The sequence below is a fragment of the Bacillus sp. LK2 genome (assembly GCF_001043575.1).
GTDB classification, from domain to species: Bacteria; Bacillota; Bacilli; order Bacillales; family Bacillaceae_G; genus Bacillus_A; species Bacillus_A paramycoides.
Map to the genome: position 1 here is coordinate 1 of NZ_LDUK01000043.1, position 48,332 is coordinate 48,332.

At 36.2% G+C, this 48,332-nt stretch carries 50 protein-coding genes, 2 tRNA genes and 1 rRNA gene; 52 read left to right on the top strand and 1 reads right to left on the bottom strand.

Translation table 11 applies throughout. From position 1 onward, the window contains the following. The 10 genes from rrf to rsmI all read left to right on the top strand — a co-directional run. Window positions 1-83: ribosomal RNA gene (gene rrf / locus VK90_RS31470) — 5S ribosomal RNA — on the top strand; the annotation flags it as partial. A gap of 199 nt (window positions 84-282) precedes the next feature. Further along, complete coding sequence (locus VK90_RS21650; RefSeq protein WP_002174536.1) at window positions 283-462, top strand: sigma factor G inhibitor Gin; 180 nt, start codon at window positions 283-285, stop codon at window positions 460-462. A gap of 78 nt (window positions 463-540) precedes the next feature. Continuing rightward, window positions 541-1,962, top strand: coding sequence for an aminotransferase class I/II-fold pyridoxal phosphate-dependent enzyme (locus VK90_RS21655; protein WP_048375142.1), 1,422 nt, complete (start codon window positions 541-543; stop codon window positions 1,960-1,962). Between the two features lies 1 nt (window position 1,963). Continuing rightward, the gene (gene tmk, locus VK90_RS21660; protein WP_025151188.1) at window positions 1,964-2,590 is read left to right on the top strand and encodes a dTMP kinase; all 627 of its coding nucleotides are present in this window, start codon (window positions 1,964-1,966) and stop codon (window positions 2,588-2,590) included. A gap of 35 nt (window positions 2,591-2,625) precedes the next feature. Continuing rightward, on the top strand, window positions 2,626-3,609 hold the full coding sequence (gene holB / locus VK90_RS21665; RefSeq protein WP_048375144.1) for a DNA polymerase III subunit delta': 984 nt from the start codon (window positions 2,626-2,628) through the stop codon (window positions 3,607-3,609). A 5-nt stretch (window positions 3,610-3,614) separates the two neighbouring features. Continuing rightward, window positions 3,615-4,442 (top strand): PSP1 domain-containing protein, encoded by an 828-nt coding sequence (locus VK90_RS21670; RefSeq protein ID WP_002174540.1) that lies wholly within the window; start codon window positions 3,615-3,617, stop codon window positions 4,440-4,442. 14 nt (window positions 4,443-4,456) lie between these two features. Then, a complete protein-coding gene (gene yabA, locus VK90_RS21675; protein ID WP_000412059.1) occupies window positions 4,457-4,807 on the top strand; it encodes a DNA replication initiation control protein YabA in 351 nt (116 codons plus the stop codon). 120 nt (window positions 4,808-4,927) lie between these two features. Next, on the top strand, window positions 4,928-5,668 hold the full coding sequence (locus tag VK90_RS21680; RefSeq protein ID WP_048375146.1) for a tRNA1(Val) (adenine(37)-N6)-methyltransferase: 741 nt from the start codon (window positions 4,928-4,930) through the stop codon (window positions 5,666-5,668). Continuing rightward, entirely contained in the window at window positions 5,655-5,945 is a 291-nt protein-coding gene (locus tag VK90_RS21685; protein ID WP_002174542.1) for a GIY-YIG nuclease family protein, read from the top strand. Before VK90_RS21680 ends, VK90_RS21685 begins: the two co-directional genes overlap by 14 nt. Next, window positions 5,914-6,789 carry a 16S rRNA (cytidine(1402)-2'-O)-methyltransferase gene (rsmI, locus tag VK90_RS21690; protein WP_025151186.1) on the top strand — a complete coding sequence of 292 codons (876 nt, stop codon included), beginning with the start codon at window positions 5,914-5,916 and terminating at the stop codon, window positions 6,787-6,789. Before VK90_RS21685 ends, rsmI begins: the two co-directional genes overlap by 32 nt. A 20-nt stretch (window positions 6,790-6,809) precedes the next feature. Here the strand turns inward: rsmI and VK90_RS21695 are convergent, their stop codons facing one another. Beyond that, window positions 6,810-7,094 (bottom strand): AbrB/MazE/SpoVT family DNA-binding domain-containing protein, encoded by a 285-nt coding sequence (locus VK90_RS21695; protein WP_000843036.1) that lies wholly within the window; start codon window positions 7,092-7,094, stop codon window positions 6,810-6,812. A gap of 334 nt (window positions 7,095-7,428) precedes the next feature. Here VK90_RS21695 and metG point away from each other — a divergent pair, with 334 nt between their 5' ends. The 42 genes from metG to lysS all read left to right on the top strand — a co-directional run bounded on the left by metG (window position 7,429) and on the right by lysS (window position 47,961). Then, on the top strand, window positions 7,429-9,438 hold the full coding sequence (metG, locus tag VK90_RS21700; protein ID WP_082148008.1) for a methionine--tRNA ligase: 2,010 nt from the start codon (window positions 7,429-7,431) through the stop codon (window positions 9,436-9,438). Between the two features lie 168 nt (window positions 9,439-9,606). After that, window positions 9,607-10,374 carry a TatD family hydrolase gene (locus tag VK90_RS21705; RefSeq protein WP_002174545.1) on the top strand — a complete coding sequence of 256 codons (768 nt, stop codon included), beginning with the start codon at window positions 9,607-9,609 and terminating at the stop codon, window positions 10,372-10,374. 256 nt (window positions 10,375-10,630) lie between these two features. Then, complete coding sequence (rnmV, locus tag VK90_RS21710; protein WP_048375151.1) at window positions 10,631-11,188, top strand: ribonuclease M5; 558 nt, start codon at window positions 10,631-10,633, stop codon at window positions 11,186-11,188. Beyond that, window positions 11,185-12,060, top strand: coding sequence for a 16S rRNA (adenine(1518)-N(6)/adenine(1519)-N(6))-dimethyltransferase RsmA (rsmA, locus tag VK90_RS21715; protein WP_048375153.1), 876 nt, complete (start codon window positions 11,185-11,187; stop codon window positions 12,058-12,060). Before rnmV ends, rsmA begins: the two co-directional genes overlap by 4 nt. A 113-nt stretch (window positions 12,061-12,173) precedes the next feature. Beyond that, window positions 12,174-13,037 (top strand): sporulation peptidase YabG, encoded by an 864-nt coding sequence (gene yabG, locus VK90_RS21720; RefSeq protein ID WP_002174549.1) that lies wholly within the window; start codon window positions 12,174-12,176, stop codon window positions 13,035-13,037. Window positions 13,038-13,275: 238 nt separating this feature from the next. Beyond that, window positions 13,276-13,539: a biofilm formation stimulator Veg gene (gene veg / locus VK90_RS21725; protein WP_000044339.1), complete on the top strand. Its 264-nt coding sequence runs from the start codon at window positions 13,276-13,278 to the stop codon at window positions 13,537-13,539. A gap of 91 nt (window positions 13,540-13,630) precedes the next feature. Beyond that, entirely contained in the window at window positions 13,631-13,810 is a 180-nt protein-coding gene (sspF, locus tag VK90_RS21730) for an acid-soluble spore protein SspF (protein WP_082148009.1), read from the top strand. Window positions 13,811-14,006: 196 nt separating this feature from the next. Then, window positions 14,007-14,876 carry a 4-(cytidine 5'-diphospho)-2-C-methyl-D-erythritol kinase gene (gene ispE / locus VK90_RS21735; RefSeq protein ID WP_131801217.1) on the top strand — a complete coding sequence of 290 codons (870 nt, stop codon included), beginning with the start codon at window positions 14,007-14,009 and terminating at the stop codon, window positions 14,874-14,876. A 54-nt stretch (window positions 14,877-14,930) separates the two neighbouring features. After that, entirely contained in the window at window positions 14,931-15,779 is an 849-nt protein-coding gene (gene purR / locus VK90_RS21740; protein ID WP_025151181.1) for a pur operon repressor, read from the top strand. A gap of 124 nt (window positions 15,780-15,903) precedes the next feature. Beyond that, the gene (locus tag VK90_RS21745) at window positions 15,904-16,278 is read left to right on the top strand and encodes a RidA family protein (RefSeq protein ID WP_048375157.1); all 375 of its coding nucleotides are present in this window, start codon (window positions 15,904-15,906) and stop codon (window positions 16,276-16,278) included. 152 nt (window positions 16,279-16,430) lie between these two features. Beyond that, entirely contained in the window at window positions 16,431-16,724 is a 294-nt protein-coding gene (spoVG, locus tag VK90_RS21750; RefSeq protein WP_002174553.1) for a septation regulator SpoVG, read from the top strand. A gap of 325 nt (window positions 16,725-17,049) precedes the next feature. Then, window positions 17,050-18,429 (top strand): bifunctional UDP-N-acetylglucosamine diphosphorylase/glucosamine-1-phosphate N-acetyltransferase GlmU, encoded by a 1,380-nt coding sequence (glmU, locus tag VK90_RS21755; RefSeq protein ID WP_048375159.1) that lies wholly within the window; start codon window positions 17,050-17,052, stop codon window positions 18,427-18,429. A gap of 18 nt (window positions 18,430-18,447) precedes the next feature. Then, a complete protein-coding gene (locus VK90_RS21760; protein ID WP_000107420.1) occupies window positions 18,448-19,401 on the top strand; it encodes a ribose-phosphate diphosphokinase in 954 nt (317 codons plus the stop codon). Between the two features lie 72 nt (window positions 19,402-19,473). Then, window positions 19,474-20,034 (top strand): aminoacyl-tRNA hydrolase, encoded by a 561-nt coding sequence (gene pth / locus VK90_RS21765; protein ID WP_082148013.1) that lies wholly within the window; start codon window positions 19,474-19,476, stop codon window positions 20,032-20,034. Between the two features lie 70 nt (window positions 20,035-20,104). Further along, on the top strand, window positions 20,105-20,329 hold the full coding sequence (locus VK90_RS21770; RefSeq protein ID WP_002174557.1) for an anti-sigma-F factor Fin family protein: 225 nt from the start codon (window positions 20,105-20,107) through the stop codon (window positions 20,327-20,329). Between the two features lie 105 nt (window positions 20,330-20,434). Beyond that, complete coding sequence (gene mfd / locus VK90_RS21775) at window positions 20,435-23,965, top strand: transcription-repair coupling factor (protein ID WP_048375163.1); 3,531 nt, start codon at window positions 20,435-20,437, stop codon at window positions 23,963-23,965. Window positions 23,966-24,101: 136 nt separating this feature from the next. After that, the gene (spoVT, locus tag VK90_RS21780) at window positions 24,102-24,638 is read left to right on the top strand and encodes a stage V sporulation protein T (RefSeq protein WP_002174559.1); all 537 of its coding nucleotides are present in this window, start codon (window positions 24,102-24,104) and stop codon (window positions 24,636-24,638) included. Between the two features lie 231 nt (window positions 24,639-24,869). Further along, window positions 24,870-26,471, top strand: a complete 1,602-nt coding sequence (locus tag VK90_RS21785) for a putative polysaccharide biosynthesis protein (RefSeq protein ID WP_048375165.1) — start codon at window positions 24,870-24,872, stop codon at window positions 26,469-26,471. 12 nt (window positions 26,472-26,483) lie between these two features. Next, entirely contained in the window at window positions 26,484-27,944 is a 1,461-nt protein-coding gene (gene mazG, locus VK90_RS21790) for a nucleoside triphosphate pyrophosphohydrolase (RefSeq protein WP_048375167.1), read from the top strand. Between the two features lie 14 nt (window positions 27,945-27,958). Next, window positions 27,959-28,234 carry an RNA-binding S4 domain-containing protein gene (locus VK90_RS21795; RefSeq protein ID WP_002174562.1) on the top strand — a complete coding sequence of 92 codons (276 nt, stop codon included), beginning with the start codon at window positions 27,959-27,961 and terminating at the stop codon, window positions 28,232-28,234. Window positions 28,235-28,292: 58 nt separating this feature from the next. Then, window positions 28,293-28,601 (top strand): sporulation protein YabP, encoded by a 309-nt coding sequence (yabP, locus tag VK90_RS21800; protein WP_001059101.1) that lies wholly within the window; start codon window positions 28,293-28,295, stop codon window positions 28,599-28,601. Continuing rightward, window positions 28,598-29,251 carry a spore cortex biosynthesis protein YabQ gene (gene yabQ, locus VK90_RS21805; protein ID WP_048375170.1) on the top strand — a complete coding sequence of 218 codons (654 nt, stop codon included), beginning with the start codon at window positions 28,598-28,600 and terminating at the stop codon, window positions 29,249-29,251. The genes yabP and yabQ overlap by 4 nt, the downstream gene beginning before the upstream one ends. Beyond that, on the top strand, window positions 29,248-29,607 hold the full coding sequence (divIC, locus tag VK90_RS21810; RefSeq protein WP_002174564.1) for a cell division protein DivIC: 360 nt from the start codon (window positions 29,248-29,250) through the stop codon (window positions 29,605-29,607). The genes yabQ and divIC overlap by 4 nt, the downstream gene beginning before the upstream one ends. Before the next feature lie 87 nt (window positions 29,608-29,694). Next, window positions 29,695-30,180 carry a S1 domain-containing RNA-binding protein gene (locus tag VK90_RS21815; RefSeq protein ID WP_000021451.1) on the top strand — a complete coding sequence of 162 codons (486 nt, stop codon included), beginning with the start codon at window positions 29,695-29,697 and terminating at the stop codon, window positions 30,178-30,180. Between the two features lie 159 nt (window positions 30,181-30,339). Then, window positions 30,340-30,413: transfer RNA gene (locus VK90_RS21820), tRNA-Met, on the top strand. A gap of 13 nt (window positions 30,414-30,426) precedes the next feature. After that, a tRNA-Glu gene (locus tag VK90_RS21825) sits at window positions 30,427-30,498 on the top strand. Between the two features lie 259 nt (window positions 30,499-30,757). Beyond that, window positions 30,758-33,229: a stage II sporulation protein E gene (gene spoIIE / locus VK90_RS21830; RefSeq protein WP_048375171.1), complete on the top strand. Its 2,472-nt coding sequence runs from the start codon at window positions 30,758-30,760 to the stop codon at window positions 33,227-33,229. 212 nt (window positions 33,230-33,441) lie between these two features. Continuing rightward, window positions 33,442-34,872: a tRNA lysidine(34) synthetase TilS gene (gene tilS, locus VK90_RS21835; protein ID WP_048375173.1), complete on the top strand. Its 1,431-nt coding sequence runs from the start codon at window positions 33,442-33,444 to the stop codon at window positions 34,870-34,872. After that, window positions 34,869-35,411, top strand: coding sequence for a hypoxanthine phosphoribosyltransferase (gene hpt, locus VK90_RS21840; protein ID WP_000981837.1), 543 nt, complete (start codon window positions 34,869-34,871; stop codon window positions 35,409-35,411). Before tilS ends, hpt begins: the two co-directional genes overlap by 4 nt. An 85-nt stretch (window positions 35,412-35,496) precedes the next feature. Further along, window positions 35,497-37,398, top strand: coding sequence for an ATP-dependent zinc metalloprotease FtsH (gene ftsH / locus VK90_RS21845; RefSeq protein WP_048375175.1), 1,902 nt, complete (start codon window positions 35,497-35,499; stop codon window positions 37,396-37,398). 224 nt (window positions 37,399-37,622) lie between these two features. Beyond that, window positions 37,623-38,411, top strand: coding sequence for a type III pantothenate kinase (locus VK90_RS21850; RefSeq protein WP_002144522.1), 789 nt, complete (start codon window positions 37,623-37,625; stop codon window positions 38,409-38,411). 6 nt (window positions 38,412-38,417) lie between these two features. Further along, window positions 38,418-39,293, top strand: coding sequence for a redox-regulated molecular chaperone HslO (gene hslO / locus VK90_RS21855; RefSeq protein WP_002174569.1), 876 nt, complete (start codon window positions 38,418-38,420; stop codon window positions 39,291-39,293). A gap of 117 nt (window positions 39,294-39,410) precedes the next feature. Beyond that, entirely contained in the window at window positions 39,411-40,334 is a 924-nt protein-coding gene (gene cysK / locus VK90_RS21860; RefSeq protein ID WP_002174570.1) for a cysteine synthase A, read from the top strand. 223 nt (window positions 40,335-40,557) lie between these two features. Further along, window positions 40,558-41,955 carry an anthranilate synthase component I gene (trpE, locus tag VK90_RS21865; protein WP_048375179.1) on the top strand — a complete coding sequence of 466 codons (1,398 nt, stop codon included), beginning with the start codon at window positions 40,558-40,560 and terminating at the stop codon, window positions 41,953-41,955. Between the two features lie 5 nt (window positions 41,956-41,960). Next, window positions 41,961-42,548, top strand: a complete 588-nt coding sequence (gene pabA, locus VK90_RS21870; RefSeq protein WP_048375181.1) for an aminodeoxychorismate/anthranilate synthase component II — start codon at window positions 41,961-41,963, stop codon at window positions 42,546-42,548. Next, a complete protein-coding gene (gene pabC / locus VK90_RS21875; protein WP_048375182.1) occupies window positions 42,542-43,414 on the top strand; it encodes an aminodeoxychorismate lyase in 873 nt (290 codons plus the stop codon). Before pabA ends, pabC begins: the two co-directional genes overlap by 7 nt. After that, a complete protein-coding gene (gene folP / locus VK90_RS21880; RefSeq protein WP_048375184.1) occupies window positions 43,389-44,249 on the top strand; it encodes a dihydropteroate synthase in 861 nt (286 codons plus the stop codon). Before pabC ends, folP begins: the two co-directional genes overlap by 26 nt. Further along, the gene (gene folB, locus VK90_RS21885) at window positions 44,250-44,612 is read left to right on the top strand and encodes a dihydroneopterin aldolase (protein WP_002174575.1); all 363 of its coding nucleotides are present in this window, start codon (window positions 44,250-44,252) and stop codon (window positions 44,610-44,612) included. After that, on the top strand, window positions 44,609-45,124 hold the full coding sequence (gene folK / locus VK90_RS21890) for a 2-amino-4-hydroxy-6-hydroxymethyldihydropteridine diphosphokinase (protein ID WP_048375186.1): 516 nt from the start codon (window positions 44,609-44,611) through the stop codon (window positions 45,122-45,124). The genes folB and folK overlap by 4 nt, the downstream gene beginning before the upstream one ends. Continuing rightward, window positions 45,076-45,279 (top strand): helix-turn-helix domain-containing protein, encoded by a 204-nt coding sequence (locus tag VK90_RS21895; protein WP_000387027.1) that lies wholly within the window; start codon window positions 45,076-45,078, stop codon window positions 45,277-45,279. Before folK ends, VK90_RS21895 begins: the two co-directional genes overlap by 49 nt. Window positions 45,280-45,302: 23 nt before the next feature. Beyond that, a complete protein-coding gene (gene dusB, locus VK90_RS21900; RefSeq protein ID WP_002174577.1) occupies window positions 45,303-46,301 on the top strand; it encodes a tRNA dihydrouridine synthase DusB in 999 nt (332 codons plus the stop codon). 160 nt (window positions 46,302-46,461) lie between these two features. Next, window positions 46,462-47,961 (top strand): lysine--tRNA ligase, encoded by a 1,500-nt coding sequence (gene lysS, locus VK90_RS21905; RefSeq protein ID WP_002174578.1) that lies wholly within the window; start codon window positions 46,462-46,464, stop codon window positions 47,959-47,961. Window positions 47,962-48,332: the final 371 nt, after the last annotated feature.

Below are 48,332 nucleotides of genomic sequence, written 5' to 3' on the forward strand. Positions count from 1 at the left end.
CCCATACCGAACACGGAAGTTAAGTTCTCTAGCGCCGATGGTAGTTGGGACCTTGTCCCTGTGAGAGTAGGACGTCGCCAAGCAACTAAAACACGAGTCATTTGACTCGTGTTTTTTCATGTTTTTAAACAGTACGTGAAAGAAGTAAGGGAATACATAAGTAATACAAACACGTCGCCCAAGGATAAAACATATTATATAAGAAATTGAGGTATATTTTTCTGAAAATTGTTAAGGACTAGAAGTGTATAATATGTTTATTTAAATAGGGGAGGAAAGATCATGAAATTACCAAGTGAAACTTGCATTGTTTGTGAGACAAAAGGGAAAGAAGGCATATATGTTTATAATAATTTGATATGTTATGAATGTGAAAGAGATATGGTGAATACTGAGACAAATGACCCGAAGTATATACATTATTTAAAACAACTTCGAAAATTAGAAGTATCATATTTTTAAATAGGCATATGCCTATTATTTTTTTTGCCTTAATATCTGTATAATAGATACAGAATGAATAATAAGGAAGAGATATATATGAATCAAAATCGTATGCCTTTATATGAGGCGTTAATGGAATTTAAAGAAAGACGACCACTATCTTTTCATGTTCCAGGTCATAAGAATGGTTTAAACTTCCCTCAGGAGGCTATAAGGGAGTTTAAAGATATATTACCTATCGATGTAACAGAATTAACAGGATTAGATGATTTGCATAGTCCGTTTGAATGTATAGATGAAGCACAGCAATTATTAGCTGATGTATATGGTGCGCAAAAAAGTTATTTTTTAATTAATGGTTCAACAGTTGGAAATTTAGCGATGATATTGTCTTGTTGCGGGGAAAATGATATTGTCCTTGTACAAAGAAATTGTCATAAATCAATCATTAGTGGTTTGAAATTAGCTGGGGTTAATCCAGTCTTTTTAGGTCCATGGATTGATGAAGTACATAATGTACCAGTAGGTGTTCAAGAGGAAGTTATTAAGAAAGCAATTGCAAGGTATCCTGATGCTAAAGCGCTTATTTTAACGCATCCTAACTATTATGGTATGGGAATTGATTTAGAGGAAAGTATAGCTTATGCACATGCGCATAAGATCCCGGTCTTAGTAGATGAAGCACATGGAGCACACTTTTGTATAGGTGAGCCGTTTCCAAAGTCAGCATTAGCCTATGGTGCAGATATTGTGGTACATTCTGCACATAAAACGTTACCTGCGATGACAATGGGGTCATACTTACATATAAATAGCCGTCTGGTGAGCGAAGAAAAAGTTTCGGCTTATTTAAGTATGCTACAATCTAGTAGCCCGTCGTACCCAATTATGGCTTCTCTTGATATAGCTCGATTTACAATAGCAGGTATAAAAGAAAAAGGTTACGATGAAATCGTTGAGTTTTTACGCCGATTTAAAGAAGGATTGCGCTCTATCCCACAAATAGCTACTTTGCAATATCCATTGCAAGATGAATTAAAGGTTACGGTACAAACTCGTTGTCAGCTATCAGGGTATGAATTACAGTCTGTATTTGAAAAGGCCGGTATATATACGGAAATGGCAGATCCATATAATGTCCTATTTATTTTGCCGTTGCAAGTAAATGAGGAGTACATGAAAGTAATAGAGATACTCCGAGTAGCGTTGCAACAATATAAGGTAAAAGACAAGACTGTATCTATTCGTTATACTTATAAAGGAGAAATCTCTCCTTTACCGTATACGTATAAACAATTAGAGAGATACAAAATGAAGCTAGTATCTATAGAAGAATCTGTGGATATGATAGCAGCGGAAATGGTGATTCCATATCCACCTGGAATTCCATTGATTATGTATGGAGAGAGAATTACTAAAGAGCATACAGAGCAAATTGCTCATTTAGAGAAAACGGGGGCTCGTTTTCAAGGTAGTACGAAATATATGAAAGTGTATGATATAGAAAGTAGGTTTTAGGATGAAAGGATTATTTGTAACAATTGAAGGGCCAGAAGGTTCGGGTAAGACAACATTAATTAAAAGGTTATTGCCGTACTTTGAGCAAAAGGACCAAAAGGTAATGGCGACGAGAGAACCAGGTGGTATTGCAATTTCTGAAGATATTAGGACGATTTTACATAAGCAAGAATATACAATGATGGAAGCACGTACAGAGGCGCTTTTATATGCTGCTGCACGTAGACAACATTTAGTGGAGAAAGTTATGCCAGCACTTAATGAGAACTATCTTGTGTTATGTGATCGTTTTATAGATAGCTCTTTAGCATATCAAGGATATGCAAGGGGATTAGGTATGGACAACGTATTTGAGATTAATCGTTTCGCAACAGAAGGTTGTATGCCTAGCTTAACAATTTATTTAGACATTGAACCAGAGGTTGGTTTAGCGCGAATTGAAAAAGATGCAGGGCGCGAAGTGAATCGACTAGATATGGAAGACATCTCTTTCCATAAACGTGTGCGTGAAGGCTATTTACAAGTTGTAGAACGCTTTTCTGATCGTATTGTATTAGTCAATGCTGACCAACCAATGGAAAAACTTATAGAAGAAGTTGTTCAGATTATAGAAGATAAATTGGTATAATAGAAGGAAAGAATGAAATAAGTGAGGTATGCATTATGATGAAGACGTGGGAGCAGCTTTCTGCTATACAGCCCATCGGTGTTAAAATGTTGATGAATAGCATTGCAAAAGAGCGTATATCCCACGCTTACTTGTTAGAGGGAGGAAAAGGGACCGGGAAGTTCGCAACAGCAATTCAAATGGCAAAAAGCTTTCTTTGTTTACAAAGAGCTGGTGTAGAACCTTGTCACGTATGTACGAATTGCCGCCGAATTGATTCAGGTAACCACCCAAACTTACATATTGTAAAACCAGATGGATTATCTATTAAAAAACAGCAAATTCATGACTTACAAGAAGAGTTTTCGAAAACAGGATTAGAAGCAAATAAAAAAGTATATATTATTGAGCATGCAGATCGTATGACAGCGAATGCAGCGAATACACTCTTAAAGTTTTTAGAAGAACCAAGTAGTGATACAACAGCTATTTTACTTACTGAACAAAGTCATCAGATTTTAAATACGATTTTATCTCGGTGTCAAGTTGTTACATTTAGACCTTTATCTACAGAATCTTTAATTAAGAGATTAGAGGAAGAAGGTATTACAGTCTCGTTATCGATGCTTGCTGCACAGCTTACAAATAGTTTTGAAGAAGCTTTATTAATGTGTAATGATGAATGGTTTGCACAAGCAAGAGCTTTAGTGATAAAATTATGTGAAGCGCTCGAAAAAGATAAAGCCTCTATTTTTTTTGTACAAGAAAAATGGGGGAAACACTTTAGAGAGAAAGAACAATTACAGCAAGGTTTAGATATGTTACTCCTTATTTATAAGGATTTATTATATGTTCAACTTGGAGAAGAAGATCGTCTTGTTTTTCATGAGCAGAAAGAGATGTTTGAATCATTCTCCTATGCTCAGAAGCGCATTGTATCAGCTCTCTTTAATATATTAGAGGCAAAAAATAGAATCAACGCTAATGTAAATGCGCAGCTTGTGTTCGAACAGTTAGTGTTGCGGTTGCAGGAGGGATGACCGTTTTGTATGATGTAGTAGGTGTTCGCTTTAAGAAGGCCGGAAAGGTATATTACTTTGATCCGAATCAGTTCGATATCTCAGAAAATGAGTTTGTAATTGTAGAAACGGTAAGAGGTATTGAATACGGAAAAGTAGTTATTACCAAAAAGCAAGTTGATGAAAATGACGTTGTATTACCGCTTAAAAAGGTTATTCGTATTGCAAATGAAAATGATCGTACCATTGTTGAAGAGAATAAGCATGCTGCGAAAGAAGCATATCAAGTGTGTCAACAAAAGGTAGGAGAACATAATCTTGATATGAAGCTTGTAGATGTAGAGTATACGTTCGATCGTAATAAGATTATTTTCTACTTTACTGCGGATGGTCGGATTGATTTCCGTGAACTAGTGAAAGACTTAGCGGCAATTTTTAGGACAAGAATTGAGCTGAGACAGATCGGTGTTCGTGACGAAGCAAAAATGCTTGGTGGTATTGGTCCATGTGGTCGTATGCTTTGTTGTTCTACTTTTTTAGGGGATTTTGAACCTGTATCCATTAAAATGGCGAAGGATCAAAATTTATCATTAAATCCTGCAAAAATCTCTGGTTTATGTGGTCGCTTAATGTGTTGCTTAAAGTATGAGAATGATGAATATGAGGCAGCAAAGGAACAACTTCCTGATTTAGATCAACGTATACAAACACCACATGGTACTGGCCGTGTTATCGGATTAAATATTTTAGAAAGATTAATTCAAGTGGAACTAGTAGACAAGGAACGGATAGTAGAATATACGTTAGATGAATTAATGAATAAAGGGGTCGTTTCGAGTCAAACCACAGATTAATGAGGTGGGTGCTTGTGGAGAAAAAGGATATTTTTGCATCGGTTTCTAGTATGGAAGAGCAAATTGGACATTTATACAAACAGTTGGGAGAATTAAAACAGCATCTTGCAGAATTACTGGAAGAAAACCAACATATAAAAATGGAAAATGAAAATTTGCGACATCGTTTTGAAGAAGTGCAGAATAAGGAAAAACAAAAAACTCAAAAACGCAAAGAAATGAAGCCGAAGACAGATATTGGTGAAGGTTACGATAACTTAGCAAGACTGTATCAAGAAGGTTTTCATATTTGCAATCTACATTATGGAAGTGTACGTAAAGAGGGAGATTGTTTATTCTGTCTGTCATTTTTAAATAAAAAGTGAAATTACCTTTCCAATATAATTGGAAAGGTAATTTTTTATACATGAGAGTAGAATGAAATTTATTTTTACATTAATAGAGGCTGAAATAGGGTAGGTTAAGTGTAAGAAAGGGAGCAATATATGAATTTATATGAAGATGAACGTTTAGATTACTTATTAGAGCAAGATATGAAGATTGTACAAAGTCCATCAGTATTTAATTTTTCTTTAGATGCAGTTTTACTTGCAGATTTTGCTTGGGTGCCAATTCAAAAAGGTAATTTACTTGATTTGTGTACAGGTAACGCAGTTATCCCTCTTTTATTAAGTACAAGGACAAAAGGGAAAATTACAGGTGTAGAAATTCAAGAGCGTCTATATGATATGGGAATAAGAAGCGTTCAATACAATAAGTTAGAAGAAAGAATCAATTTAATCCATGGAGATTTGAAAGATATGCCGGAGAAACTTGGGCGTCATCAATATGATGTTGTAACGTGTAATCCTCCTTATTTTCAAACACCACAAACCTCTGAGAAGAATATCAATGAGCATTTAGCGATAGCTCGTCATGAAATTATGTGCACATTAGAAGATGTTGTATATGCAAGTAGCCAGTTAGTGAAACAAGGCGGGAAGGTAGTATTTGTACACCGCCCAGGTCGTTTGCTCGACATCGTCACATTAATGCGTAAATACAAAATCGAACCGAAACGTGTGCGATTTGTTTATCCTAAGGCTGGTAAAGAAGCGAATACATTGTTAATTGAAGGAATTAAGGATGGAAATGCAGATTTAAAAATCTTGCCACCTCTTTTTGTATATGAAGAAAATAACGAATATACAAAGGAGCTTCGTTCAATTTTATATGGAGAAGAATAAGCATTGTTTTTATGTGGTGGAGTGTTCTGATGGAAGTTATTATGCCGGGTATACAAATCATATAGAAAAGCGGATTCAGACCCATAATAGTGGAAAAGGTGCTAGATATACACGTGCTAGACTTCCAGTTATTTTAAAATATGTAGAGGGTCACGAGGATAAACGAACGGCTATGCAAGCTGAGTATCACTTTAAACAGTTAACGAGGAAACAAAAAGAAGAATATATGCAAAAAGGAGAACGCTATGTGGCAGCAAAAAAGCTTTCAGCAAAATGAAAAGGGAGTTTTATATTTAGTACCGACTCCAATCGGAAATTTAGAGGATATGACATTTCGTGCAATCCGAATGTTAAAAGAGGCAGACATTATTGCAGCGGAAGATACAAGGCAAACGAAGAAGCTTTGTAATTATTTTGAAATTGAAACACCAGTTATGAGTTATCACGAGCATAATAAAGAAGTAAGTGGACGAAAAATTTTAGATAAGTTAGAAGACGGTAAGACTGTAGCCATTGTGAGCGATGCTGGTATGCCGTGTATTTCAGACCCTGGTTACGATATTGTTGTAGAGGCTGTAGCAGAACAATATCATGTTATTCCGCTTCCTGGGGCAAATGCGGCCCTTACAGCATTAATTGCATCAGGACTTGAGACAAAACACTTTTATTTCTATGGTTTCCTGCAAAGAAATAAAAAAGAACGTAAGAATGAGTTAGAAAAATTGCGCTATATTCCAACTACAATGATGTTTTACGAGGCACCACATCGTTTAGATGATACTTTGATTTCTATGCAAGAAGTATTAGGAAATAGAGAAGTTGTATTATGTCGTGAGCTAACGAAAAAATTTGAAGAGTTTATTCGTGGCACAATTGAAGAAGCAATTGAGTGGACGAAGCAAAATGAAGTTCGTGGTGAGTTTTGTATTTTAGTAGCCGGTTCAACAGAAGAAGCTACTCCAGAAGAACAATGGTGGGAATCTATTTCAGTATATAATCATATTGAACATTATATAAATGAAAAAGGTATGAATTCAAAAGAAGCGATTAAAACAGTCGCTAAAGATCGAGATTTGTCGAAACGAGATGTATATCAAATCTATCATGTCGATAAAAAATAAGCTTCTCATAATTGAGAAGCTTATTTTGCTGTTTCGATATAATCTTGAAGTTCGTTTAAGATTTGTTCAGCGCCTTCTTTGCTTAAGATAATTTTACCCTCAGCTAAAGATAGGTTACCATCAGATACTTCACCAGTTACTTGGCAAGTCATGTTTGGTTTATATTTCTTTAAGATGATTTTTTCGTCATCTACGTAGATTTCAAGAGCATCCTTTTCTGCAATACCTAAAGTACGGCGTAATTCGATTGGAATTACTACACGACCTAATTCATCAACTTTACGAACGATACCAGTAGATTTCATATTTTGTTCCTCCTAATAGTTTATAAGTTTCGAGTCTATTTTTTGATTCGTCATTTTTCGACAAAATACCCTATGGACATATGATACCAATCATTTACATTTCCGTCAATTCTTAAATTCTATATTTTTAAAAAAGATTTATAGATTTTTATACTACTTATATATAATAGAATATGAGTAATTTCTACAATTATTTTGTTTTATTTTCTGAAAAATATATATTTTTCAGAAAGGGATTGTATATTTTTTTTGAATATGAGTAATAGATGATAAAGATATCGAGCATTAACTCGTTTTTACATGTGAGTTTTTGATATACTGTTTATAAATACATATGAGGTTATTCGGGAGGTCCAAAACAATGACAGAGGAAAATAAGTCCTTTTATATCACTACCCCAATTTATTATCCAAGTGGAAAGTTACACATTGGACATGCTTATACGACAGTGGCAGGAGATGCGATGGCACGATATAAGCGTATGCAAGGATACAATGTTCATTATTTAACAGGAACTGATGAGCATGGACAGAAGATCCAAAAGAAAGCAGAAGAACTAAATGTTACACCACAAGCATATGTGGATAACATTGTATCAGGGATTAAAGAACTTTGGGAGAAGATGGATATCTCTTATGATGACTTTATTCGTACAACTGAAGATCGTCATAAAGATGTTGTTGAGAAAATCTTCAAGCAGTTAGTAGACCAAGGTGATATTTATCTTGATGAATATGAAGGTTGGTATTCTGTACAAGATGAAACATTCTATACAGCGCATCAATTAGTTGATCCAATTATGGAAGGTGACAAAGTAGTTGGCGGGAAAAGCCCAGATAGTGGTCACGATGTAGAGCTTGTTCGTGAAGAATCTTATTTCTTTAGAATGGGTAAATATGTAGACCGACTATTAAAGTTCTATGAAGATAATCCTCATTTCATTCAGCCAGAGTCTCGTAAAAATGAAATGATTAATAACTTCATTAAACCAGGATTAGAAGATTTAGCTGTTTCTCGTACTTCATTTGACTGGGGAGTTCGTGTTCCGGGTAACCCAAAACACGTTATTTACGTATGGGTAGATGCCTTGTCTAATTATATTACTGCATTAGGATATGGAACAGAAAATGAAGAGAAGTATAAAAAGTTCTGGCCAGCAGATGTCCATTTAGTTGGTAAAGAAATCGTTCGTTTCCATACAATTTATTGGCCAATTATTTTAATGGCTTTAGATTTACCACTTCCGAAGAAAGTCTTTGCTCATGGCTGGATTTTAATGAAGGATGGAAAAATGAGTAAGTCAAAAGGAAACGTAGTAGATCCAGTTACACTAATTGATCGTTACGGATTAGATGCATTACGTTACTATTTACTTCGCGAAGTTCCATTTGGATCTGATGGAGTATTCACACCAGAAGGATTTGTTGAACGAATCAACTTTGATTTAGCGAATGATTTAGGGAACTTATTAAATCGTACAGTAGCTATGATTGATAAATACTTTAATGGGGAAATCCCTGCATATAAAGCAAATGTAACTGAGTTCGATGAAACGCTAGTGACATTTGCGAAAGATACATTGAAAAAAGTAGAAGAGGCAATGGAGAATATGGAGTTCTCTGTAGCGCTAAGTTCAATTTGGCAATTAGTTAGCCGTACGAATAAATATATTGATGAAACACAGCCATGGGTATTAGCGAAGGATGAGAATGATCGCGAAAAACTTGCATCTGTAATGGCTCACTTAGCAGAGGTACTTCGTCAAACGGGTATTATGCTTCTGCCATTCCTAACAGTAGCACCAAGTAAGATGTTTGCTCAACTTGGCCTTACTGAAGAGGCACATAAATCTTGGGAGAGCCTATCTACAATTGGATGTATTCCAGCTGGAACAAAAGTAGAAAAAGGAAACCCAATTTTCCCTCGTTTAGAAATGGAAGTAGAAGTAGAGTATATTAAAGAACAAATGCAAGCTTTTGCTCCTAAAGTGGAAGAGAAAAAAGAAGAAGAACCAAAGGCAGAAGAAATTACAATTGATGATTTCTTTAAAGTAGAATTACGAGTAGCTGAAGTAATATCCGCTGAACCTGTGAAAAAAGCAGATAAGTTATTAAAAATTCAACTTGATTTAGGTACAGAAAAGCGTCAGGTTGTTTCAGGAATTGCAAAGTTCTATACACCAGAAGAACTAAAAGGTAAAAAGGTTATTTGTGTAACGAATTTAAAGCCTGTAAAATTACGTGGTGAATTATCACAAGGTATGATTTTGGCAGGTGAAGAGAATGGCGTATTGTCATTAGCAACAATCGACCAAAACTTACCAAACGGTACAAAAATTAAGTAATTGAGACAAGAAAAGAGGTGTTTCACGTGTAACATTTGTGAAGCATCTTTTTTCTTTTTAAATCCCTCTTTTTTGCATTAAAATTGTAGTATTGTTATCGTTAAGTTATAAAGGGCTTAATTTTTCTCGAGAATAGAATTGATTTCAATATAAAAGGAGTTATTTATTATGTTGTTTGATACACATTCACATTTAAATGCAGAGCAGTTTGAAGAAGATTTACAAGAAGTTATTGCAAGGATGAAAGAAGCGGGAGTTACATATACAGTTGTTGTTGGATTTGATGAAGTAACGATAAAGAAAGCAATTGAATTAGCAGAAGTTTATGATTTTATTTATGCTGCGGTGGGGTGGCATCCTGTGGATGCAATCGATATGAAAGAAGAACATTTAGTTTGGTTAGAGGAACTAGCTTCACACCCAAAGGTAGTTGCTCTTGGAGAAATGGGACTAGATTATCACTGGGATAAGTCTCCAAAGGAAATACAAAAGGAAGTATTCCGTAAACAAATCGCATTAGCGAAAAAGGTGAAATTACCGATTATTATACATAACCGTGATGCAACTCAGGATATCGTTGATATTTTAGAAGAAGAACAAGCTGCTGAAGTGGGAGGTATTATGCATTGCTTTAGCGGTAGTGTAGAAGTAGCGCAGCGATGTGTCGATATGAATTTTTTAATTTCGTTAGGTGGACCAGTAACATTTAAAAATGCCAAGAAACCGAAAGAAGTTGCTGTGGAGATCCCGTTAGAAAAATTATTAATAGAAACAGATTGTCCATATTTAACACCGCATCCATTTCGAGGAAAACGAAATGAACCTAGTTATGTAAAACTTGTAGCAGAAGAAATTGCAAATTTAAAAGGAATTTCTTATGACGAAGTAGCACAAATCACAACAAAGAATGCAAAAGCCTTATTTGGTGTTGAATAAAAAAGAGTGGGGAGGCCCATTCTTTTTTGTTTTTTGAGAAGAGAGATGTAGAAATGATAAGACTCGATTATTTATCCGTAATATGAGTAGATATATTGCGGATAAATTAAGGAAAAGATGAAAGTGTTACTATAAGAATAGTGAACAAAGATCTTTTCCTTCTGCTTTTTAAAATATTAGAATGGGAAAATAATAATGGAAAAGTCGTCATTTTTTTGTTTTACTAAGTAGAGACGAAACGAGTGTGGAGGCAAGTATGAAAATTAAAGAGATTATCGTTGTAGAAGGTAAAGATGATACAGTTGCGATTAAACGCGCTGTTGATGGAGATACAATCGAAACGAACGGTTCAGCAATCGGTGATCATGTTATTGAGCAAGTTAAATTAGCGCAGCAAAAACGAGGCGTTATTATTTTCACGGATCCGGATTATCCTGGAGAACGCATTCGAAAGATTATTTCAGATAAGGTTCCAGGATGTAAGCATGCGTTTTTACCAAAGGAAGAAGCACTTGCTAAAAGGAAAAAAGGTGTTGGAATTGAACATGCTTCTAACGAATCGATTCGCCGTGCTTTAGAGAACGTACATGAAGAAATGGAAGCTTACACAAGTGAAATTAGTTGGAGTGATTTAGTCGATGCAGGCTTAGTGGGCGGAGAAATGGCAAAGAGTCGCAGAGAAAGAATGGGTAAGCTATTAAAGATTGGTTATACAAACGCAAAACAGTTACATAAACGTTTACAAATGTTTCAAGTTTCAAAGGAATCATTTGCAGAAGCTTATAAGCAAGTAATACAGGAGGGAAAAAAATGAAGGATATCGCAACACCAAATCGTACGAAAGACATTGTTGAAAAGTATGGATTTTCATTCAAAAAAAGTTTAGGACAAAATTTTTTAATTGATACAAACGTATTAAACCGTATTGTTGATCACGCAGAAATCGGTTCAGAAAGTGGTGCAATTGAGATTGGACCAGGTATCGGTGCGTTAACAGAGCAGTTAGCGAAGCGTGCTAAAAAAGTAGTAGCTTTTGAAATTGATCAGAGATTATTACCAATTTTGGACGAGACGTTAGCACCATATGGTAACGTTACAGTTATTAATAAAGACGTACTAAAAGCGGATGTACATGAAGTATTTGGTGAGCAATTTGAAGAAGGACAAGATGTAATGGTTGTAGCTAACTTACCATACTATATTACAACACCAATTTTATTTAAATTGCTTGAAGAAAAATTACCGGTTCGTGGATTTGTTGTTATGATGCAAAAAGAGGTTGGGGATCGTTTAGCAGCTAAACCTGGAACAAAAGAGTACGGTTCTTTATCAATTGCAATTCAGTACTATACTGAGGTAGAAACAGTTATGACAGTACCGCGTACAGTGTTTGTACCACAACCAAATGTTGATTCTGCGATTATCCGCCTTCTAAAGCGTCCGAAACCAGTTGTAGAAGTAACAGATGAGACTTTCTTCTTTGAAGTAGTACGAGCAAGTTTCGCACAGCGACGTAAAACTTTAATGAATAATTTATCAAATAATTTAAATGGTTTCCCGAAGGATAAAGAGTTGTTGGGTCAAATTTTAACAGAAGTAGAGATTGATCCGAAACGAAGAGGCGAAACACTATCTATTGAAGAGTTTGCAAAACTAAGTAATGCGTTAGTTCTTCATAAATTATAATAAGAATAATAAAGGGACAGTTCAACTTGAACTGTCCCTTTTGTCACCTTTCCTACTCCAAATTCATACTTTAAAAACAGGTAAGATGGCCTAATGAGTTTGGAGGTAGGAGAATGGCTTTACATGTCGGAGAGTTAGTGGAACGATATTCGTATAAGAGAGATATTCTTTTTCGTGTTATAGAAATAAAAGGTGAAACAGCAATATTGTTTGGAGAAGAAATTAGACTTGTGGCAGATGCACCACTAGAAGATTTAGTTAGTATAGATCAACGAGAACATAAAAATAGAGTGAAGCATGAAAAAGAAACGATGGAGCGTACGTACCGTTTGTTTCAGCAAGATTACGTATTGATGAAACAAAGGCATGAACACACTTCAACTGGTGGGTACACAAGCGAAGTGAATTATTTTCAAATGCCAGGACGTGTATTGCATATAGACGGAGATCCTTTATATTTGCGTAAGTGTTTAGATTTATATAATAAAATAGGCGTTCCTGTTCAAGGTATTCATTGTAAGGAAACAGAGATGCATGAAAAGGTAGTAGATTTAATAGATCATTTTCGTCCAGACATTTTAGTAATTACAGGGCATGATGCATATACAAGGTCAAAAGGGGTTATGGGAGATTTAGCGGCATATAGACATTCTAGACATTTTGTACAGGCTGTTCGAGAAGTTCGAAAAAAATATCCATCATTGGATCAACTTGTTATTTTTGCTGGAGCTTGTCAATCACACTTTGAGGCGTTGATTCGAGCGGGTGCTAATTTTGCTAGTTCACCGGCTAGGATTAATATTCATGCTCTAGATCCTGTATATGTAGTTGGAAAAATTAGTTTCACTTCATTTATGGAAAGAGTAAATGTATGGGACGTTGTGCGTAATACAATTACTGGTGAAAAGGGACTAGGCGGGATTGAAACAAGAGGGATTTTACGAACAGGGTTACCCTTTCAACATTATGACGAATGAGCAAGGTACATACGTATCTTGCTTTTTTATGCGGAAATGATTTGAATGAATTTGGATAAAAAGCGGCAAGAACGTGCAGACTATACAATGATACTTTTACAATATAGTATTTCTTCTATCTATTCGAACGCATGATGCTTTTATAATGATATTGTCTGTGAATTGCGGTTAATAATTGAGATAGATATATCGTGTTTTAAGTGTTCAATCTAAATTACAGCGAGGTGTAGCAAGGTATATGTCAAAACGTTTAGATGATATTAAAAACGAATTAGATCACCATCTTGGACAGCGACTTATGTTAAAGGCGAACAGCGGAAGAAGAAAAACTGTGGAGCAGTCGGGTGTACTTGCAGAAACGTATCGTTCTGTCTTTGTTGTACAATTAGATCAGCAAGAAGATGCATTGCAACGTGTATCGTATAGTTATGCAGATGTTTTAACAGAGACAGTAGAGTTAACATTTTACGATGAACCTCATAATGAAGCATTTTATAATTAATGCGCTGTTCGTTACATATATTTCCATAAATGAAAAGCTATATTATTTTGCATACTAATTATACCGTAGCAAAATAAGGAGGGACTCTGCATTGAGTAGACGAAGAGGAGTCATGTCAAATCAATTTAAAGAAGAGCTTGCAAAAGAGCTTGGCTTTTATGATATTGTTCAGAAAGAAGGATGGGGCGGAATTCGTGCGAAAGATGCTGGTAATATGGTGAAACGTGCTATAGAAATTGCAGAACAGCAATTAATGAAACAAAACCAGTAGTTGTAAGATACTTTCTATGCTACGGTAGCCGAGGAGAGATTCCTCGGCTTTTTGCACGCTAAAAGGTGCCATCATTTGACATAAGTAGTTTCATTCTGAATGCTTTTCGTTATAATTAGGGAAGTGTCATCGTCTTACTATAAATTTATGGTAAAATAAACGATAAAAGATTGAGTACATAGAGTGGGTGAATAGATTGAAGCTACTAGTGAAAGCACCAGCAAAGATTAATCTGTCGTTAGATGTACTGGGAAAAAGACAAGACGGATATCATGAAGTGAAAATGATTATGACAACAATCGACTTAGCAGATCGTTTAGAGCTAACGGAATTAGTAGAAGACCGTATTGAAATTTTGTCCCATAATCGGTATGTCCCAGACGACCAACGCAATTTAGCTTATCAAGCAGCAAAATTATTAAAAGAGAAGTTTAATGTAAAAAAAGGTGTATCTATTACTATTGAAAAAACGATTCCAGTAGCCGCTGGATTAGCAGGTGGAAGTAGTGATGCAGCAGCGACATTACGTGGCCTTAATAAGTTATGGAATTTAGGGCTAACAATCGATGAATTAGCAGGGCTTGGCGCAGAAATTGGGTCAGATGTATCGTTCTGTGTATATGGTGGAACTGCAATTGCCACTGGAAGAGGAGAAAAAATTGAACATATAAAGACCCCGCCTTCTTGTTGGGTTATTTTGGCAAAGCCCCACATTGGTGTATCTACTGCTGACGTGTACGGAAATTTAAAATTAAATCGTGTTACTCATCCAAATGTAGATAAAATGGTTGAAGTCATTAACCATGGGGATTATAAAGGAATTTGTGATACTGTTGGTAACGTTTTAGAAGATGTGACGTTTGCGATGCATCCTGAAGTTGCACGTATTAAGGCGCAGATGAAACGCTTCGGTGCGGATGCTGTATTAATGAGTGGAAGTGGCCCAACTGTATTTGGTCTTGTACACCATGATTCGCGAATGCATCGTATATATAACGGATTAAAAGGATTTTGCGAACAAGTATATGCAGTACGCTTATTAGGAGAACGAGAAACGCTTGAATAAAGACGTATAATAAGTTATGATTTGTTTAGAATATTCGTGATTTGAGGTGAGAGTATGAAAATTAGACGAAGTACAAGATTGGTCGATATGACTTATTACTTGTTACAAAATCCTCGTCAGCTAGTTTCTCTCACTTTTTTTGCTGAAAGGTATCAATCGGCTAAATCTTCCATTAGTGAAGATTTAGTTATTATTAAGCAAACGTTTGAACAACAAGGGGTCGGCACATTGCAAACGGTACCAGGAGCAGCAGGAGGAGTGAAATATATTCCCTATATAAGTGAAGAAGAGGCAAATCTGATTATTAATGAGCTTTGTAGCTTATTTGAAAACCCAGATCGTATTTTGCCTGGCGGTTACTTATATATGACGGATCTTTTAAGTAATCCTCGCCAGATTAATGGCGCAGGTCGTTTGTTTGCTTCTGTTTTTGCTAGACAACCGATTGACGCGGTTATGACAGTAGCGACAAAAGGGATTCCGCTTGCTTATGCAGTGGCAAATTACTTAGATGTACCAGTAGTAATTGCGAGAAAAGATAACAAGGTAACAGAAGGACCCACTGTTAGTATTAACTATGTATCAGGTTCCTCTAAGCGAATCCAAACGATGACGTTAGCGAAGCGTAGCCTTCCAGAAGGCTCCAATGTTTTAATTATTGACGACTTTATGAAAGCTGGCGGAACAATTCAAGGTATGATGAGCATGCTAGAAGAGTTTAAAGCTAATGTTGTTGGAATTGGCGTATTAGTAGAATCTACGGACATTGAAGAAAGACTTATTAATAACTTTGTATCATTAATTCGTCTGTCAGAAGTTGATGTGAAAGAAAAAGCAATTCAAGTGGAAAAAGGGAACTATTCACTTGCGCCATTTGATGAGGGGCTTGTAGAGGCCGAGTAGAAAGATAAAGCAGATAGCTTTATCTTTTTTTTTATCCCTATTTATAAATGATAAAATAGATGGACAAACTGCCTTTGTTGCACTATTTTTAAATAGTAAAAATAAATATTAAAGGGTGAAAAATATGAAGGTTGTTCAAACAAGCAAAGCGCCACAAGCGATTGGGCCATATTCACAAGGGATTATTGTAAATAATATGTTCTATAGTTCGGGACAAATTCCATTAACTACAAGTGGGGAACTTGTAACAGGAGATGTGACAGTACAAACAGAGCAAGTATTTCAAAATTTACAAGCGGTATTAGAAGAAGGGGGTGCTTCATTTGATACAGTGGTAAAAACGACAGTATTTTTAAAGGATATGGATGATTTTAATGCTGTTAATGAAGTATATGGCTCTTATTTCTCTACTCATAAACCAGCTCGTTCTTGTGTACAAGTAGCAAAATTACCGAAAGATGTTTCAGTTGAAATTGAAGTAATTGCCCTAGTGAAGTAAGTCTTTGTAAGCGATAACCTCCACTAATTCTTATATTCAACTAATTTAAAAATTTTTATCTTAAAAATTTTTAAAAAATTAAAGGGAAAATAGAAAATTTGTGGAATTTATACAAATATATCGCTTATTTAGAAAAGGGTGGTGAACACAAGATGGAAGTGACTGACGTAAGATTACGCCGCGTAAACACAGAAGGCCGTATGAGAGCGATTGCCTCTATTACTCTAGACCATGAATTTGTTGTTCATGATATTCGTGTAATTGATGGCAATAATGGATTATTTGTAGCAATGCCAAGTAAACGTACTCCAGATGGAGAATTCCGTGACATTGCACATCCAATTAATTCTAACACACGTTCTAAAATTCAAGATGCGGTTTTAGCAGAGTATCACCGTTTAGGCGAGTTAGAAGAAGTTGAGTTTGAAGAAGCAGGCGCTTCGTAAAATTCGAATGAAAAGGGCTTCTTAAAGAAAGCCCTATAATTTTGTAGCAAACTCCTGTAAGCATTTACAGGGGTTTGTTTTTTTGTGGAATTTTACACGTTTCTTATTTTAAATATTCATATTACATTAAAATAAAAATGAAAAACTTCTAATTTTTTCAAAATCATTTAAAATAGTATAGCTTATTTCTTAAAAAAGATACTAAAGAGTAAAACATCGTATAAGAATTATGGTAAAATTTAATAGTTATAATGTGTTTCTTGAAATATATGATGATTTAGGATAATATCTTTAATGGATAAATAGGTTGCGATGGAGGGTCTATATGTCAAACAGATTTGCAGTGATTCTAGCTGCAGGTAAAGGCACACGTATGAAGTCCAAGCTATACAAAGTGCTTCATCCTGTATGTGGAAAACCGATGGTACAACATGTAGTCGATCAAGTATCTCAATTAGGATTGCAGAAACTTGTAACAGTCGTTGGACATGGTGCCGAAAAGGTACAAGAACAGCTAGGAAACGTAAGTGAGTTTGCATTACAAGCAGAACAACTTGGTACAGCTCATGCTGTAGACCAAGCTGCAAGTGTACTTGCAAATGAAGAAGGAACAACTTTAGTTATTTGTGGTGATACACCTCTAATAACTGCTGAAACGATGGAAGCATTGCTTCAGCAACACGAAGAAGCGGGAGCAATGGCGACGGTGCTAACAGCGTACATAGAAGAGCCTGCTGGATATGGCCGTATCATTCGTAATGAGAATGGTCATGTTGAAAAGATTGTTGAGCATAAGGATGCAAATGAAAAAGAATTAGCTATTAAAGAAATCAATACAGGTACGTATTGTTTTGATAATAAAGCTCTATTTGCTTCACTTTCTAAAGTTTCAAATGATAATGTACAAGGTGAATATTACCTTCCGGATGTTATTGAGATTTTAAAAAATGAAGGTCATATCGTATCAGCTTATCAAACAGAGCACTTCGATGAAACGTTAGGTGTTAACGACAGAGTCGCTCTATCGCAAGCGGAAATTATTATGAAAAACCGTATCAACCGAAAGAATATGGTGAATGGTGTTACAATCATTGATCCAAGTAACACATACATTTCTGCTGATGCAATTATTGGCAGTGATACAGTTCTTCACCCAGGAACAGTTATTGAGGGTAACACTGTAATTGGTTCTGATTGTGAAATTGGACCACATACAGTAATTCGCGATAGTGAAATTGGAGATCGTACGGTAATTCGTCAATCTACTGTACATGAAAGTAAACTTGGTACAGAAGTATCGGTTGGTCCATTTGCACATATTCGCCCAGATTCAGTTATTGGAGATGAAGTGCGCGTTGGAAACTTCGTGGAAATCAAAAAAACTGTTTTTGGTAATAGAAGTAAAGCTTCACACTTAAGTTATATCGGGGATGCACAAGTTGGAGAAGACGTGAATCTTGGTTGTGGTTCAATTACGGTGAACTACGACGGCAAGAATAAATTTAAAACTGTGATTGGTAACGGGGTATTTATTGGATGTAATTCAAATCTTGTTGCTCCTGTAACAGTTGAAGATGGTGCTTATGTGGCAGCAGGCTCTACAATTACAGAGAATGTTCCATCAAAAGCATTATCAGTAGCACGTGCGCGTCAAGTTAACAAAGAAGACTATGTTGATCAATTGCTGAATAAGAAAAAATCATAATGTGGAGGGTTAATCTAGATGTCGACTCAATATCTAAATTCTAATTTGAAAGTATTCTCTTTAAACTCTAATAAGGAACTTGCTGAGCAAATCGCAAAGCATATTGGAGTAGGGCTAGGAAAATGTTCTGTTGATCGTTTTAGTGATGGAGAAGTTCAAATTAACATTGAAGAAAGTATCCGTGGTTGCGATGTATTCATTATTCAATCTACAAGCTTCCCAGTAAACGAACATATCATGGAATTACTTATTATGATCGATGCATTAAAACGTGCATCTGCAAAAACAATTAATATTGTTATTCCTTACTATGGTTATGCGCGTCAAGACCGTAAAGCGCGTTCTCGTGAACCAATTACATCGAAACTTGTAGCAAACTTGCTTGAAACAGCAGGTGCAACTCGTGTAATCACTCTAGATTTACATGCTCCACAAATTCAAGGATTCTTTGATATCCCAATCGATCACTTAATGGGTGTACCGATTCTTTCAGATTACTTTGAAACAAAAGGTCTTAAAGATATCGTAATCGTGTCTCCTGATCACGGTGGTGTAACTCGTGCTAGAAAAATGGCAGATCGTCTTAAAGCGCCAATCGCTATTATCGATAAGCGTCGTCCTCGTCCGAATGTATCAGAGGTAATGAACATTATCGGTAACATTGAAGGCAAAACAGCAATTTTAATTGATGACATCATTGATACAGCTGGTACAATTACATTAGCGGCAAACGCTCTTGTTGAGAACGGTGCTTCTGAAGTATATGCTTGCTGTACACACCCAGTATTATCTGGCCCAGCAATTGAGCGTATTCAAAATTCGAACATTAAAGAGTTAGTTGTAACGAACTCTATCGTATTACCAGAAGAGAAGAAAATTGATAAAGTACATGAACTTTCAGTTGCTCCATTAATCGGAGAAGCAATCATTCGTGTATACGAAGAAGAATCTGTAAGTGTATTATTCAATTAATTGGATAGAATGAGACGTAACCAAGCTTGGTTACGTCTTTTCGTATCGAAAAAAGAAAGTAGTGGTACAAGAATGAAATTAATAGTAGGACTTGGGAACCCAGGTAGAGAATATGAATTAACAAGGCATAATATTGGGTTTATGGCGATTGATGAACTTGCAAAGCGTTGGAATATTTCTTTGAATGAACAAAAATTCAAAGGATTATTTGGTGCAGGCTTTGTTAACGGGGAAAAAGTCATCTTACTAAAACCACTTACATATATGAATTTATCTGGAGAAAGTATCCGTCCGCTCATGGATTATTATAAAATTGATGTCGAGGACTTCATTGTTATGTACGATGATTTAGATATTCCTGTAGGTAAATTACGCCTTCGTATGAAAGGTAGTGCGGGTGGACATAATGGTGTAAAATCAACAATTTCGCATTTAGGAACACAAGAATTTCAACGTATCCGCATGGGAATCGATCGTCCAAAAAATGGGATGAAAGTAGTGGATTATGTATTAGGACGTTTTACGCCTGAAGAAATTTCTGGTGTCAATCAGTCCATTGAAAAAGCAGCGGATGCATGTGAGGAATGGTTAAATAAGCCTTTTCTTCAAATTATGAATACTTTCAATAGTTAAACGTATAATTTGGAATATTTTATTTTATATTAACCCATACTAGTAGTAATTGGATATTTAGGAGGCTAGTATGGAAGGATATTATTACTGCAGGCATTGTGGGAACAATGTAGGTTCCATTATCGCAGAAAAAGTGTATAGCGACGTTTTGTTTCAACTAACAGAGCAAGAAGTAGTGGATATGATTCATTTTCATGAGAATGGAAATATATATATAAAAACGATTTGTGAATCGTGTCAAGAAACGCTCGCATCTTATCCTGAGTATTATGAATATGAAAAATTTCTGCAATAAAATGTTGTCGCTTTGGCATGTCCAAAGCATTTTTCTGTTTTCTTTTTCCGAAATATTTGCATAAAATATAGTAACTTGCTCTTTATGTTGAGAGGAGTTTTGATAATGATAGGTTTATTAGAGCAATTTTATAAAAATGAAGAGATACAATCGGTTATTAATGGGCTAGAAGATGGGTTGAAAGAGCAACTTGTATCGGGTATGGCAACATCCTCTCGTTCATTATTAATGGCAGCTTTATATAAAAAAACAAAAAAATCACAACTTATTGTGACGCACAATTTATACCAAGCACAAAAAGTACATGAAGATTTAGTGGCGTTACTTGGTGAAAAAGACGTATGGCTATATCCAGTAAATGAATTGATTGCGTCAGAAATTGGTGTTGCAAGTCCAGAATTGAAGGCGCAGCGCATTGAAGTGTTAAATCGCTTAGCTGCGGGAGAGAATGGGATTATTGTAGCGCCAGTTGCAGGACTACGTAGATTTTTACCAATAAAAGAATTGTGGAAGCAAAGGCAAATTGAAATCAATCTAGGGCAAGAGATTGATTTAGATGCACTCTTGCATACTTTACATCATATTGGTTATGAGCGTAAGTCGATGGTAGAAGCTCCAGGGGAGTTCAGTCTGCGCGGGGGAATATTAGATATTTATCCATTAACTGAAGAATTACCATTTCGTATTGAATTCTTCGATACAGAAGTCGATTCTATTCGATTATTTGATGTGGAAGAACAGCGCTCTCAAGGTAAAAGGGAAAGCGTTAGGTTCGGTCCGGCAACAGAGTTTTTATTTTCACAGGAAGAATTGAAATCGGGAATTAAGCAGCTTGAAGAAGGTTTGACTAAAACGATGCAAAAACTTTCCGATGATAAATTAAAGACTACGGTGCTTGAGACGGTAAGTCATGAAATTGAAATGTTGAAAAATGGGCAAAGTATAGAACAAATGTTTAAATACTTATCTATTTTTTATAAAGAACCTGCTAGTCTGATAGATTATTTACCGGAAAATGGTGTAGTTATTTTAGATGAGCTTTCCCGTATTCAAGAAACAGCATCACATCTTGAAACAGAAGAAGCGGAATGGTATATCTCACTTCTTGGTGAAGGAACAATTATTCAGGATTTATCTTTCTCCCACTCATTTGAGGAGTTTCTTCATCATAAAAAAAGAAGTTTTGTATATTTAACGTTATTCTTACGTCATATAGCACATACACATCCGCAAAACATTGTGAATGTGACGTGTAAAACGATGCAAGATTTCCACGGGCAGATGCAGTTGTTAAAAACTGAAATTGATAGATGGAATGAAGGACAGTTTACGACCGTTGTGCTCGGAACAGATGATGAGCGTGTGAAAAAATTACAACATATTTTAAGTGATTATGATATTGATGCAGACATTGTGGAGGCCACAGATATCTTATTGCCTGGAAGGTTACAAATTGCTGTAGGTGATTTACATGCAGGATTTGAAATGCCGATGCAAAAATTTGTTGTTATTACTGAAAAAGAGCTTTTTCATAAGAAAGTTAAAAAATCGCAACGCAAACAAAAGTTATCTAACGCTGAACGTATTAAAAGTTATTCGGAATTAAAAGTTGGAGACTATGTAGTTCATGTAAACCATGGCATAGGTAAATTTTTAGGTATTGAGACATTAGAAATTAACGGTGTTCATAAAGATTATTTAAATATTAAATATCAAGGTAATGATAAGTTATACGTTCCAATTGAACAAATTGACCAAGTGCAAAAATACGTAGGATCTGAAGGTAAGGATCCAAAAGTTTATAAATTGGGCGGAAATGATTGGAAGAAGGTCAAAACGAAAGTTGAAAAATCTGTACAAGACATTGCAGATGACCTAATTAAATTATATGCCGAGCGCGAAGCTTCAAAAGGTTATGCATATACGCCAGATACGGCAGAACAACAAGAATTTGAATCTTCTTTCCCATATCAAGAGACAGAGGATCAATTACGTTCTATTGAAGAGATTAAGAAAGATATGGAACGCGGACGTCCGATGGATAGGCTTCTTTGTGGTGACGTAGGGTATGGAAAGACTGAAGTAGCTATTCGTGCGGCATTTAAGGCGATTATGGATGAAAAACAAGTTGCGATTTTAGTACCGACAACAATCCTTGCACAACAACACTATGAAACAATTCGAGAGCGTTTTCAAGATTACCCAATTAATATAGGGTTACTAAGTAGATTCCGTACGCGGAAACAACAAAATGAAACGATTAAGGGTTTAAAAGATGGAACGGTGGATATTGTAATCGGAACGCATCGTATTTTATCTAAAGATGTTACTTATAAAGATTTAGGACTTCTTATTATTGATGAGGAACAAAGATTCGGCGTTACGCATAAAGAAAAAATTAAACAATTGAAAGCAAATGTTGATGTGTTAACATTAACGGCAACGCCGATTCCACGTACCCTACATATGTCTATGCTTGGTGTGCGCGATTTATCTGTTATTGAGACACCGCCAGAGAATCGTTTCCCAGTACAAACATATGTAGTAGAGTATAATCCAGCGTTAATGCGAGAAGCGATAGAGCGAGAGCTTGCAAGAGGTGGTCAAATTTACTTCCTATATAACCGTGTGGAGGATATTGAAAGAAAAGCAGATGAAATTTCGATGTTAGTTCCAGATGCGCGTGTAACATACGCACACGGGAAAATGAATGAAGGTGAATTAGAGTCTGTTATGCTATCGTTTTTAGAAGGACAGCATGATGTTCTTGTAAGTACAACGATTATTGAGACGGGTGTAGATATTCCGAATGTAAATACATTAATTGTATTTGATGCAGATCGAATGGGATTATCGCAGTTGTATCAGCTTCGTGGGCGCGTTGGACGTTCTAATCGCGTCGCGTATGCATACTTTGCATACAAACGCGATAAAGTGTTATCGGAAGTTGCAGAGAAGCGTTTGCAGGCAATTAAAGAGTTCACAGAGCTTGGATCTGGCTTCAAAATTGCGATGAGAGACTTATCAATTCGTGGTGCGGGTAACTTGTTAGGGGCAGAACAACATGGATTTATTGATTCCGTCGGATTTGATCTGTATTCTCAAATGTTAAAAGATGCAATTGAACAACGTAGAGGAACAGACGGAGTTGAAAATACAGTTAATGTTGAAATTGATTTAGAAGTAGATGCATATTTACCGGATGCTTATATTTCAGATAGTAAACAAAAAATTATGATGTATAAACAATTTAGAGGTGTTTCTGCAATTGAGGATATTGAAGAGTTGCAGGAAGAGATGATCGATAGATTTGGTGATTATCCACAAGAAGTTGGTTATTTATTACAAATCGCAAACATTAAAGTGTTGGCAATGAAAGAACAAATTGAGTTAATTAAGCAAAATAAATTTGAAGTAACATTCCTGTTTTCTGAACAAGCGAGCCAAAATATCGATGGTGGAAAATTATTCATGCTTGGGAATAGCTTTGGTCGTATGATCGGTCTTGGCATGGAAGGGTCACAATTGAAAATTGTTATGAAAACGAATGGATTAGAGACATCGAAATGGTTAACAATTGCCGAAAATTTATTAAAAGGTTTGCCAGATGTAAAAAAAGAAGTAATAAATGCCTAATATAAGATAAAAAAATGCAATTCGACGTGCATAGAAGAACTAATGTGTAAAATACTATGTTTAACAGTTGGTGATTTTTACATGAACAGGTAAATTCACCACTTTGATCATCAGTAGAAAGTGAGGCAGCATTAGAATGAAAGCAACTGGAATCGTACGTCGAATTGATGATTTAGGCAGGGTAGTAATTCCGAAGGAAATTCGTAGAACTTTACGTATTCGTGAGGGAGACCCTTTAGAGATTTTTGTTGATCGCGATGGAGAAGTCATTTTGAAAAAATATTCTCCGATTAGTGAACTAGGTGATTTTGCAAAAGAATATACGGAAGCTTTATACGATAGCTTAGGACATAATGTGCTTGTATGCGATCGTGATTCTATTATCGCAGTAGCGGGCGTATCTAAAAAAGAATACTTAAATAAAAGCGTTGGCGATTTAATTGAGAAGACAATGGAAGAGCGTAAGTCTGTAATTATGACAGATGAAAGCGAAATTTCAATTATTGATGGAGTAGCTGAAAGAGTTAGTTCCTATACAATTGGCCCGATTGTTGCGAATGGGGATCCAATTGGAGCTGTTATTATCTTCTCTAAAGAGGCTATTATAAGTGAAGTAGAGCATAAGTCAGTAAATACAGCTGCAAGCTTTTTAGCGAAACAAATGGAGCAGTAAGGTCATATCGAATTTTAGAAGTAGCAATCTTTCCTAATTATGATATTTCTTTTTGAGAAATCAATTATTTGGAGATATAGGTATATTGAATGAAGGTAGCGCTTTGCTACCTTTTTTCATTGAACATTTTTGATATTTAAAGAAGTCATTATTACTCGTGCGTGTAAGGAAGTTTGTTTTTTCTTTATGATATAATACGAGGGGTGAGAATAGAAAAAGGAGTTTTCTTGTATGGAAGCGAAGAAGTATCAAGCCTTTTGGCGTGGGGCTATTATATTAACAATCGCAAGTTTTGTTACGAAAGTATTAAGCGCTTTTTACCGTATTCCATATCAAAATATAGCGGGTGATATTGGTTTTTATATTTACCAACAAATTTATCCGTTTTATGGATTTTGTTTAATTTTAGCTACTTATGGGTTTCCCATTATTATTTCAAAAATGGTCGCAGAAAGATTAGAAAGAGGAAAACAAAAAGAAGCAGAAGAAATTATTTGTGTGTCTTTTTGGTTTTTATTAGGAATTGGCTTCGTAGGATTTTTTACATTGTTCTTTGGTGCCGAAACAATTGCATCGGCTATGGGCGATATACATTTAGATAAATTATTGCGTGTTATTTCGTTTTCGTTTCTACTAATGCCATTCTTATCTGTAGTGAGAGGGTACTTTCAAGGGTTCAATAATATGATGCCAACGGCTGTTTCACAAGTAATCGAACAAACGATTCGTGTGTCTATTATTGTATTTTTATCACTATTCCTTATTGCTCATGGATTTGATCTATATACAGTCGGTACGGGTGCTATGTTAGGTTCAATTGCAGGTGGGCTTATTGGGATTATCGTACTTTTACTTTATATGCGTCATGATTTTCGTGCTATCTTCTTTAAAAGTTGGAAGAGCATTAGAAGTAAAAAAAAGATTGTTAAAATCCTTTTTTGGCAGGGATTAGCGATTTGTGTTAGTAATTTAGTCCTTATTTTTATACAAATGGCTGATTCTGTTTCGTTTTATACTTTGCTTATCCGCGCGGGAGAGCAAGTTGAAAATGCAAAGATGCTCAAAGGTATTTATGATAGAAGTATCCCGCTTATGCAATTAGGTACTGTTGTGACAACTTCTTTCTCATTGTCACTTATTCCTATTATTACAGCGGCGAAGGAAAGAGGAGATCTTTCATTTATTCAAGAAAAGGTAAAGTTAGCAATGAAAATAACATTTGTTATTGGATGTGCAGCGGCTATAGGATTAACCTGTATTATTCAACCTACAAATATTATGTTGTTTGAAAATAGTGATGGATCAGATGTGTTATCGATTTTATCTTTATCTATTTTATTTAGTTCATTGTCAATTACAACTGCTTCTATTTTGCAGGGGTTGGGACAGACATTAAAACCAGCGCTATTCGTTGTATTTGGAGGCTGTTTGAAGTTAGTTTTAAACTATATGTTAATGCCATATTTTGGTGTTAAAGGAGCTGCGATTGCAACTTTAATTGCGCTTGTTGTAATTGCCTTGTTAAATAGTGTAGTACTTATGAAATCTGTATCGGGGTCGCTTATTGATAAGCGGAATATGTTAGGTGTAGCTATTAGTGGTATCGGTATGGGATTTGTATTAATAGTGTTTATGCGCGTAGCACAAATGTCGGGATTAGTAATTGATACAGGGCATAGAGGAGTCGCAACGATTGAAGCATTGTTAGGTGTAGCTATTGGTGGATTGACATATATGTTTTTAATTTTAAAATTACGTGTATTTACAAAGGAAGAATTAGGAACCGTTATGAAGCAAGAGAAAAAAGAAGGTTCATTGAAGAAGAGTGGATAGGGGTGACAGGTTGTGAGTGGAATCATTACTATTTTAGGATTAGGTGCTGGTGAATTAGATCAGTTAACGATGGGTGTATATCGAAAGATAAAAGAAGCAGACCATATGTTTGTTAGAACGAAGGAACATCCAGTCATAGAAGAATTGGAGAAAGAAGGCATAAAGTATACGGCTTTTGATAATGTATATGAAGCACATGATACATTTGAAATCGTATATGAAACAATCGCGAATACATTACTAGAACAAGCTAAAGGTACAGAAATTATTTATGCTGTTCCGGGTCATCCGCTTGTAGCAGAAAGAACAGTTCAGCTCCTTTTGCAAAAAGGAGAAGTGGCAAATGTTGAAGTGCGAATTGAAGGTGGGCAAAGTTTCCTTGATCCGATGTTTGCAAGTTTAAAAATTGATCCGATCGAAGGGTTCCAATTAATTGATGCTACATCATTTGAAAGAGGGCAATTAGAATTACGTCAACATTTAATCTTTTGCCAAGTGTATGATGCGTTCGTTGCTTCGGATGTGAAGCTAACGTTAATGGAGATGTTGCCAGATGATTACGAAGTGTACATCGTAACAGCTGCAGGAACTTCATTTGAGCAAGTGAAAAAGGTGCCGTTATACATGTTAGATCATGAAACGGAATTAAATAATTTAACGAGTGTATATGTACCGCCAGTTAAGGCACGTGCGTCCTTATATCAGCAGTTTGATGTGCTTAGAGAAATTATTGCTGATCTGCGTGGACCAAATGGTTGTCCTTGGGATAAAAAGCAGACGCATCAATCTTTAAAGAAATACTTAATTGAAGAAGCGTATGAAGTGTTAGAAGCAATTGATGAAGAGGATGATGATCACTTAGTAGAAGAGCTGGGTGATATATTATTGCAAGTTATGCTCCATGCCCAAATTGGAGAGGATGAAGGTTGGTTCTCGATAGATGATATTATTCGAACTTTATCTGAGAAAATGGTTCGTCGTCATCCACATGTGTTTGGAAATACAGATGTAAATAATGCTGATGAAGTGATTGTGAATTGGGAAGAAATTAAAAAACAAGAAAAAGGATTCGTAAAAGAATCTGTTTTAACTGGAATTCCAAAAAGTTTACCGCAATTAATGCGTGCTTATGAAATTCAGAAGAAGGCTGGAAAAGTTGGGTTTGATTGGGTTGATGTGCAGCCGATGATAGAGAAAGCCTTAGAAGAATGGCAAGAATTCCAGCAAGAAGTTATAAATATGGATGAGGAAAAGATGCTAGGTGAATTTGGTGACTTACTATTTGCATTTGTTAATATAGCTCGTCATTATAACTTAGATCCAGAAGAAGCGTTACGTTCAACTAATGAGAAATTTATGGGCCGTTTTTTATACATGGAAGCAAAAGTAGCCGAAATGAATAAAGAAATGCAAGATTTATCATTAGAACAGTTAGATGTTTTATGGGAAGAGGCAAAACAAACAGAGCGCTAATAGGGGGATTTGATATGCGTCTAGATAAGTTTTTGAAAGTATCACGTTTAATTAAAAGAAGAACATTAGCAAAAGAAGTATCTGATCAAGGAAGAATATCGATCAATGGCCAAGTGGCAAAAGCGAGTTCAGATGTAAAAGTGGATGATGAATTAACAATTCGTTTCGGTCAAAAAATAGTAACTGTGAAAGTAAACGAATTGAAAGAAACAACTAAAAAAGAAGATGCGGCAAATATGTATAGTATGGTTCGCGAAGAAAAAGTAAAAGCGGAAGAAGGCTTGTTCTAAAGTCGATTACCCCTTCATACATTACTATTAGCTAGTATAAAGCTATGGGGGGATTTTCGTGAATAATGGTTACTCACCTATGTCTTCTAATCAACAAAATGTTTCTGTAGAGCATGATATTATCATGCGTGGCAGGCGTGTAATCGATATTACTGGTGTAAAGCAAGTGGAGAGTTTTGATAGCGAAGAATTTTTACTCGAGACTGTAATGGGCTTTTTAACAATTCGTGGTCAAAATTTGCAAATGAAGAATTTAGATGTAGAAAAGGGTGTTGTATCGATTAAAGGGAAAGTTCATGAGATGCTGTATATTGATGAGAACCAAGGGGAGAAAACTAAAGGCTTCTTTAGTAAGTTGTTTAAATGAGCCTAACAGTCCAGCTGTATACAATGCTTTCAATGATTGGAATGGGTGCTTGGATTGGTGCATCTTTAGATACATATCAACGGTTTTTAAAACGCCAAGAGCGTAAGCGTTGGCTTGTATTTATACACGATATACTATTTTGGATTGTCCAAGCATTATTCGTTTTTTATGTATTACTGCTTGTGAATGAAGCTGAACTACGTATATATGTATTTTTGGCATTATTGTGTGGTTTTGCAGCATATCAAAGCTTATTGAAAGCATTATACATGAAGATGTTAAATTTTCTCATCTATATTTTTGTACAAACAACACAATTTTTTGTTCGAATTATACAGCTACTCATGATAAAACCTGTTATTATTATAGCGCAGCTATTTATTGCATTTATATTATTCTTATTTCGTATACTGCTTTCAATTGGACATGTGTTATGGAAAATGGTGATTTGGATATTACTTTTCATATGGAAAGTTTTTGTCTGGCCTGTTCGATTTATTGCTTCGCTCATATGGAAACTTCTCCCTAATCGTGTTAAACTTTTTATAATGAAGCATGTAGGGTTCCTGCAATATGTAGCAAAATTGAAGGGACATATCTTCCAATTATGGGAGCGTATAAAAAAGAAGTTAGGGGGACCTCGGAAATGAGGGAACTGAGACAAAGAACAATCGAAAAACAGAGTCCAAATCCTGTTAAAGAGCATATAATACAAACGGATGAGAACGGGAAGCGACTTTATCGCCGTTTAGCGGTTTTTCTTGTCTTTGCTTTTACAATTATTGCTAGTATTAGTGTGACGTTTTATCAACAAAACAGTTCCATTAAAGCAAAAGAAGCAAAAGTTAAGGACATGAAAAAAGAACTGGATTCATTAACGAAAAAAGAAAAGAATCTAAAAGATGAAGTTCAAAAGTTGAATGATGAAGAGTACGTTTTAAAGATTGCTAGAAGGGATTATTTCTTCTCCGGAAAAGGGGAGATAATTTTTCCTGTTTCTAAGTAGAGTATGTCTTATTGACACTATATTTTAGGATTATATATAATAAAGTAAAATTTGACTTTTTAACCACTAAGGAGGAGCATTTTTTTTATGTCAATCGAGGTAGGCAGCAAGTTACAGGGTAAAGTAACAGGTATTACAAATTTTGGGGCTTTTGTGGAGCTGCCAGAAGGCTTAACGGGTCTTGTTCATATTAGTGAGGTTGCTGATAATTATGTGAAAGATATCAACGATCACTTAAAAGTGGGCGACCAAGTAGAAGTAAAAGTTATTAATGTTGAAAAAGATGGAAAAATTGGTCTATCTATTAAAAAAGCGAAAGAACGTGAAAAAACAGAAGGAGATCGTCCACGTGGTGAATACCAACGTGGTGGTGATCAACAACGTTCTGGACGTCCACAACGTAATAATCGTTCTTTCAACAGAGATAACCGCGGTGGCGGTAACGACCGAGCTCCAAAAGAAACATTTGAGCAAAAGATGGCACGCTTTTTAAAAGATAGTGAAGATCGTTTAACTTCTTTAAAGCGTAACACAGAATCTAAACGTGGTGGCCGTGGCGCACGTCGCGGATAATAAGTCCGTTTAATTCTGAACATATAGAGAGGTACCCAGAGTGATTACTCGGGGTGCTTTTTTATATGGAAGAATATATTTTAAAAAAGTTTTTGAGATGTGTTGACTTTAAAGTATATCTGATGTAAGATACTAATTGTCCGTTAAATAAGACGACATGGCGGTGTAGCTCAGCTGGCTAGAGCGTACGGTTCATACCTGTGAGGTCGGGGGTTCGATCCCCTCCGCCGCTATATTTAATTTAACGGCCCGTTGGTCAAGTGGTTAAGACACCGCCCTTTCACGGCGGTAACACGGGTTCGAATCCCGTACGGGTCATCTAAAAAGATCATGTAAATTTGCATGGTCTTTTTTTGTTAAATAAATTCAGACATACAATACTTCTACAAAATCGCCCTATATTTTCTGAAGATTCTTTTAATTATCTTTAAATAAATTAAATACCATGTATATATGTAGAGTTATTTCGAATAAAAAGTCGAACGATTATAAAAGTGAGAACTGTTGTTTTGACAAAAATCCCAATAATCATCTTTTATAATGACAGTAATTAAACTATGCAGGTGGTGTTAAAAATATGCCTAAAGCAGGAAGGAATACTATGAATACAAGTGCATTGGCGATGAATGAAAGTCAGCTTGGGACAATAAAGTGGACGAGTAAGTTGCGAATGAAGTTTGAACAAGTTTTCTTTAGATGGGGATTCATTATTGTTGTTATTGGTTTTCTTTTGGGACGAGCATATATATTAACAAACATTTTACCGTTTGCATTGCCGTTTTTTGCTGCTGTCTATGTTATGAAGCGAGATAAAATGCCGCTCGCGTTCTTAGCTCTCATGGGTGGGGCACTTTCAGTTTCGATAGACAATTTATTTTTTACTTTTGCATCTATTTTTACGTTCTTTATTTATAATATCTTCTTTAGTCGGTTTACACGTAAAACTGTTGGACTTGTGCCATTCCAAGTATTTATCTCCGCATTAACCGCACATTTAGTTGTTGTATATTTTGCACAGCAAACTGTCACCATGTATGATTTGCTCGTTAGTACGATCGAAGCAGGGCTTAGCTTCGTATTAACGATGATATTTTTACAAAGTGTTCCGCTTTTAGTGGAAAGGAAAGGGAAACAACAAGCGTTAGCAACAGAAGAAATTGTTTGTTTAATTATATTACTAGCATCTGTTTTAACGGGTACAACAGATTGGTTTGTTTATGATGCTTCTATTCAACATATTTTCACTAGATATTTAGTATTAGTATTTGCCTTTATTGCCGGTGCGGCTACAGGATCCACAGTGGGAGTCGTTACTGGATTAATATTAAGTTTAGCGAATGTGTCTAGCTTGTCTCAACTTAGTCTCCTTGCCTTTTCAGGATTGCTTGGTGGATTGTTAAAAGAAGGGAAACGTATAGGAGTTAGTTTAGGTTTATTAATTGGTACAAGTTTAATTACGTTATATGTAGACAGGCAAACAAGTATTGTAACAACTTTAATTGAATCTGGTGTGGCGATTGTTTTCTTCTTATTAACACCGAAACTTGTTATGGATCGTATTGCTAAATTTATGCCGGGTACACAGGAGCATTCACAAGATCAACAACAATATTTAAGAAGGATGCGCGATGTTACGGCGAACAAAATCAATCAATTTGCTAATGTATTTGCTGCTTTGTCTAATAGCTTTTCTGTATATGGATATGTGGAAGAGGAAGATAAAGAAACAGAAGCGGATTTATTTTTAAGTACAATTACTGCGAAAACATGCCAAACATGCTTTAAAAAAGATCAATGCTGGGTAGTTAATTTCGATAAAACGTACGATTATATGAAACAAATAATGAGCGAAACGGAAGAAGGAACGTTGCAACATAATCGGAAGTTAGTTCGCGAATGGGACAAGCATTGTGTGAGAGGGAAGAAAGTGACAGATTTAGTAGCGGGTGAATTAGATCACTTCTATGAGGGACAGAAATTACGCAAACAAATGAAAGAAAATCGTAGAATTGTAGCGGAGCAATTACTAGGTGTATCAAAAGTAATGGAAGATTTCGCTAAGGAGATACAACGAGAACGAGAAAACCACCAAGTGCAAGAAGAACAGATTTTGCAAGCATTTCGCGATTTCGGCGTCGAAGTGGAGCATGTTGATATTTATTGTTTAGATAGAGGAAGTATTGATATTGAAATGTTGATTCCAGCTGCATCTAATGAGCATGGAGAATGTGAGAAGTTGGTTGCGCCGATGCTTTCAGATATTTTAAAAGAAAATATTGTCGTTAAGCATGAAGAGAAATCCTCTTATCCAAATGGTCATAGTTTAATATCATTTGGTTCAGCGAAGACGTATTCTCTTGATACTGGATTGGCCACAGCTGCAAAAGGTGGTGGATTTGTTTCAGGTGATTCCTATGCGATGATGGATTTAAGTGTTGGTAAATATGCACTTGCGATTAGTGATGGTATGGGAAATGGGCAAAGGGCTCATATGGAGAGTAAGGAAACGGTAAAATTATTACAAAAGATACTTCAATCAGGTATTGATGAGGAAATAGCGATTAAGTCCATCAATTCAATTCTTTCTTTAAGAACGACAGAGGAGATGTATACAACACTTGACTTAGCTATGGTAGATTTACGGGATGCGAGTGCGAAGTTTTTAAAGGTTGGATCGACGCCGAGTTTTGTTAAACGCGGAAATAATATTTTGAAAATTGAAGCAAGTAATTTACCGATTGGAATCATTGAAGATGTTGAAGTTGATGTGGTTGGTGAGCAATTAAAAACGGGAGATATTCTTATCATGATGAGCGATGGTATTTTTGAGGGAGCGCAACATGTGGAGAATCACGAATTATGGATAAAACGTAAAATTAAAGAACTACAAACAGAAGATCCACAAGAAATTGCTGATATCATCATGGAAGAAGTAATTAGGTCTGGCGATGGTTATATAAATGATGATATGACTATTGTGGTGGCAAAGGTAAAGAAAAATATGCCGAAGTGGGCCACGATTCCAATAGTAGGAATGCAGGCGCAATAAATTAAATTATTACTGAAAAGACCTAGGTAAATGCCTAGGTCTTTTTGATTAAAAAAGGTAATGTTATTACTTTTGTGAATATACAGAGGGGATGTAAGATAAAAATGTGAATTTTGTACATCTTTTTTTTGCACAATGTTTGTAAAAGTTGTACCATTATATACAAGGTAACTAATGTTGCTGTTCTTGTTTAATGAAAGGTGATTGCGAAGTTGAAAGATACATTTGTTGAAAAAGTAGATGACTTTGTAAAGCGGCATGATGTATTAAAGGAACATTCAACAATTGTTGTAGGGGTTTCTGGTGGCCCTGACTCTTTGGCTCTTCTATATTATTTGTTGGAAAAAAGAGCAGAAAAGCAGCTCGAAATTGTAGTAGCCCATGTGGATCACATGTTTAGAGGTGATGAATCTCATGAGGACCTACAGTTTGTACGTAATCTTTGCAAAGAGTTAGGAATTATTTGCGAAACGATAAGGGTTAATGTGTCGCAATATCAACAGCAATATGGAATGAATGCACAAGTTGCTGCTAGAGAATGCAGATATGCATTTTTGGAAAGAATAATGAAGAAATATGATGCGAGATATGTAGCTCTTGGCCATCATGGAGATGATCAAGTAGAGACGATTTTAATGCGCCTTGTACGAGGAAGTACTCCGAAAGGGTACGCAGGAATTGCAGTGAAGCGTCCTTTTCATAATGGATATTTAATTAGGCCGTTACTTGGAGTAACTAAGGAAGAAATTGTTGATTACTGTAATAAGCTAAAAGTAATCCCACGTATAGATCCGAGTAATAAAAAGGAAGTATATACAAGGAATCGATTACGTAAATATGTCCTTCCTTATTTGAAAGAGGAAAATCCACAAATGCATGAGAAATTTCAAAAATTTAGCGTGCAGATGCAAGAGGATGAGGCATATTTGCAGGAATTAGCTTTTGAGAAGATGAATAAAGTAATTACAAAAAAAAGCGATAAACAAATTAGCTTATCAATTCCTGCCTTTGAATCCATGTCTATGCCTTTACAAAGGAGAGGGATTCAACTAATATTAAACTATCTTTATGAATATAAGATTCCATCTTCGCTTTCTTCTATACATATTGACAAGGTGATTGAATTTTTTAAGCGGACACAACCTTCAGGTTCACTTGATTTTCCGGGTGGTTTGAAAATTGTTCGCACATACGAAGAATGTAGCTTTGGATTTAAACAAGAAATTGTTTCTCCTTTTTCGCAAGATTTATCAGTGCCTGGGACAATTATATTGTCGAATGGAGATAAACTTGTAACAGAGGTGAGCGAAGATATACCAAGTAACATGAATGAAACAGTATTTGTTGCTAAGTATAATGATATATCGTATCCACTTCGTATCCGTTCTAGGGAAAATGGAGATCGCATGTCAATACAAGGTATGGATGGTACAAAAAAGATAAAAGCTATTTTTATCGAGGCGAAAGTACCAAAAGAAAAAAGAGAAGAATGGCCGATCGTTTGTGACGCAAGTGGAAATATTATTTGGGTACCCTTGTTGAAACGATCTGCATTTGCTACTTCGAAAGAGATAGCAAAGAGGGATAAATATATGATTATTCACTACAAAAGCAAGGAGTCTTCCGGGAGGATAATGAAATGATGAATCAAGATATCGAAAAAGTATTAATTTCTGAAGAACAAATACAGGAAAAGGTGCACGAACTAGGTGCGATTATTGCAGAGGATTACAAAAATACAGTACCTCTTGCAATTGGTGTACTAAAGGGCGCAATGCCATTTATGGCAGATTTATTAAAGAGAACAGATACATATCTTGAAATGGATTTTATGGCTGTATCTAGCTATGGCCACTCTACAGTTTCGACAGGCGAAGTCAAAATCTTAAAAGATCTTGATACTTCTGTAGAAGGTCGCGATATTTTAATCGTTGAAGATATTATTGATAGCGGTCTTACGCTAAGCTATTTAGTGGACCTATTTAAATATCGTAAAGCGAAATCTGTAAAAATTGTTACGTTATTAGATAAGCCAACAGGCCGTAAGGTTGATCTGAAAGCAGATTATGTTGGATTTACTGTTCCTCATGAATTTGTTGTAGGATATGGATTAGATTATAAAGAGCAATACCGTAATCTTCCTTATGTAGGAGTATTAAAACCAAGTGTTTACTCAAATTAATTAAATACAGGCGTTACAATTGTATAGGAAAGTTTTTCTATGTTACGATTTACTATAGTGTTTATGCCGTGAGAGGAGGTTAGGAATGAATCGTATCTTCCGTAATACCATCTTTTATTTACTGATATTCTTAGTAGTAATTGGAATCGTGAGCTATTTTAATGGTTCGACGCAAAAAACGACATCAGTTAGCTACGATAAATTCATTACTAAACTTGAAAAAGGTGAAGTGCGTAATGTGCAGCTTCAACCGAAAAATGGTGTGTTTGAAGTAAAAGGACAATTCAATACTTCTAGCCAAGGAGAACAATTTGTTACTTATGCACCAAATACTGAGGAATTACAAAAGAAAATTAATGATAAGGCGCAAGGGGCTGAAGTTAAGTATCAACCAGCAGAAGAAACAAGTGCTTGGGTAACGTTCTTCACTTCTATCATTCCGTTTGTCATTATCTTCATTTTATTCTTCTTCTTATTAAACCAGGCTCAGGGCGGCGGTAGCCGTGTTATGAACTTCGGGAAAAGTAAGGCGAAGCTATACAATGATGAAAAGAAAAAAATTCGTTTCAGAGATGTTGCTGGAGCGGATGAAGAGAAACAAGAACTTGTTGAGGTAGTTGAATTCTTGAAAGACCCTCGTAAGTTCGCTGAAGTTGGTGCCCGTATTCCGAAGGGTGTTCTATTAGTGGGACCTCCAGGTACAGGTAAAACTTTATTAGCACGTGCCGTTGCAGGTGAAGCAGGCGTTCCGTTCTTCTCTATTAGTGGTTCTGACTTCGTAGAGATGTTCGTCGGTGTCGGTGCATCCCGTGTACGTGATTTATTTGAAAATGCAAAGAAAAATGCTCCTTGTATCATTTTCATTGATGAAATTGATGCAGTAGGACGTCAACGTGGCGCGGGTCTTGGCGGTGGTCATGATGAGCGTGAACAAACGTTGAACCAATTGCTTGTTGAAATGGATGGATTCGGTGCAAACGAAGGTATTATTATCATCGCTGCGACAAACCGTCCTGATATTCTTGATCCAGCGTTATTACGTCCAGGTCGTTTTGACCGTCAAATTACAGTAGATCGTCCAGATGTAAATGGTCGTGAAGCTGTACTTAAAGTACACGCTCGTAATAAACCGCTTGATGAGAATGTCAACTTAAGAGCGATTGCAACTCGTACACCAGGATTCTCTGGTGCCGATCTTGAAAACTTATTAAACGAAGCTGCTTTAGTAGCTGCGCGTCAAGATAAGAAGAAAATTGATATGAGTGACATCGATGAAGCAACGGATCGTGTTATTGCAGGTCCAGCTAAGAAAAGTCGTGTTATCTCTGAAAAAGAACGTAATATCGTTGCATTCCATGAGGCTGGCCATACTGTAATTGGTGTTGTCCTGGATGAAGCAGATATCGTTCATAAAGTAACAATTGTCCCTCGTGGTCAAGCTGGTGGATATGCGGTAATGCTTCCGAAAGAAGATCGTTACTTTATGACAAAACCAGAGTTACTTGATAAAATCACTGGTTTACTTGGTGGTCGAGTAGCTGAGGAGATTGTATTTGGTGAAGTGAGTACAGGTGCTCACAATGACTTCCAACGTGCGACTGGTATTGCAAGACGTATGGTTACAGAATTCGGTATGAGTGATAAGCTTGGGCCGATGCAATTCGGTAGCTCGCAAGGTGGTCAGGTGTTCTTAGGAAGAGACTTCCATTCGGAGCAAAACTACAGTGATGCAATTGCACATGAAATCGATGTGGAAATGCAAACTATTATGAAAGACTGTTATGCTCGTGCGAAACAAATTCTTACTGAAAAGCGTGATAAGCTAGATATTATTGCGAAAACGTTACTTGAAGTAGAAACATTAGATGCAGAGCAAATTAATCATTTATATGATTATGGCAGATTACCTGAGCGTCCAACATCTTCAGATGATTTGAAAGTAAACATCAATATGAAGAAAGACGATGAAGACACAGAAGATAAGTAAGAGATGAAGGAGTGACGATAGTCACTCCTTTTTTGTTTGTGGAATAAATTTAAGTGGCAAAAGAATTTAAATAAAACTCGTATTAAAAATTGAAATAGAGAGTGATCTTTTTGTAAAATGATGAGGATAGAAAAGCTGAATATATAAGTATGTGTGATATGATGTTTTTATAAGTTTTATACATACTGCACAAATATAGATTAAATAAGATAAGTGGTGAGAATATGATTTTTGTATTGGATGTAGGGAACACAAATGCGGTGCTAGGTGTATTTGAAGAGGGGAAACTTCGCCAGCATTGGCGCATGGAAACAGATCGTCATAAAACAGAAGATGAGTATGGGATGCTTGTAAAGCAGTTACTTGAGCATGAAGGTCTTTCTTTTGAAGATGTGAAAGGTATTATCGTATCTTCAGTCGTACCGCCAATTATGTTCGCTTTAGAGCGTATGTGCGAAAAGTATTTTAAAATTAAACCGCTTGTAGTGGGGCCTGGGATAAAAACTGGCTTGAATATTAAATATGAAAATCCACGTGAAGTAGGCGCGGACCGAATTGTAAATGCAGTTGCAGGTATCCATTTGTATGGAAGTCCTCTTATCATTGTTGATTTTGGTACGGCTACTACATATTGTTATATTAACGAAGAGAAACATTATATGGGTGGCGTTATTACACCGGGAATTATGATCTCGGCAGAGGCGTTATATAGCAGAGCAGCAAAGCTTCCTCGTATTGAAATTACAAAACCGAGTAGTGTTATTGGGAAGAATACAGTAAGTGCAATGCAATCAGGTATTCTTTATGGGTACGTTGGACAAGTGGAAGGTATTGTTAAGCGTATGAAAGAAGAAGCTAAACAAGAACCGAAAGTTATTGCAACAGGTGGGTTAGCAAAATTAATTTCAGAAGAATCAAATGTAATTGATATTGTAGATCCATTTTTAACGTTAAAAGGTTTGTATATGTTATATGAACGTAATGCAAATTTACAGCATGAGAAGGGTGAATAAATAAGTATGAAAGATTATTTAGTAAAAGCGTTAGCGTTTGATGGAGAAGTACGTGCGTATAGTGTACGTACAACAAACACAGTAAGTGAGGCGCAAAAACGTCATGATACATGGAGAACAGCTTCAGCGGCACTTGGCCGTTCGTTAACTGCGGGTACAATGATGGGTGCCATGTTAAAAGGCGAACAGAAGTTAACGATTAAAGTAGAGGGTAACGGTCCAATTGGTCCGATCTTAGTCGATGCTCATGCAAATGGGGATGTACGTGGTTATGTAACGAATCCGCATGTTGATTTTGAAGGAACAGAACAAGGGAAATTACGTGTATATCAAGCGGTAGGTACAGAAGGATTTGTAACGGTAATTAAAGATATCGGTATGCGTGAACCGTTTATCGGTCAATCTCCAATTGTTTCAGGAGAACTAGGGGAAGATTTCACATATTATTTCGCAGTTTCTGAGCAGACACCTTCTTCTGTAGGTGTCGGTGTTCTCGTAAATGGAGACGATAGCATATTGGCGGCGGGTGGATTCATTCTTCAAATTATGCCAGGTGCACAGGAAGAAACAATTTCATTTATTGAAGAGCGTTTGCAAAAAATTCCTCCTGTATCAACATTGATTGAACAAGGGCTTTCTCCAGAAGAGCTACTATATGAAGTGCTTGGAGAAGATAAAGTGAAAGTGCTAGAAACAATGGATGTTCAATTTAATTGTACATGTTCACGCGAGCGTATTGAAAGTGTGCTAATTAGTTTAGGTAAAGCAGAGTTAGAGCAAATTCGTGCAGAAGAAGAAGAGACGGAAGTTCATTGTCACTTCTGTAATGAACGATATAAATTCGCTAAAGAAGATATTACAAACTTAATTGAGAGCCTGTAATAAGGGAGTTAAAGGGTAGAATCGTTCATCCAAATGGATTGACAAAAAAGAAATTTTCTGACAAAATCTAAATATAGATAAAACCAATAAAAATACTCGGTGTTAGGAGTGACAGGAATGCGAGTGGCACAATCAGTTTCAGAATTAATCGGGAAAACGCCGATCGTTAAGTTGAACCGCATCGTAGAATCAGATAGCGCAGATGTATACTTAAAATTAGAATTTATGAATCCGGGGAGCAGTGTTAAAGATCGTATTGCGTTAGCTATGATCGAAGATGCTGAAAAGAAAGGATTATTAAAAGAAGGCGATACAATCATTGAACCGACAAGTGGTAACACGGGTATTGGTTTAGCGATGGTAGCGGCTGCTAAAGGATATAAGGCGATTTTAGTAATGCCAGAAACAATGAGTATCGAGCGACGTAATTTATTACGTGCTTATGGTGCTGAATTAGTATTGACTCCAGGGCCTGAAGGAATGGGCGGAGCGATTCGTAAAGCGACTGAATTAGCGAAAGAACATGGTTACTTTATACCGCAACAATTTCAAAACCAAGCGAATCCAGAAATCCATCGTTTAACGACGGGTCCAGAAATTGTTGAACAAATGGGTGATCAATTAGATGCGTTTATCGCGGGTATTGGTACAGGTGGAACAATTACAGGTGCCGGTGAAGTGCTGAAAGAAGCGTATAACGATATTAAAATTTATGCGGTAGAACCTGCGGATTCACCAGTGTTATCTGGAGGGAAGCCAGGACCGCATAAAATTCAAGGAATTGGAGCGGGATTTGTTCCGGAGACATTGGACGTAGAAGTATATGATGAAATTATTCAAGTGAAAACAGAGCAAGCGTTTGAATATGCGAGAAGAGTAGCTAAAGAAGAAGGTATTTTAGTTGGTATCTCTTCAGGAGCAGTCATTTATGCAGCGACAGAAGTTGCGAAGAAATTAGGTAAAGGAAAAAAGGTACTTGTTATTATCCCAAGTAATGGTGAACGTTATTTAAGTACACCGCTTTATCAATTTGAATCATAATTGAATGCGATTTAAAAAGCATCCTTGAAAAAGGATGCTTTTTCTTTTTGGGTTGGAAATAGGAAAAGAGTGAATGACTAGAAAACTTCATGTAAAATAAGAAGTAGTACAATTTATTTATTTTCACTAGCCCTCGAGTGTAATCATTCTCTATATAAATAACTTTATGTAGTTTGAGCTGGTTAGCTTAAGAGGGTGGGATAAAAGAAGACGGGGTGTTGATATGCAACGAAGAAAATCTTTAGCGCTTTCTATTCCATATCAGTTAGATTTCTTTAAGCAATATAAATTTCTTTCCCAAGATAAGCCGCAACATATTTTGTTAGAAAGTGGACGTGGTGGTCGTTATAACATTGTTGGGCTGGATCCAGTAGCGGTAATTCAAGGGAAGAATGAGACGTTACATATAAGTGAAAGTGGTAAGGAAACAATAGAACATGGGAATCCATTAGATTTAATGCAAGAATATATGGAGAAATGGAAAACGGATTATAATCCGAAGTATCCACCTTTTCAAGGTGGTGCAATTGGATACTTTAGTTATGATTGTATCCGTTATATTGAAAAGTTACCTTCTCTTGCAGAGGATGACATTAATATACCTGATATATTCTTTTTATTGTTTGATGATGTGTTTGTATATGATCAAAAAGAAAAAGTATTATGGATTATTACGCATTATGTAGATGAGCATAAAGAGGCAGAAGAACGATTAAATGAATGGAAGGATCTTTGGATGAAAGAAGCATCTGAAGTGACTATGTCATTTAAATGTCCTGAAGAGAAAAATGAAGCAGTTGCTTTTACAGAAGAAGGCTTTATGAAGGCTGTTGAACGTATTCAAGAATATATTGGGGCGGGTGACGTGTTCCAAGTAAACTTATCGACAAGACAAGAAAGAACGTTACAAACACATCCGCTAGAAATCTATACAAGTCTTCGTGAAATTAATCCATCTCCATATATGGGTTACTTAGAACTTGGAGATTTTCAAATCGTTAGTGCTTCGCCTGAATTGCTAATTAAAAAGCAAGGAAAAGAAGTGAGTACAAGACCAATTGCTGGTACGCGCTCTCGAGGCGCAAGCGAGCAAGAGGATGAAGAATTGGCGAAAGAATTAATTGAAAACGAAAAGGAAAGAGCAGAGCATGTGATGCTTGTGGATTTGGAACGAAATGATTTGGGTCGGGTTTGTAAATATGGCACTGTTGAAGTAGATGAATTTATGGTGATTGAAAGATATTCACACGTTATGCATATTGTTTCTAATGTGCGTGGTGAGGTGGAAGAAGATAAAGATGCCTTCGATTTGGTGAAGGCTGTATTTCCTGGTGGGACAATTACCGGTGCCCCGAAAATACGTACGATGGAAATTATTGAAGAATTAGAACCTGTTCGCCGAGGGATTTATACAGGTTCAATTGGTTGGATTGGATATTCTGGAGATACGGAATTGAATATTGTAATACGAACATTGCTTGCCAAAGATGGACAAGCACATGTACAAGCGGGAGCGGGAATTGTAATTGATTCGAATCCTAAAAACGAATATAAAGAGTCGTTAAAAAAAGCAATCGCTTTATGGCGTGCAAAAGAAAGTAGCGAAGAAACGGTTAGGTGAGAGAAATGATATTAATGATTGATAATTATGATTCTTTTACATTTAATTTAGTGCAGTTTCTTGGGGAACTTGGACAAGAGCTTGTTATTAAGCGTAATGATGAAGTGACTATTTCAGATATTGAGAATATGAAACCGGATTTTTTAATGATTTCACCAGGTCCATGTAGCCCTAATGAGGCAGGGATTAGCATGGATGTTATTAAATACTTCGCAGGTAAAATTCCGATTTTCGGAGTTTGTCTTGGGCATCAATCAATTGCGCAAGTATTTGGAGGAGATGTTGTCAGGGCAGAACGTTTAATGCACGGCAAAACTTCTTTGATGTATCATGATGGACAGACAATTTTTTCTGATATCCCAAATCCATTTGCCGCGACACGTTATCACTCTCTTATCGTTAAAAAAGAGACGTTGCCTAATTGTTTAGAGATAACATCTTGGACGGAAGAAGGAGAAATTATGGCACTTCGTCATAAAACATTGCCGATTGAAGGTGTGCAGTTCCATCCGGAATCTATTATGACTTCTCATGGGAAAGAGCTGTTACAGAATTTTATTCGTAAATATAGTCCAAGTGTGACAACATGTTAATTTACGTGAATGGTGCGTATGTAGAAGCGAGTGAAGCGAAAATTTCTCCTTATGACCATGGTTACTTATATGGACTTGGAGTTTTTGAGACGTTTCGTATTTATAATGGTCACCCCTTTTTGCTGGATGATCATTATGAACGTTTAATGGATGCGCTGGATACATTGCAAATTAAATGGACAATGACAAAAGATGACGTAATGCTTATTTTGGAGAATCTACTCGTTAAGAATGGATTAAAGCATGCGTATGTGCGCTTTAATGTATCGGCGGGTATAGACGAGATAGGATTGCAAACAGAAATGTATGAAGAGCCATCTGTTATTGTTTTTATAAAACCTTTAGCGGCCCCGGGGGATGTAGTGGAAAAAGAAGGGGTTGTTTTAAAGCAAGTACGAAATACACCAGAGGGTGCATTTCGCTTGAAGTCCCATCATTATTTAAATAATATTTTAGGGAAACGAGAAATTGGAAATGTTGTGAATAAGGAAGGTATTTTCCTTACAGAAACAGGTTATGTTGCAGAGGGGATTGTTTCGAATCTCTTTTTTGTTAAAGGAGATACTTTGTATACTCCTTCATTAGAAACAGGGATTTTAAACGGAATCACTCGTGCGTTTATTATAAAGGTTGCTGAAGAGCAAGGTATAGAAGTAAAGGAAGGTTTCTTTACAAAAGATGAATTGCTTTCAGCGGATGAAGTATTCGTAACAAACTCCATTCAAGAGATTGTCCCTCTTTGTCATATAGAGGGGGAAGATTTCCCGGGTAAAGTGGGGATGGTTACAAAAAGATTTATGGATCTTTATGAAATGCAGAGAGAGCAATTGTGGAGCAGAAATGAATTGCGAAGAGGAGATGTGTAGTTTGAAGTGGGATTATGATTTGCGCTGCGGCGAATATACATTGAATTTAAATGAAAAGACATTAATTATGGGAATTTTAAATGTAACGCCAGATTCATTTTCTGATGGTGGGAGTTACAACGAAGTAGATGCCGCGGTGCGCCATGCGAAAGAAATGAAAAACGAAGGTGCTCATATTATTGATATCGGTGGCGAATCTACTCGCCCGGGTTTCGCTAAAGTTTCAGTAGAAGAAGAAATAAAGCGAGTTGTTCCGATGATTCAGGCAGTTTCAAAAGAAGTGAAGTTGCCTATTTCTATTGATACGTATAAAGCTGAGGTTGCGAAACAAGCGATTGAAGCTGGTGCTCATATTATTAATGATATTTGGGGAGCGAAGGCAGAACCGAAGATTGCTGAAGTTGCAGCCTATTATGATGTGCCTATTATCTTAATGCATAATCGCGATAATATGAATTATCGTAACTTAATGGCTGATATGATTGCTGATTTGCATGAGAGTATTAAAATTGCTAAAGATGCTGGTGTGCGAGATGAGAACATTATTTTAGACCCAGGTATCGGTTTTGCAAAAACACCTGAACAGAATTTAGAAGCGATGCGCAATTTAGAGCAGTTAAACGTACTAGGTTATCCGGTTCTATTAGGTACTTCAAGAAAATCCTTTATTGGACATGTATTAGATTTACCGGTGGAGGAACGACTTGAAGGAACGGGTGCTACCGTTTGCCTTGGTATTGAAAAAGGTTGTGAGTTTGTTCGTGTTCACGATGTAAAAGAAATGGCGCGTATGGCTAAGATGATGGATGCGATGATTGGTAAGGGGGGAAAGTAATTGGATAAAATTTATGTCCATGATATGGAGTTTTACGGTTATCATGGTGTATTCCCGGAAGAAAATAAGCTAGGTCAGAGATTTAAAGTGGACTTAACGGTGGAATTGGATTTAAAGCGTGCGGGAGAAAGTGATGACTTAGAGCATTCTGTCAATTATGGAGAGCTTTTCGAATTATGTAGGAAAGTTGTTGAAGATAGAACGTATAAGCTTGTGGAGAGTATCGCTGAAAATATCGCTACAGATATATTGGCACAATATGAGAGTATTTCACGATGTACGATAAAGGTTATTAAACCGGATCCGCCGATACCGGGGCATTATCGTGCTGTAGCGGTAGAAATTACGAGAGAACGTTCATGAATAATATAGCGTACATTGCGTTAGGTTCAAATATTGGAGAGCGTTATACTTATTTAACTGAAGCGATTCAGTTTTTAAACAAAAACCCTTATATCCAAGTTGACGATATTTCATCTGTATATGAAACTGAACCAGTTGGCTATACTGACCAAAGTTGCTTTTTGAATTTAGTTATAAAAATTTCTACCAATTTATCACCACAAGAATTATTGAAAATAACACAAAAAGTAGAGAATGATCTAGGAAGAAAAAGGGAAATTAGGTGGGGTCCGAGGACCATCGACCTTGACATTTTACTATATAATCAAGAAAATATTGAAGCAGAGAATCTTATTGTTCCGCATCCGCGGATGTTTGAAAGAGCTTTTGTTATCGTTCCGTTGTTAGAGATTAATCAAGATATAAAACAAGACATTTCACGTTCACAAGTAGAAGAAATGAAAAGGCGAGAGGGAGTAACGGTATGGAAGCAGAAAAATGGGGAAGACGCATTCGTGCTTTTCGAAAGCTAAAAGGCTATACGCAAGAAGGTTTTGCTAAAGAATTAGGGGTATCTGTATCTGTTTTAGGTGAAGTTGAGAGAGGGAATCGATCGCCTTCCCAAGATTTTGTAGTAGAAGTTGCTAAAGCATTAAAGGTCTCAATAGATGAACTAATGCCAAAGTGACTATGATGGAAGGAGTAAGTCGAGTGTTAAAGATTGCAAATATTGAGATGAAAAATCCGGTTGTATTAGCACCGATGGCGGGAGTGTGTAACTCTGCATTCCGTTTGACAGTAAAAGAATTCGGTGCAGGTTTAGTTTGTGCTGAAATGGTAAGTGATAAGGCAATATTACTTAATAACAAAAGAACATTAGATATGTTATATATCGATGAGAGAGAAAAACCATTAAGTTTACAAATTTTTGGTGGAGAGAAAGAAACTCTTGTAGATGCTGCGAAATACGTAGATAAATATACGACAGCAGACATTATTGATATTAATATGGGTTGCCCAGTACCGAAAATCACTAAGTGTGATGCGGGAGCAAAGTGGCTTTTAGATCCAAATAAAATATATGAAATGGTAGCGGCAGTTGTAGACGCTGTTGAAAAGCCAGTTACAGTTAAAATGCGTATTGGTTGGGATGAAGATCATATTTTTGCAGTAGAGAATGCCAAAGCTGTTGAGCGTGCTGGTGGGCAAGCGGTAGCGGTTCATGGGCGTACACGAGTGCAAATGTATGAAGGGAAAGCAGATTGGGATATTATTAAACAAGTAAAGCAAGCTGTAAATATCCCGGTTATCGGAAATGGTGATGTCGAAACACCACAAGATGCAAAGCGTATGCTTGATGAAATTGGTGTAGACGGTGTTATGATTGGCCGCGCTGCTCTTGGAGACCCATGGATGATTTATCGTACGGTAAAGTATTTAGAGACAGGCGAATTAATGCCGGAACCAACAGTGCGTGAGAAAATTGATGTATGTATGTTGCACCTAGATCGTCTTATCGATTTAAAGAACGAAAATATCGCTGTAAGAGAGATGAGAAAGCACGCAGCTTGGTATTTAAAAGGTGTTCGTGGTAATGCGAGCGTGCGTAATGGTATCAATACGTGTAACACACGTGAAGACCTTGCGAATTTATTAGGTGCATTTGTAGAAGAGGTAGAAGCGAAACAACAAACAATTTACGTTGGCTAATAAGGGAACATGGAAGATTGACATTCCTTTGTACACTTCCTATAATTACGTGAAAGAAAGAAGAGCTGCCAGTTAGTTGCTGGCAGTTTTTCTAGTTGAGTAGAAAATGCTATACTGTATATATTGTAAAATTAAATAGAGCTGGAGTGATATCAATATCATGGATAACATGAACCACGAAGAATTAAACGACCAATTGCTTGTTCGTCGTGAAAAGTTACATAACTTACGTGAACAAGGGATCGATCCGTTCGGTAAACGCTTTGAACGTACGAATTCAACAAACGACTTATTAAGCTTATATGGAGAGTTCTCTAAAGAAGAATTAGAAGAGAAAGAAATCTCTGTTTCTATCGCTGGTCGTATTATGACAAAACGCGGTAAAGGAAAAGCGGGATTTGCGCACGTTCAAGATTTACATGGGCAAGTTCAAATCTATGTTCGTAAAGATGCTGTTGGGGATGAAGAGTATGAATTGTTTAAGACAGCGGATTTAGGTGACTTAGTAGGGATTGAAGGTAAAGTTTTCAAAACGAATGTTGGAGAACTTTCAGTAAAGGCAACGGGCTTTACGTTATTAACGAAATCTCTTCGTCCATTACCGGATAAATATCACGGATTAAAAGATATTGAACAACGTTACCGTCAACGTTATTTAGATTTAATTACAAGTATGGAAAGTCGTGAAACATTCGTTACTCGTAGTAAAATCATTCGTGAGATGAGAAGATACTTAGACGATAATGGTTATCTTGAAGTAGAAACACCTATGATGCATGCAATTGCGGGTGGAGCGTCTGCTCGTCCTTTCACTACACATCATAATGCATTAGATATGGAATTATATATGCGTATCGCAATTGAGCTTCATTTAAAACGTCTTATTGTGGGCGGATTAGAAAAAGTTTATGAAATTGGCCGTGTATTCCGTAATGAGGGTGTATCAACACGTCATAACCCTGAGTTTACGATGATTGAACTATATGAGGCGTATGCCGATTATAAAGATATTATGAAACTAACAGAAAATATGGTTGCTCATATTGCGAAACAAGTACTAGGTACAACAACAATCCAATATGGTGATCAAGAAATCAATCTAGAGCCAGAATGGACACGCCTTCATATGGTAGATGCAATTAAACAATATTCTGGAGCGGATTTCTGGAATACAATGAGTGTAGAAGAAGCGCGTGAACTTGCAAAAGAACATGGTGTAGAAATTAAAGATACAATGGAAGTTGGTCATATTATTAATGAATTCTTCGAGCAAAAGGTAGAGGATAAATTAATTCAGCCTACATTTATCTATGGCCACCCGGTAGAGATTTCACCACTTGCGAAAAAGAATGATGAAGATCCACGATTTACAGATCGTTTCGAATTATTTATTGTTGCTCGTGAGCATGCAAATGCATTCACTGAGTTAAACGATCCAATTGATCAAAAAGAACGTTTTGAAGCTCAATTAAAAGAGCGTGAACAAGGTAATGATGAAGCACATATGATGGATGATGATTATATTGAAGCTCTTGAGTACGGTATGCCTCCTACAGGTGGGTTAGGAATTGGTATTGATCGTCTAGTTATGCTATTAACAAATGCACCATCTATTCGTGACGTACTGTTATTCCCGGCTATGCGTCATAAACAAGACTAAGCTTTGGAGATTTCTCCAAAGCTTTTTTTATTCCTTTATTGGAGACGGGATAATTAGCGAGGGGGAGGGAATCTTCTATTGAAAGGAAGATGAGGTCATTGCTCATTAAATGGATAATGGATTAACAAAACTATATTTATATAGAAGAAATGTACTGTTTTTATAGTTTTTTACTAAGTTAAAAATTTTATTAGAAAAACTATTGCATTTTAATAATCAAACTGGTATATTTATATTCGTTGTCACGGAAGACAACACAAGAAACAAATGAAAAACAACTTATTAAAAAAAGTTGTTGACGAAAATATAACAAAATGTTATATTGATAAAGTCGCTTCTGAGCGGCAGACAAGTTCTTTGAAAACTGAACG

What these genes read in the sequence shown, in the direction of transcription:
- VK90_RS21650 (WP_002174536.1), top strand. Translation starts at nt 283, where the DNA reads ATGAAATTACCAAGTGAAACTTGCATTGTTTGTGAGACAAAAGGGAAA.
- VK90_RS21655 (WP_048375142.1), top strand. Translation starts at nt 541, where the DNA reads ATGAATCAAAATCGTATGCCTTTATATGAGGCGTTAATGGAATTTAAA.
- tmk (WP_025151188.1), top strand. Translation starts at nt 1,964, where the DNA reads ATGAAAGGATTATTTGTAACAATTGAAGGGCCAGAAGGTTCGGGTAAG.
- holB (WP_048375144.1), top strand. Translation starts at nt 2,626, where the DNA reads ATGATGAAGACGTGGGAGCAGCTTTCTGCTATACAGCCCATCGGTGTT.
- VK90_RS21680 (WP_048375146.1), top strand. Translation starts at nt 4,928, where the DNA reads ATGAATTTATATGAAGATGAACGTTTAGATTACTTATTAGAGCAAGAT.
- VK90_RS21685 (WP_002174542.1), top strand. Translation starts at nt 5,655, where the DNA reads ATGGAGAAGAATAAGCATTGTTTTTATGTGGTGGAGTGTTCTGATGGA.
- rsmI (WP_025151186.1), top strand. Translation starts at nt 5,914, where the DNA reads ATGTGGCAGCAAAAAAGCTTTCAGCAAAATGAAAAGGGAGTTTTATAT.
- VK90_RS21695 (WP_000843036.1), bottom strand. Translation starts at nt 7,094, where the DNA reads ATGAAATCTACTGGTATCGTTCGTAAAGTTGATGAATTAGGTCGTGTA.
- metG (WP_082148008.1), top strand. Translation starts at nt 7,429, where the DNA reads ATGAGGTTATTCGGGAGGTCCAAAACAATGACAGAGGAAAATAAGTCC.
- VK90_RS21705 (WP_002174545.1), top strand. Translation starts at nt 9,607, where the DNA reads ATGTTGTTTGATACACATTCACATTTAAATGCAGAGCAGTTTGAAGAA.
- rnmV (WP_048375151.1), top strand. Translation starts at nt 10,631, where the DNA reads ATGAAAATTAAAGAGATTATCGTTGTAGAAGGTAAAGATGATACAGTT.
- rsmA (WP_048375153.1), top strand. Translation starts at nt 11,185, where the DNA reads ATGAAGGATATCGCAACACCAAATCGTACGAAAGACATTGTTGAAAAG.
- yabG (WP_002174549.1), top strand. Translation starts at nt 12,174, where the DNA reads ATGGCTTTACATGTCGGAGAGTTAGTGGAACGATATTCGTATAAGAGA.
- veg (WP_000044339.1), top strand. Translation starts at nt 13,276, where the DNA reads ATGTCAAAACGTTTAGATGATATTAAAAACGAATTAGATCACCATCTT.
- purR (WP_025151181.1), top strand. Translation starts at nt 14,931, where the DNA reads ATGAAAATTAGACGAAGTACAAGATTGGTCGATATGACTTATTACTTG.
- VK90_RS21745 (WP_048375157.1), top strand. Translation starts at nt 15,904, where the DNA reads ATGAAGGTTGTTCAAACAAGCAAAGCGCCACAAGCGATTGGGCCATAT.
- spoVG (WP_002174553.1), top strand. Translation starts at nt 16,431, where the DNA reads ATGGAAGTGACTGACGTAAGATTACGCCGCGTAAACACAGAAGGCCGT.
- glmU (WP_048375159.1), top strand. Translation starts at nt 17,050, where the DNA reads ATGTCAAACAGATTTGCAGTGATTCTAGCTGCAGGTAAAGGCACACGT.
- VK90_RS21760 (WP_000107420.1), top strand. Translation starts at nt 18,448, where the DNA reads ATGTCGACTCAATATCTAAATTCTAATTTGAAAGTATTCTCTTTAAAC.
- pth (WP_082148013.1), top strand. Translation starts at nt 19,474, where the DNA reads ATGAAATTAATAGTAGGACTTGGGAACCCAGGTAGAGAATATGAATTA.
- VK90_RS21770 (WP_002174557.1), top strand. Translation starts at nt 20,105, where the DNA reads ATGGAAGGATATTATTACTGCAGGCATTGTGGGAACAATGTAGGTTCC.
- mfd (WP_048375163.1), top strand. Translation starts at nt 20,435, where the DNA reads ATGATAGGTTTATTAGAGCAATTTTATAAAAATGAAGAGATACAATCG.
- spoVT (WP_002174559.1), top strand. Translation starts at nt 24,102, where the DNA reads ATGAAAGCAACTGGAATCGTACGTCGAATTGATGATTTAGGCAGGGTA.
- VK90_RS21785 (WP_048375165.1), top strand. Translation starts at nt 24,870, where the DNA reads ATGGAAGCGAAGAAGTATCAAGCCTTTTGGCGTGGGGCTATTATATTA.
- VK90_RS21795 (WP_002174562.1), top strand. Translation starts at nt 27,959, where the DNA reads ATGCGTCTAGATAAGTTTTTGAAAGTATCACGTTTAATTAAAAGAAGA.
- yabQ (WP_048375170.1), top strand. Translation starts at nt 28,598, where the DNA reads ATGAGCCTAACAGTCCAGCTGTATACAATGCTTTCAATGATTGGAATG.
- divIC (WP_002174564.1), top strand. Translation starts at nt 29,248, where the DNA reads ATGAGGGAACTGAGACAAAGAACAATCGAAAAACAGAGTCCAAATCCT.
- VK90_RS21815 (WP_000021451.1), top strand. Translation starts at nt 29,695, where the DNA reads ATGTCAATCGAGGTAGGCAGCAAGTTACAGGGTAAAGTAACAGGTATT.
- spoIIE (WP_048375171.1), top strand. Translation starts at nt 30,758, where the DNA reads ATGCCTAAAGCAGGAAGGAATACTATGAATACAAGTGCATTGGCGATG.
- hpt (WP_000981837.1), top strand. Translation starts at nt 34,869, where the DNA reads ATGATGAATCAAGATATCGAAAAAGTATTAATTTCTGAAGAACAAATA.
- ftsH (WP_048375175.1), top strand. Translation starts at nt 35,497, where the DNA reads ATGAATCGTATCTTCCGTAATACCATCTTTTATTTACTGATATTCTTA.
- VK90_RS21850 (WP_002144522.1), top strand. Translation starts at nt 37,623, where the DNA reads ATGATTTTTGTATTGGATGTAGGGAACACAAATGCGGTGCTAGGTGTA.
- hslO (WP_002174569.1), top strand. Translation starts at nt 38,418, where the DNA reads ATGAAAGATTATTTAGTAAAAGCGTTAGCGTTTGATGGAGAAGTACGT.
- cysK (WP_002174570.1), top strand. Translation starts at nt 39,411, where the DNA reads ATGCGAGTGGCACAATCAGTTTCAGAATTAATCGGGAAAACGCCGATC.
- trpE (WP_048375179.1), top strand. Translation starts at nt 40,558, where the DNA reads ATGCAACGAAGAAAATCTTTAGCGCTTTCTATTCCATATCAGTTAGAT.
- pabA (WP_048375181.1), top strand. Translation starts at nt 41,961, where the DNA reads ATGATATTAATGATTGATAATTATGATTCTTTTACATTTAATTTAGTG.
- pabC (WP_048375182.1), top strand. Translation starts at nt 42,542, where the DNA reads ATGTTAATTTACGTGAATGGTGCGTATGTAGAAGCGAGTGAAGCGAAA.
- folP (WP_048375184.1), top strand. Translation starts at nt 43,389, where the DNA reads ATGAATTGCGAAGAGGAGATGTGTAGTTTGAAGTGGGATTATGATTTG.
- folK (WP_048375186.1), top strand. Translation starts at nt 44,609, where the DNA reads ATGAATAATATAGCGTACATTGCGTTAGGTTCAAATATTGGAGAGCGT.
- VK90_RS21895 (WP_000387027.1), top strand. Translation starts at nt 45,076, where the DNA reads ATGGAAGCAGAAAAATGGGGAAGACGCATTCGTGCTTTTCGAAAGCTA.
- lysS (WP_002174578.1), top strand. Translation starts at nt 46,462, where the DNA reads ATGGATAACATGAACCACGAAGAATTAAACGACCAATTGCTTGTTCGT.